Genomic DNA, 55,376 nt, shown 5'->3' with positions numbered 1-55,376 from the left:
GCCCAACTGGACGTGGGCCGCCGCTTCGGTGAAGACAACCAGTGGGGCGTGCGCGCCAATGCGCTGGTGCGCAACGGCGAAGGCAATGTCGACGGTGGCCGCCAGCGCGCCGATGTGGCAGCCCTTGGCGTGGACTACGCCGGCAGCCGCCTGCGCTGGTCGCTGGACGCCTTCGCCACCGAAGGCGAAACCCGGCAGTTCCGCCCCCAGACGGCCTTCCGCGCGGGTGTCACGCAGATGCCTGCTGCGCCAGACGCCCGCACCAGCATCTACCCCGGTGCCAACCTGACGGATGACATGCGCACCGTGATGTCGCGCCTGGAATACGACATCAACGACAGCACCACCGTGTACGGTGGCGTGGGCTACACCCACAACACCAACGAGCAGAATTTCCCGACCGCCGGGCTGCGCGTTGACGCTCTGGGCAACTTCACGGTGGCCAACGGCTACTACGATGCCTACAACAAGACCTCGTCGATGGACGCGGGCTTGCGCACGAAATTCCAGACCGGTGGCATCGGCCACACCGTGGCCCTGGCCACGAACTACCTGGACCAGGAGATCGGCTACTTCTACCAGCTGACCAGCACCTACGCCCCATCCAACATCTACAACCCCGCACCGCTGCCGACCATCAACTTCCCGCGCGGCAACCCGAGCAAGAGCAGCGAGCTCAAGCAGCACAGCCTGGCGCTGGCCGACACCATGTCGTTCGACAACGGCCGCTACCTGCTGACGCTGGGCGTGCGTGACCAGACCATCGAACAGGGCAGCTTCAACGTCAACACCGGCGCAGGCACCGGCTACTACAAGGCCAGTGCCGTGACGCCGCTGGCGGGTCTGGTGATCAAACCGACGAAGAACATCTCGGTCTACACCAACTACACCGCGGGCCTGACCCGTGGCGGCACGGCCGGGCCCGGCACGGCGAATGCGGGCGAGACGTTTGCGCCGCAAAAGTCCAAGCAGAACGAAGTGGGCTTGAAGATCGACTGGGGCCAACTGACCACCCAGGCCGCCATCTACCAGATCAAGCGCCCCAGCGCCCTGACCGACCCGGCCACCAACCGCTACAGCTTTGGTGGCGAGCAGCGCAACCGCGGCCTGGAGCTGACGGCCTATGGCGAAATCCAGCGCGGCCTGCGTGCCATGGCCAGCGCCTCGTTCAACACCGCCAAGCTCACGCGCACCGCCGGTGGCGTGAACCAGGGCAACGATGCGGCAGGCGTGCCGGACCGCACCTTCAACCTGGGCCTGGACTGGGATACGCCGCTGCAGGGCCTGAGCGTGAACGGCCGCGTGATCAACACCTCCGGCATGTACGCCGACGCCACCAACCGCCTGCGCGTGCCCGCCTGGACGCGCCTGGACATCGGTGCCCGCTACGCCACCAAGGTGGCCGGCAAGCCCGTGGTGCTGCGCGCCAACCTGGAGAACGTGAGCGACAAGAACTACTGGGTCATCAGCAACTACGTGACCGTGGGCGCGCCCCGCACGCTGATGCTGTCGGCCGCAGTGGACTTCTGACGTATGTGCGTGACCGGAGTCTTGCCATGATGCCCGTGCTGCGCGGTATCTGGCGCGCCGGGCCGCTGGTGTCGCGCATCGTTGCGGCCATCGGCGGCGGCTATGTGCTGGCGGCGCTGTTCAGCGTGGCGGTGCTGGCCCTGCCCATGGCCCGGGCGCAGGCCGTGATCACGGGCATGCTGGCCAGCTTCGCCATCTATACGTGTGCGGTGATCTGGGTGTTTGCCGTGCGCAGCGCGTGGCGCGCCTGGGTTGGCCTGGTGGTGGCGGCGGTGCCGCTGCTGCTGGCCGCATGGACCGCGTGGTCCTCTGCAGGAGCTTCCCAATGACGACGAACAACAACGACGCAGCGGTGGACGAGCCCAAGGCGCCGGGCATTCGCCAGACCATGTCGGACCTGCACACCTGGGCCGGCCTGTTGTGTGGCTGGTTCCTGTATGCGATGTTTCTCACGGGCACCGTGAGCTACTTCAAGGACGAGATCTCGCAGTGGATGCGGCCCGAGCTGCCGCACCGCGCGGTGGTGCCCGATGCGGCCGAGTCGGCCCAGCGCGTCGCCAACCGGCTTGTCCAACTGGTCCCCAATGCGTCGCAGTGGAGCATGCGCCTGCCCGATGAGCGCTACACCACGGTGGACAGCTTCTGGCGCCTGCCACCCGGGCAGGGCCCGGCCGCGAACGGGCGGAATTTTGGCAACGCCAACTTCGACCCCTTGACGGGGGAGAAGGTTGCCTCGCGCGAGACGGTGGGCGGCGATTTCTTCTATCGCTTCCACTTCCAGTTCCACTACATGCCCGTGCGGTGGGGGCGCTGGCTGGCGGGCTTTTGCGCCATGTTCATGCTGGTGGCCATCGTCAGCGGGGTCATCACGCACAAGAAGATCTTCACCGACTTCTTCACCTTCCGCTGGGGCAAGGGCCAGCGCTCGTGGCTTGATGCGCACAACGCGCTGTCGGTGTTCGGGCTGCCGTTCCACTTCATGATCACCTACACCGGCCTGATCACGCTGATGGCGCTGTACATGCCGTTCGGCGAGCAGGCGGCGTACAAGACACCGGCGCAGCGCCAGGAGCTCACGTCGCAGCTCAGCGCCTTCATCCAGCCCGTCAAGCCCACGGGCCAGCCAGCACCGCTGGCGCCGGTGGACGACATGGTGCGCCAGGCCCAGGCGCGCTGGGGCGAGGGCAACCTGGGCCGCGTCACCGCCACCAATGCCGGCGACGCGGCGGCGCGCGTGAGCGTGACGCGGGGTGAAGAGGGTCGCGTCACCATGAGCCCCCAGTACATGCTGTTCGACGGCGTGAGCGGCAAGCTGCTGGAGGTCAAGGAGGGCGTGGGCCCCGCAGCCGAGACGCGTGGCGTGCTGTACTCGCTGCACCTGGGGCGCTTCAGTGACCTGCACATGCGCTGGATGTACTTCATCGTGAGCCTGGCGGGCACCGCGATGGTGGGCACGGGCTTGGTCATGTGGACTGTCAAGCGCCGCCAGAAGCTGGGCGATCTTGCGCAGCCGCACTTCGGCTTTCGCCTGGTGGAAAAGCTCAATATCGCCAGCGTCGCAGGCCTGTCGATTGCCATGGCCGGCTTCCTCTGGGGCAACCGCCTGCTGCCGCAAGGCATGGCCGAGCGCACCGCCTGGGAGGTGCATGTGTTCTTCATCGTCTGGGCACTGACGCTGGCGCACGCCATGCTGCGCCCCTCGCGCCGCGCCTGGATTGAGCAGTTCTGGATCGGCGCGGCCGCGCTGGCCCTGCTGCCCCTGGTCAGCGCACTGACCACAGAACGCCCCCTGTGGCGCAGCCTGGCCGAGGGTGATTGGGTGTTTGCCGGCTTCGAGCTCATGCTCTGGGTGCTGGCCGGCCTGCACGTGTGGCTGGCGGTGCGCACGGCGCGCCACCAGGGGCCCAGGCGCCGGGCGGCACGGGCACCAGCGCCATCCGCACCCACCGGCTCTGCCATGCCCCAGGGGCGCGCGTGATGCACCATCTGCTCACCTTCGTGACCTGCCTGGCCGCCTTCGCGGCGCTGGCACTGGGGACGGAACGCCCGCAGGACGAGCTGTTCGGCCAAGCGCTGGCGCCACGCGCCACCTGGCTGTTGCGCATCGCGGGCTGGGGCGCCCTGGCCCTGGCGATGGCCATCATCGTGCAGGCGCAGGGCTGGGGCATGGGGCTGGTGAGCTACAGCGGCCACACCAGCCTGGCCGCCGGCATCGTGCTGGGTGCGCTGATCGTGCGCGGTCGCATCATCGGCAAACGCTGAACCCGCTCACAGCGTCAGGTCATAGCCCACCGTGATCGGGGCATGGTCCGAGAACTTCACGTCCTTGTAGATGGATTCGGTGCGCGCAAGGGCCGCCAGCGCCGGGGTGGCCAGGTGGTAGTCCAGCCGCCAGCCCACATTGTTGGCGTAGGCCTGCCCGCGGTTGCTCCACCATGTGTACGCGGTGTCGGTGGAGGTTGGTTGTAACTGACGGTAAACGTCGATCAGGCCGCCGCCTTCATCAGTTGTGTGCAACAACTTTGTCATCCAGGCGCGTTCATCGGGCAGGAAGCCGCTGTTCTTCTGGTTGCTGCGCCAGTTTTTCAGGTCGATCTGCTGGTGGGCGATGTTGATGTCGCCACACAGGATGAACTCTCGCTCCCGCTTGAGCTGCATGAGGTGGGGATGGAATTCCGCCAGGAAGCGGTACTTGGCCAGCTGGCGCTCCTCGCCCGAGGAACCGCTGGGAAAGTAGGCGCTGATGATGGACAGCTTGCGCGCGGGGGTGTCAAAGCGCAGTTCGAGGTAGCGGCCCTCGGCGTCGAACTCGGTCGAGCCGTAGCCCACGATCACGTCGCTGGGCAGGTGGCGGGTGTAGATGCCCACGCCCGAATAGCCTTTTTTCTGCGCGTAGTGGAAGTGCCCGTCCATCTCGGCCAGGCGCTCGAAGCGTGTGGCCACGTCGGCGGCCTGTGCCTTGACTTCCTGGACGCAAATACAATCCGGCCGTGTGGCAGCCATCCAGCTTTCCACGCCCTTGGTGGTGGCCGAACGGATGCCATTGAGGTTGAGGCTGGTCAAATTGAACAAGGAATTTCCCATGGTAGATGTTGTTGCGCAGGGCTCGGATGAGGGCCAGCTGGCGCAGGACTTTGTACGGTTTGCCGTCGAATCGGGCGTGCTGCGCTTCGGGGAGTTCAAGACCAAGGCCGGGCGCCTGAGCCCCTATTTCTTCAACGCCGGGCTGTTCGACGACGGTAGCAAGATGGGGCGCCTGGCCGAATTCTATGCAAAAGCCCTGATCGCCAGCGGCATCGAGTTCGACATGGTTTTCGGGCCGGCCTACAAGGGCATCCCGCTGGCCGCGACCGTGGCGGTCGAGCTGGCGCGCCAGGGGCGCAACGTGCCCTTTGCCTACAACCGCAAGGAGGCCAAGGACCATGGCGAGGGCGGCACTCTGGTAGGGGCTCCGCTCCGGGGCCGGGTGCTGATCGTGGACGACGTGATGTCGGCCGGTACCGCCGCGCGCGAGTCGATTGCCCTCATCCAGGCCGCAGGCGCCACCCCCCATGCGGTGGCCATTGCGCTGGACCGGCAGGAGAAAGCCACCGAGAATGGGCTGGACGTAGAGCACAGTGCAGTGCAGTATGTGCGCCAGCAGCTTGGCATGAAGGTTTGTACTATCGCCAGGCTGGCAGACTTATTGCTGTACCTATCGCAAACAGGGGGGGCGGAGATGCGCGCCCATCACGAACGGGTTTCCGCCTACCGCGAGCGGTACGGGGTGAACGAAGGGTAACTAGTTGCACAAGACGGCGTGGCTCATTGGCGAGTTGGCATTGGCAGGCCTGGCCACGGCGTCCGCGTGGGCGCAGCAGACGGGGCCGGTGGGTAGCATCTACACCTGCGTGGACCGCAATGGCCGACGGCTCACGGCCGACCGCCCCATTGCCGAATGCGTGGACCGCGAGCAGCGCGAGCTGGGCCCCTCGGGCATCGTGCGGCGCCAGATTGGCCCCACGCTGACCGAGCAGGAGCGTGCCGCCCTCGAAGTGCGCCAGCGCAAGGAAGCCGAGGAACGCAGCCGCGCCCTGGAAGAACGCCGCCGCGAACGTGCCCTGACGTCGCGCTACCCCGACAAGGCCGCACACGACGTGGAGCGCAAGGCTGCGATCCAGATGGTGGAAGACGTGGCGGCCACGGCCCAGAAACGCATCGTCGAGCTGCGCCAGCAACGCCAGGCCATGGACACCGAGATGGAGTTCTACAAGAAGGACCCCAACAAGGCCCCAATGACCCTGCGCCGCAAGATCGCCGAGAACGACGACAGCATCGCCGAACAGCAGCGCTTCATTGGCGGCCAGGACGACGAAAAGCGCCGTGTGCACCAGCGTTTCGATGTGGAGCTCGCACAACTGCGCAAGCTGTGGGATGAGCAGCGGGGCGTTGGCGTGCCCGGTGCTGCGAGCAGCACGCCCCCGGCGTCCGCCGGCGGTGCCCGCTGATCAGGGCCGATTCAGGGTTCTCGGCGATGGATATGCCCTCCACGGAGGGCATCCATCGGGCGTGGTCAGCCTGCGAGCTTGGCGCGCAGCAGGTCGTTGACCTGTTGCGGGTTGGCCTTGCCCTTGCTGGCCTTCATGATCTGGCCCACGAGTGCGTTGAAGGCCTTGTCCTTGCCGGCGCGGAACTGGGCCACGTTGTCGGCGTTGGCGGCAATCACATCATTGATGATGGCTTCCAAAGCGCCGGCATCATTCATTGGCTTAAGGTCTTTGGCTTCGATCACGGCATCAACATCCGTGAATTCACCTGACCAAAGCGCCTCGAACACCTGCTTCGCCGCGTTGTTTGCGATAGTGCCGTCCGCAATGCGGCCGATCAGCGCGCCCAGTTGGGCGGCCGACACGGGCGAGGCATCGAGCGCCATGTCGTTGGCGTTCAGGCGGCGCGAGACCTCGCCCATGATCCAATTGCTGGCCAGCTTGGGCTGCTTGCTGGCCTGGGCTGCGGTCTCGAAGTACGCGGCCATGGCCTTGCTCTGGGTCAGCGTGGTCGCGTCGTACTCGGGCAGGCCATAGTCGGCCACGAAGCGCGCGGCCATGGTGCGCGGCAGCTCGGTCATCAGGGCGCGTTGCTCGTCCACCCACTGGCGCGAGATCTGCAGCGGCGGCAGGTCCGGGTCGGGGAAGTAGCGGTAGTCGGCCGCGTCTTCCTTGGTTCGCATGGCCTCGGTTTCGCCCGTGTCGGGGTCGAACAGCACCGTGGCCTGCTGGATGGCACGGCCATCCTCGATCTCCTCGATCTGCCAGCGGATCTCGTAGTCGATGGCCTGCTGCATGAACTTGAAGCTGTTCAGGTTCTTGATCTCGCGGCGCGTGCCCAAGGGGGCGCCGGGCTTGCGCACCGAGACGTTGGCATCGCAGCGGAACGAGCCCTCCTGCATGTTGCCGTCGCAGATGCCGATCCAGGTCACGATCTTGTGCAGCTCGCGCGCATAGGCCACGGCCTCTTCGCTGGAGCGCATGTCGGGCTCGGTCACGATCTCCAGCAGGGGCGTGCCGGCGCGGTTCAGGTCGATCCCGCTCTGGCCGATGAAGTCCTCGTGCAGCGACTTGCCCGCGTCCTCTTCAAGGTGGGCGCGCACCAGGCGCACGGTTTTCTTCTCGTCGCCGAGAAAGAACTGCACCTCGCCGCCCTGCACCACGGGGATCTCGAACTGGCTGATCTGGTAGCCCTTGGGTAGGTCGGGGTAGAAGTAGTTCTTGCGCGCGAAGATGCTCTCGGGCGCGATGTGCGAGCCCAGCGCCAGGCCGAGCTTGATGGCGCATTCCACGGCGGTGCGGTTCATCACCGGCAGCGTGCCGGGCAGGGCCAGGTCCACGGCGCAGGCCTGGGTGTTGGGTTCGGCGCCGAAGGCCGTGGAGGCGCGGCTGAAGATCTTGCTTTGCGTGGCGAGTTGGGCGTGGGTCTCGAAGCCGATCACGACCTCGTAGCCACGGATCAATTTGCTGGTTGTCGTCGTCGTCATGTCACAGACCTTCGGGTTGGCGCAGGTGAAAGTCGGTGGCCTGCTGCAGCCGGTGTGCTGCGTTGAGCAGGCGCGCTTCCTGGAAGTAGTTGCCGATCAGCTGCAGGCCCACGGGCATGCCGCCTTCGCCAAAGCCCGCCGGCACGCTCATGCCGGGCAGGCCGGCCAGCGAGCCGGGCAGGGTGAAGATGTCGGCCAGGTAGTCGGCCAGCGGGTCGGCGCCATGCTCGCCGAGCTTCCAGGCCACGGTGGGGGACACGGGGCCGGCGATCACGTCGCAGTGCGCGAAGGCCTGCTGGAAGTCGTCGGCAATCATGCGGCGGATCTTCTGGGCCTTGAGGTAATAGGCGTCGTAGTAGCCGTGCGAGAGCACGTAGGCACCGATCATGATGCGGCGCTTGGCCTCGTCGCCAAAGCCTTCGGCGCGGGTCTTCTTGTACATGTCCTCCAGGTCGCCGTAGTCCTTGGCGCGGTGGCCGAACTTCACGCCGTCGAAGCGGCTCAGGTTGGACGACGCCTCGGCCGGCGCGATGATGTAGTACACCGGGATCGAGAGTTCGGTGCGTGGCAGGCTGATGGGCACCAGCCTGGCGCCGAGCTTTTCGTATTCCTTGAGCGCAGCGTCCACTGCAGCGCGCACGTCGGGCGCCAGGCCCTCGCCGAAGAACTCGGCCGGGATGCCGATGCGCAGGCCGTCGATGGAGTCGTTCAGCGAGCGGCCGAAGTCCTCGGCGGGCATGTCGATGGAGGTCGAGTCGCGGTCCAGGTCGGGGCCGCACATGGTGGACAGCAGCAGTGCGCAGTCCTCGGCCGTGCGCGCCATGGGGCCGGCCTGGTCCAGGCTGGAGGCAAAGGCGATCATCCCGTAGCGTGAGGCGCGGCCGTAGGTGGGCTTGATGCCGGTGATGCCGCAGAACGAGGCCGGCTGGCGGATGGAGCCGCCGGTGTCGGTGCCGGTCACGGCCGGGGCCAGGCGCGCGGCCACGGCCACGGCGCTGCCGCCCGAGGAGCCACCGGGGATGCGCGACGTATCCCAGGGGTTGCGCACCGGGGCGGGCGCGTCGAAGCCTACGGGGGCCACGGCCGAATTTTCGTTGGCCGAGCCCATGGCGAACTCGTCGCAGTTAAGCTTGCCCAGGGTCACGGCGCCAGCCTCGGCCAGCTTGCGCACCACGGTGGCGTCAAACGGGGACTGGTAGCCCGCCAGCATCTTCGAGCCGGCAGTGCTGGGGAAGTCGCGCGTGACGAAGATGTCCTTGTGGGCCAGGGGAACGCCTTCCAGCGTGCCCGCCGTGCCGGCGGCAATGCGGGCATCGGCCGCACGCGCCTGGGCCAGCGTGACGTCTTCATTGACCGCCACGTAGGCGCCCAGCGACTGGTGGCTCTTGGCGCGGGCCAGGAAATGCTGGGCCGCTTCCACGGCGGAGACCTGGCGCTCGCGCAGTTGCGCGGCCAGGGCGGTGACGGTCAGATCGTGCAGGTCTGCAATTTGCTTGTTCATGCTGGCCTCACCCGATCACTTTGGGCACGAGAAACAGGCCGCGTTCCACTGCCGGGGCGCTGCGCTGGTTGGCCTCGCGCTGGTTCGGCTCGCTGGCGACGTCGTCGCGCAGGCGCAGGGCGATCTCCTGGATGGCTGCCACGGGGTGTGCCAGGGGTGTCAAGTCCCCGGTATCCACAGCGCGCATCTTCTCCACGATGTCGAAAAAGCCGTTGAGTTGTGTGAGCATGCGCTCACTTTCGCTCGCGCTCAATTCCAGTCGCGCCAGGTTGGCGATGCGATCGATGTCCAGGGATGTCAGTGCCATAGGGGAAAAATTCGGGAGAAACCAGATGTAAAGCTGAAATGGGGGGTGGGACCAGGGGAGTTATTCACAGGGGATAGGGTATTATCCCGGCTTTGCCGCAATACCCTCCCTCATGCCGGTCATTGTGCGAAAAAAGCGAAATTTGACCCCGTAAACCCGGCGATGGCAGGCCGATGCGCACGCCATGCCTGAGAGGATTCTTGAATGTTCGGAGCTTTCCGTCGGTACTTCTCCACCGACCTGGCCATTGATCTTGGCACAGCCAACACCCTGATATTCGCCCGCGACAAAGGCATTGTGCTCGATGAGCCCTCTGTTGTCGCCATCCGCCACGAAGGCGGACCCCACGGCAAGAAGGTCATCCAGGCCGTAGGCCATGAAGCCAAGGCCATGCTGGGCAAGGTGCCCGGCAACATCGAAGCCATCCGGCCCATGAAGGACGGTGTGATCGCCGACTTCGTGATCACCGAGCAGATGATCAAGCAGTTCATCAAGATGGTGCACCCGCGCACGCTGTTCACCCCCAGCCCGCGCATCATCATCTGCGTGCCCTGCGGTTCCACCCAGGTCGAGCGCCGCGCCATCAAGGACGCGGCCGAAGCGGCCGGCGCCACCGCCGTCTACCTGATCGAAGAACCCATGGCCGCGGGCATCGGGGCCGGCCTTCCGGTCTCTGAGGCCAGCGGCTCGATGGTCGTGGACATCGGCGGCGGCACCACCGAGGTGGGCGTGATCTCGCTGGGCGGCATGGTCTACAAGGGCAGTGTGCGCGTGGGCGGCGACAAGTTCGACGAAGCCATCATCAGCTACATCCGCCGCAACTACGGCATGCTGATCGGCGAGCCCACCGCCGAATCCATCAAGAAGAACATCGGCTCGGCCTTCCCCGGCTCCGAAGTGCGCGAGATGGAAGTCAAGGGCCGCAACCTCAGCGAAGGCGTGCCGCGCAGCTTCACCATCTCCAGCAACGAAGTGCTGGAGGCGCTGACCGATCCGCTCAACCAGATCGTCTCGGCCGTCAAGAACGCCCTGGAACAGACCCCGCCCGAACTCGGCGCCGACATCGCCGACCGCGGCATGATGCTGACCGGCGGCGGCGCGTTGCTGCGCGACCTGGATCGCCTGCTGGCCGAGGAGACCGGCCTGCCGGTGCTGGTGGCTGAAGACCCGCTGACCTGCGTGGTGCGTGGCTGCGGCATTGCGCTGGAGCGCATGGACCGCCAGGGCAGCATTTTTACAAGCGAGTAAGTTCCCCTGTGCCTGCGTGCCCGCCACGCAGGCACCCATCGCGCTGAAATGGCATGACCGCAACCGCACCGATGCTTTTTGAGCCGTGCCCCTGGCCGCGTGCGCGCGCCGTGCAGACCCACCGCTGAGCGCCATGCCCCTGGGAACCCTGGAGCGCAGTGCGCCTCCCTTCTTCAAGCAAGGCCCCTCGGCCCTGTCACGGCTGGCGCTCTACAGCGCGCTGGCCCTTTTCCTCATGGTGGCGGACGTGCGCTTCAAGCTGACCGGCCCGTTCCGCCAGGCCGTGTCCACCGTGCTCTACCCGGTGCAGTGGCTGATGCTGCAGCCGGTGGAGTTTGCCGGGCGCGGTGCCGGCTACTTCCAGAACCTGCAGACCGCGCAGCAGGACGCCGATGCCGCGCGCAGCAAGATGGCCCAGATGTCGCAGCGCGCGAGCCAGGCCGACCAGCTGATACTGGAGAACGAGCGGCTGCGCAAGCTGCTCACGCTGCGCGAGCGGCTGACCACTTCGGCCGAGGCGGCCGAAGTGATTTATGACACCGCCGACCCCTATACCCGCCGCGTGGTGGTGGACAAGGGGCTGATGGCGGGGGTGGAACTCGGTGCGCCCGTGCTCGACGAAGCGGGCATCCTGGGTCAGGTCACACGGGTGTTTCCCATGCTCAGCGAAGTGACGCTGCTGGTCGACCGGGACCAGGCCATTCCCGTGCTCAATATCCGCACCGGTGCGCGCGGCGTGGCCTACGGGGATCCCGTGGCGGGCAACAACGGCGGCATGGAGCTGCGCTTCATGCCCGCCAATGCCGACGTGCGCGAAGGCGACCTGCTGACCACCAGTGGCGTGGACGGCCTGTACCCCCCCGGCCTGCCGGTGGCCAAGATCGTGCGCGTGGAGCGCCGGGCCGACTCGGCCTTTGCGCGCATCTACTGCGAGCCGCTGGCCCAGGTGCAGGGCGCACGCCATGTGATGGTGCTCAAGCCCCTGTCGGGACACATTCCCGAGCGGCCCGAGCCGGCAGCCCCGCCCACCGCTGGCAAGAAGGGACGCCACAAATGATCATGCCGCGCGGCCAGCCGCTGCTGCTGCCCGTCAACCCCGTCTTCATCGCCGTGAGCCTGATGGCGGGCCTGGCCATCAACATGATCCCCCTGGGCCGCGTGGTCTGGACGCCTGACCTGCTGATGCTGCTGCTGGTGTTCTGGAGCGTGCACCAGCCGCTGCGCATCGGCATGGGCACGGCCTTCCTGCTGGGCCTGTGCATGGATGTGCAGCAGTCCTCGCTGCTGGGCCAGCATGCGCTGTCGTATTCGGTGCTGGCTTTTGGCGCCATCGCCATCCACCGCCGTCTGCTGTGGTTCAGCGTGCCCTCGCAGGCGCTGCAGGTGCTGCCGCTGTTCCTCATCGCGCACTCCATAGAGTTGCTGGTGCGCGTGGTGTCGGGCGGCATTTTCCCGGGGCTGTGGGTCTTCGTGGCCCCAGTGCTCGAAGCGCTTTTGTGGCCACTGGCCAGTTGGGTATTGCTGGCGCCCCAGCGCCGCCCGCCCGATCGCGATCAGAATCGACCGCTATGAGCCTGGTGTGGACCCGCCAACGATCCGCCTGCGCTTGCCGCACGGTGGTGGGGAGGGCGCAGCGTGACTGAACTGCGCAATGTCGAAGCGGACTCGTCGCGTTTTCGCGCCCGCATCTTCACCGTCGCGTTCGTGGTGTTCCTGGCGTTCGGACTGCTGGTCGCGCGCCTGGTGTTCCTGCAGGTGGTGCGCCACGAGGACCTGGCCGCCCAGGCCGAGAGCAACCGCACGGCGGTAGTTCCCATCGTGCCCAACCGCGGCCTGATCATGGACCGCAACGGTGTGGTGCTGGCCACCAACTACGCGGCCTACACGCTGGAGATCACTCCCTCGCGCGTGGGCGTGCTGGAGGAGACCATCGAGGCCCTGTCCAAGGTGGTCGATATTCAGCAGCGCGACCGGCGGCGCTTCAAGCGCCTGCTGGAAGAGTCGCGCAACTTCGAATCCCTGCCCATCCGCACGCGCCTGACAGACCAGGAAGTGGCGCGCTTTTCCGCGCAGCGCTACCGCTTTCCCGGCGTGGACATCAAGGCCCGGCTGTTTCGCAACTACCCGCTGGGCGATGTGGGCGCTCATGCCATCGGCTACATCGGCCGCATCAACCAGACGGAGAAGGCGCGCATCCAGGATTCGGAGGACGAGGCCAACTACCGCGGTACCGAGTACATCGGCAAGCTCGGCGTGGAGCAGAGCTTCGAGGGCATGCTGCACGGCCTGACCGGCGTGGAGCGCATGGAGACCTCGGCCGGCGGGCATGCCGTGCGCCGCCTGGCCAGCCACCCGGCCACACCGGGCAACACGGTGATGCTGTCGCTGGACATCAAGCTGCAAAAGCTCATCGAGGACATGTTCGGCGACCGGCGCGGAGCGCTGGTGGCCATCGACCCGCGCAACGGTGAGGTGCTGGCGCTGGTGAGCAAGCCCACGTTCGACCCCAACCTGTTCGTGGAAGGCATCGACAGCGAAAGCTGGCAGGCGCTCAATGAATCCATCGACAAGCCACTGCTCAACCGCGCGCTGCGCGGCACCTACCCGCCAGGCTCCACTTACAAGCCCTTCATGGCGCTCGCGGCGCTGCAGCAGGGCAAGCGCTCGCCGAGCATGGTGGTCAACGATCCGGGTTTCTACACCTTTGGCGGCCACACCTTCCGCAGCCACGAGGGCGGCCTGGGCGGGGTGGACATGCACCGCGCCATCCAGTTCTCGAGCAACACCTACTTCTACTCGCTGGCCGTCGAGATGGGCGTGGACGCCATCCATGACTTCATGAAGCCGCTGGGCCTGGGCCAGACCACGGGGATCGATCTCAACGGCGAGGTGCGCGGCGTGCTGCCGAGCACCACCTGGAAGCGCAATGCCTACAAGCGCCCCGAGATGAAGCGCTGGTACCCCGGCGAAACCGTGTCCCTGGGCATCGGCCAGGGCTACAACAGCTTCACCATCCTGCAGCTGGCGCAGGCCGAGGCCACGCTGGCCAACGGCGGCATCAAGTACGCGCCCCACCTCATCAAGGCCGTGCGCGACACGGTCAGCGGCACCGTGACTCCGGTGGTTCAGCCTCCGGGAGAGAACCTTGGCTACCTGCCGAAGAACGTGGAGATCGTGCGCAACGCGCTGGTGGCGGTGAACAAGGGTGGCACGGGCACGCGCATCTTTGCCGGCGCGCCCTACACGTCCGCCGGCAAGACCGGCACTGCGCAGGCCATGAGCCTGGGCCAGAACGTGCGCTACAACGCCAAGGCGCTCGAAGAGCACCAGCGCGACCACTCGCTGTTTGCGGCCTTTGCCCCGGCCGAGAACCCCCAGATCGCACTGGCGGTCATCGTCGAGAACGCCGGCTTTGGCGCTGCAGCGGCCGGCCCGATTGCGCGGCGTGTGTTCGACTATTGGCTCCAGGGCGAGTACCCGAACGATGAAGACCTGGCCGCGGTGCGCAAGGGCATCGCCGCCGCGCCCATCGGCAAGCCGCGCGCGGTGGCCGACGTGGTGATCAGCCCCCCGGCGCCCTGATTGCGCTTCAGACGTTGGTTGCCGGACTGCGGGCCGGCGGAGCCAGTTGGCTGAATACCAGCGCAGCAACGATCAGTGCCGCACCGCCCAGGCCCGCCCAGCCCAGTTGCTCGCCGAGCAGCGCCCAGGCGGTGAGGGCGGCGAACACCGGCTCCAGCCCGAAGACGATGGCGCTGCGCATGGCATCCACGCGCTGCTGGCCCCAGGCCTGCAGGGTGACCACCACCACGCTGGCCAGCAGGCCCAGGTAGACCACGGCCACCCAGGCCTCTGCGGGCAGTCGGGCCGCAGATTCCAGCCAACCCATACCACCCTCGCGCGCGAGCAGCAGCACGGTGGAGGCCAGGGCCATCACGCCAGCCTGCGCGGCGGCCATGCGCGTGGCACGCAGCGGGTTGGCGGCCGTGCGCCGCGCGCATTCCTCCAGCGCCAGGATGTAGAGGGCATAGAACACGGTGCTGGCCAGCGTCAGCGTATCGCCCAGGTTCCAGGGCTCGTTCTCATGGAACATCAGCGCCATGCCCGCACAGGCCATGGCGCATGCGGCCCACAACCGCCAGCCATAGCGCCGGCCCATCAGCGCCATGGCGATCAGCGGCACCACCAGCACGTTCAGGCCGGTCACAAAGGCATTGCGGTTGCTGCTGGTGCGCGCCAGGCCTTCGATCTGCAGCCAGAACGCCAGGAACAGCAGCAGGCCCAGCGCACAGCCCCAGCGGCGTTCATGGCGCAGCATGCCCCACCACAGCGGTGCCAGCACCGCCAGGGCCATCACGAAGCGCAGCCAGATGATCTGCAGCGCATCGAGCTGGGCGGACAGCAGCTTCATGGCAGGGAAGGTGGTGCCCCACACCACGGTCACCACCAGCAGGGCCAGGAGGCCAAAACGTTCAGATCGCATGGGCAAAAAGAAAAAAGGCTGGCCGGGGTCTCCGGCCAGCCTGTCAGGCGCAAGGGGCGCCGAGGTTCAGTTGAACAGGTAGCGGGCCTGCAGGTTCAGGCGCAGCATGTCGCCCTTCTGGCCGTCGAAGGTGGTGCGGCGGCCGCCGATCAGCTCGCTGCCCAGTTCCACGTTCTTGATCGGCAGGTAGTACATGCCGGCGTGCCATTGGTAGAGCTTGTGGTTGCCTTCGCCGCCGTAGGCGTTCACGTAGTCGTCACCCAGGCGGTGGCGCGAGCGCACGGCCCCCAGCGACACGGTGCCGCGCATCTTCTCGCTGAAGACGTTGCTCAGGCCGATCACGACGCCGTGCGAGCGGTCCAGGCGCACGGTGCCGCCGTCAAGCACGGGGTAGTTGGCGCCCACCAGGTAGGCACCATCGCCATCGCCATCCAGGCGCGTGTACTGGGCCATCAGCGTGGTGGTGCCGGTGATCTTGTAGCCGGCGCCGACACCCACGCCCAGGCCGCGCTTGCTGACGCCGTCGACACGTTGCTCGTGCGAGAGCAGGCGGGCGTTCACGTTGCCCCAGTCGAAGGCCTTGTCCACGCGGGCCACGAAGTTCAGGCCCTTGGCGCCGTCGGTGGGCTCTTCGAGCGCGAACTGGAACTTGGCCAGATCGGGGTTGTTGTAGGTGTAGCGGATCTGCGCGGGGCGGCGGAAGGTGGCGCCGGGCGGGCCGTTGAAGTCAACGGTCTCGGGCAGGTTGTCCGTGTCCATGAAGGTCGACCAGGTCTGGCCGATCAGCCAGCCGGCGTATTCGCCATAGGCGTGGCGCAGGCGCAGGCGGTTGCGGTTGCACTCCGCACCGCAGTAGGCGTAGAAGTCGGCCTCGATCTTGGTGTTGAAGGTGCCGATGGAAGTCGGCGTGGAGGTCTCGAAGCCAAAGCGCGAGGTCTGCGCGGTCAGGCTGCTCTTGCCCTGGCGCGATTCGCCCAGGGGCTGCTCCATCAGGTTCGTGAAATTGTCGCCGGGGGCCGTGCCCTTGAAGTCCTTGACCATGTTGGCCTCGGCAAAGCCGTAGACGCGGATCGAGGTCTCGCTGCCCGGCAGGCGGAAGCTGCCCGGAATGTCGCCCAGCACCACGGCGTCCTTCTGCTTGAGTTCCACGGCCTCGATGCGGTCGTTCCAGGCCGATGCCGACGCCGCAGGGGCGGCGGGCGCCTGGGCCTGCTGGGCCTTGAGCTGGTTGAGCTCGGCGCGCAGGGCTTTGAGCTCGTTGCGCATCTCTTCGAAGTCCTTGGCGGACTGCGCGAAGGCCGCAGGCGGCAGGCTGCACAGGCCGGCGGCCAGCAGGGCGAGGAACGTGTGGTTCAGTTTCATGGTCACTCCGGTAGGGGCTTGTGGTTTTTTCGCCGGCGCCTGGATCTCAGGCACTCATGCGGCCGATGAAGGCACGGATACGGTCGTTGGCAGGGTTGTTGAAGAATTCGGCGGGCGCCGCGTCGTGGGCGATGCGCCCCTGGTCGAAGAACATCACGCGGTCGGCCACCTCGCGGGCAAAGCCCATCTCGTGGGTCACCACGATCATGGTCATGCCGCCACGGGCCAGCTCGCGCATCACGTCGAGCACCTCCTGCACCATCTCGGGGTCCAGGGCCGAGGTGGGCTCGTCGAACAGCATCACCTTGGGCTGCATGGCCAGCGCCCGGGCAATGGCCACGCGCTGCTGTTGGCCGCCTGACAGCTGCCAGGGGTATTTGTGGGCATGGTCCTGCATGCCCACGCGGCGCAGCAGGGCCATGGCCTGTTCGTTGGCCTGGGCGCGCGGCGTGTGGCGTATGCGTCGGGGCGCCAGCGTCACGTTGTCCAGCACGCTCATGTGGCCGAACAGGTTGAACTGCTGGAACACCATGCCGACCTCGCTGCGCTGGCGCTGCAGCGTGGCCATGTCGTCGGTCACTTCCACACGGTCGATGGTGATGCGGCCGGAGTCGTGGGGTTCCAGTCGGTTGATGGCGCGCAGCAGGGTGCTCTTGCCCGAGCCCGAGGCCCCGATGATCACGGTGACCTCGCCGGTGTTGAACACGGTGGACACGTCGCGCAGCACCTGGTGGGTGCCGAAGGATTTGCAGACGCGGTCCACCACGATGAAAGGCGTGGGCCGGCTCATTGGTTGCGGCCTTCCACGTCGAAGCGGTATTCCACGGCGTTAGAAATTTGCGTGACCAGTGTGGTCAGGAGCAGGTAGGTGATGGCCACGGTGGACAGGGTGGCGATGGGCTGGAAGGTGGCCGACTGGATGCGATTGCCCACGTTGGTCAGCTCCACCACGCCGATGGCATAGGCCAGCGACGAATCCTTGAGCAGTGCCACGAAATTGCTCACCAGCGGTGGCAGCGAGATCTTGAAGGCCTGCGGGAACACCACGTCCAGGAAAACATGCACCCGCCCCAGCCCCAGGGCCTTGGCGGCTTCGGTCTGGCCGCGCGGCACCGCCAGCAGCCCGGCGCGGATGGCTTCGGCGTTGTAGGCCCCCACGTTCAGGCCCAGGGCCAGTACGGCGGCCGCGAAGTCAGGCAGGTTCAGGCCCGGCACCAGCACCGGCAGCGCAAAGTAGACGAACAGAATCTGCACCAGGAGCGGCGTGCCGCGGATGACCCAGATGTAGAAGCCGGCCACCCAGCGCACGGCCGTCAGGCGCGAGGTGCGGGCCAGGGCTGCGCCGGTGCCCAGCACCAGGCCCACACTGCCGCTCACCAGAGTGAGCCACAGCGTGGTGCGCGCGCCATCAGAAAAAGCCTGGGCGTTGGGGCCTATGGGCTCGGGCAGGAAAGAGAGCAACCGGCCCAGCAGCGCCAGCGCCAGGACCATCAGGACGACGGCCGAGACGAGCGTAGCGTTGCTGCGCTGCTGGCGAGACCAGCGCTCGGGCCAAAGGGCAGTGAGCATGAAAAACCCTGGTGATTACAAGCGGGCTTGCTCAGTTGGTGCAGCGCACGTCTTCGTTGAAGTATTTTTTGGACAGCGCGGCGTAGCTGCCATCGGCCATGACCTCGGCCAGCGCCTTGTTCCAGCCGCCGGCCAGCGAGCTGTTGCCTTTGGCAACGGCGGCGGCGATGCGCTCGATGAACAGCATGTCGCCGAGCTTGAAGCCGGCGCCGGGGTTCTTCTCGGCCACGGCCTTGGCCACGAAGCGGTCGGTCACCCAGGCGTCCACGCGGCGCGAGTTCAGCGCGCTGCGGGCATCCACGTCGGTGGGGAAGTTCTTCATTTCCTTGATGGACGAGACCTTCTGCACGTTCTCCAGGTAGCTGGTGCCGGTCTGCACGGCCACCACCTTGCCGGCCAGGTCCTTGGCACTCTTGATGGCCGGGTCCATGGCGATGATCATGCCGCCCGAGCAGTAGTGGGGCTCGGTGAAGGTCACTGCCTTGGCGCGCTCTTCGGTGATGCCGTGGGAGGCGATCACCAGGTCCCAGCGGTCCTGGCGCAGGCCCGTGAGCAGGGCGTCGAATCCCAGGGTCTTCCACTGGATCGTGAGGCCCATCTTCTTGGCCACGAGCTCGGCCGTTTCCACTTCGAAGCCGGTCAGCGTGGTGCCGCTGAAGAAGTTGAAGGGAGCGAACTGTCCTTCGGTCGCGATGAGGATCTTGCCGTCCTTCTTCACCTCGTCCAGGGTCCGGGCCTGGGCGGAGAAGGCGGCGCAGAGCGCGAGGGCGGTGGCTACAGCCTTGAACAATTGCATGGGATGGGTCCTGTCCGGGGTATTTCAGGTACAAAAAATCCGGCATGCGGGTAGGCAGGCCGGAGGCTCGGGAAATGCGTCCGCAGCCATCGTGGATTGCGATGTCTGGCGTCACGAAATAGTCACCAATTATAAGGATGGGTCTTTTTCTGCCGCCACAGGGGGCGCCCTACAAAAACCGGTTGTAGGCCAATTCACAACAGGTTTTAGAGAAGGCTCCCGAACTTTTCCAAGTGCTGGTAATCGCGCGGGCGCCCTTCGCAGCGCGCGCTCAGCGCAGAAAGGCGTCGTAGCCTGTCTTGAGGATGAGCGCCCCTACCACCACGATGAAGATGCCGCGCACGAAGCCCGTGCCGTGCTTGAGCGCCATGTGCGTGCCGATCAGGCTGCCCACCACATTGGCCACGGCCAGCGTCACCGCAAAATGCCACCAGACATGGCCCTTGGCGGCAAACAGGGCGATGGCCGCCACGTTGGTGGCCGTGTTGAGCAGCTTGGCCGACGCCGAGGCATTGAGGAAGTCGTACCCGAGCAGCCGCACGAACAGAAACACGAAGAAACTGCCCGTGCCCGGCCCGAAGAAACCGTCATAGAAGCCGATGGCCAGGCCAATCAGGGTGGCCGCCAGGATTTCCGCACGCCCGGCAAAGCGCGGCGTGTGGTGCCTCCCCATGTCCTTTTTGGCCAGGGTGTAGGCCAGCACGCCCAGCAGCACCAAGGGCAGCAGCTGGCGCAGGAACTCGGGGGAGATGACCGTGACGGCCCAGGCCCCCGCGAACGAGCCGGCAAAGCCGGCGGCTGCGGCCGGCAGCAGGGCGCTCCAGCGCAGTTGCACGCGGCGGCTGTACTGCCAGGTGGCCATGGCTGTGCCCCAAACGCCCGCCGCCTTGTTGGTGCCCAGCAGCGTGGCAGGAGGTGCCACGGGAAACGCGGCGAACAGCGCCGGCACCATCACCAGACCGCCCCCGCCCACAACCGCGTCCACGAAGCCTGCCAGCAGTGAGGCGAGGGTGATGAAAATCCATTCCATCCCCTGATTTTCGCACCTGCCCAGCTACGGTTTTGGTAGCGAAGGCATTCCCCGAACGGAAAGAAAAAAGGCGCTGGGATTGCCAGCGCCTGAAAAGGGGGTGCACCTCGTTGGGTGCTTTATTGGGTTGTTGCTTGTAGGGATGTCTCCTCGGCCCCTCGTCCAGCACACCAGGGCGCGCTTTCGAGTGACGGTACTGTAACGGCGGCACCCGCTTGGTGCATTGGGGGTTTCCCGCCCCCTTTTGGGGGGGCAAAGCGGGCTGAAAGACGCCCTGGCTGCCCTAAATGCGATTTTTTGCTTGGCATGCCTTGTGCACTGTGCCTTGTAACAAATTGCGAAAAGGGAGCTTCCACATGCGGGCAGTCATCCATGGGTTCGTCACGGTCGTGGCCTTGTGTCTGGGGCTTTGCACCGCAACGGTATGGGCGCAAGCGCCCGCCGCAGAGGCGGCCGCATCGGCAGCCGCTCCCTTGACACGCCCCGGCCTGGTGGCCAAGGAGGCCATCAATGCCGCCGACACCGCCTGGATGATGACCTCGACAGCGCTGGTGCTGCTCATGACGCTGCCGGGCATCGCCCTGTTCTATGCCGGCATGGTGCGCCGAAAGAACGTGCTCAACACCATGGCCAGCGTGGTCGCCATCGCGGCGCTGGTGAGCCTTCTCTGGTTTGCCATCGGCTACTCCTGGGCGTTCACGCCGGGCAGTGCCTGGCTTGGGGGTACCGAGCGCATGGGCTTTGCCGGGTTCGACTTCCAGCTGGCGGCCGGCAAGCTGTCGGTGAGCCACGTGGCTCCGGCCATCCCTGAATCGGTCTACGCCATGTTCCAGCTGACCTTCGCCATCATCACGGCGGCGCTGCTGGTCGGGGCGGTGGTCGAGCGCATGCGGTTTTCCGCAATGCTGCTGTTCATCAGCCTGTGGACGGTGTTCATCTACGCGCCCGTGGCGCACTGGGTCTGGGAGCCGGGCGGCTGGCTGGCGCAGATGGGGGCACTGGACTTTGCCGGGGGCTCCGTGGTGCACGTGAATGCCGGCGTGGCCGGCCTGGTGTGCGCATGGTTCCTCGGGCGGCGCAGCGGCTATGGGCGCGAGCCTTTCGAGCCCTACAACCTTGGGCTGACCATGGTGGGTGCGGGCATGCTTTGGGTGGGCTGGTTCGGCTTCAACGCGGGCTCTGCCGTGGCGGCCGATGGTCGCGCGGGGCTGGCCATGGCCGTCACCCATGTGGCCGCCGCCGCAGGCGCGCTGTCATGGATGCTGGGCGAGGCGGTCATGCGCGGGCGCCCCTCCTTGCTGGGCCTGTGCTCGGGCCTGGTGGCCGGGCTGGTGGCCATCACGCCCGCCGCCGGCTTCGTCACCCTGCGCTCGGCCGTGGTCATCGGGCTGGTGGCCGGTCTGGCCTGCTACTGGGGTGCGACGGGGCTCAAGCGCCTGTTGCGTGCCGATGATTCACTGGACGTCTTCGGTGTGCACGGCATTGGTGGCATCGTGGGCTCGCTGCTCACCGGTGTGCTGGCCAGCCGCACAGTCGGTGGTGTCACGGGCAGCCTGTGGACCCAGGCCATCGGCGTGGGCGCAGTGATGGCCTTCAGCCTGGTGGGCACGGCGCTGCTGCTGTGGATCACCAACCTCGTGCTCGGCCTGCGCGTGGACGAGCAAAGCGAACAGACGGGCCTGGATATTGCACAGCACCGGGAACGCCTGGGTCAGTAGGCCTCCCAATGTTCTGAGGAGTTCACCATCATGCAGGACAGCGACAAACTCGCCATCGCAGCGCACCTGCACGTGCTGCTGCGCCGCAAGACCGGCCGCGTGACCGACACCGAGTGGATGGCGGCCAATGCCGAATACGCGATGGAGATCGTGCGCTTTGCGCGCCAGCATGCGGTGGAAGACGGCGTGCCCGAACTCGCCGAATGGGCCGAACGGCTCGACCGCGCCGTGCACGAACCGGCCCCCGCGCCGCAACGGCGCCCCTTGCTGGAGACTGCCAGCCAGGCGGTGCGCCAGCGCCTGGCGCCTGCTGTGGTCGAGGTGCCCCGCTACGTGGGCGGTATCCGCTGAACTCGAAGGCTCACGCCTTCTGCGCGGCCAGGATCCACTCGGCCGCCTTTTCGGCCAGCATCAGCGTGGGTGAGTTGGTGTTGCCACTGGTGATGGTGGGCATGGCACCGGCATCCACCACGCGCAGGCCTGCAATGCCGCGCACGCGCAGTTGCGAATCAAGCACCGCCATCGGGTCATCTGCGCGGCCCATGCGCGTCGTGCCCACGGGGTGGAAGATGGTGGTGGCGATGTCGCCCGCCAGGCGCGCCAGGTCCTCATCGCTTTCGAACTGTACGCCGGGCTTCCACTCCTCGGGCTGGTAGGCGGCCAGGGCGGGCTGGGCGACGATGCGGCGCGTGACGCGCAGGCTGTCGGCGGCCACCTGCCGGTCTTCGGGGGTGCTCAGGTAGTTGGGCGCAATGGCCGGCGCAGCCTTGAAGTCCGCGCTCTTGATCTGCACCGTGCCCCGGCTCGTGGGGTTGAGGTTGCAGACGCTGGCCGTGAAGGCCGGGAAGCTGTGCAGGGGCTCGCCGAAGGCATCGAGCGACAGGGGCTGCACGTGGTACTCGATATTGGGCCAGGGCTGGCCGGGGTCGCTGCGCGTGAAGGCGCCGAGCTGCGAGGGGGCCATGCTCATCGGGCCGCTGCGTTTCATCGCGTATTCCAGCCCGATCTTGGCCTTGCCCCAAAGCGAGCTGGCCATGGTGTTGAGCGTGGGCACGCCGTTGACCTTGAACACTGCGCGGATCTGCAGGTGGTCCTGCAGGTTGGCGCCCACGCCCGGCAGGTCGTGCACCACATCAATGCCGTGCTGCCGGAGCAAGGCCGCAGGGCCGATGCCCGACAGCTGCAGCAGCTGGGGCGAGTTGATCGCCCCCGCGCTCAGGATCACTTCGCCGGTGGCGTGGGCGGTCACCATCTCGTGCCCGTCCCAGACCTTCACGCCGGTGCAGCGGCGTGTGCCGTCCGGCTGGGTTTCGAGGATCAGCTCTGTGGCGTGCGCGTTGGTCCACATCTCGAAGTTGGGCCGGCCGTAGCAGGTGGGCCGCAGAAAGGCCTTGGCCGTGTTCCAGCGCCAGCCGCTCTTCTGGTTGACTTCGAAGTAGCCCACGCCCTCGTTGTCGCCGCCATTGAAATCCTCGGTGGCCGGAATGCCGGCCTGCTGCGCGGCCTTGGAAAAGGCGTCCAGCACATCCCAGCGCAGGCGCTGCTTCTCCACGCGCCACTCGCCGGTGCTGCCGGTGGCCTTGTTGCCGTGCAGGCGCTTGAAGTTCTCGTTCACGTCGCCGGGCTGGTCCAGGCGCCAGTGGTCCTCGTGGAGGCGAAAGTGGGGCAGGGTGTTGTCCCAGCGCCAGCTGGCGTCGCCCGTCAGCTCGGCCCACTGGTCGTAGTCGCGTGCCTGGCCGCGCATGTAGATCATGCCGTTGATGCTGCTGCAACCGCCCAGTGTCTTGCCGCGCGGATAGCGCAGGGTGCGGCCGTTCAGGCCCGCGTCGGGCTCGGTGTTGTAGAGCCAGTCGGTGCGCGGGTTGCCAATGCAATACAAATACCCCACGGGAATGTGTATCCAGTGGTAATCATCCTTGCGACCCGCTTCGATGAGCAACACGCGGCGGCGGCCATCGGCGCTCAGGCGGTTGCACAGCAGGGCGCCCGCTGTGCCGCCGCCAATGATGATGTGGTCAAACGTGGTGTCGCTCATGGGAATAACGGTGTGGCAAGAGGGTGTCGCGGGTTGATCGGAAGGGTCGGCGCCATTGTGCGGACCGCAGTGGTGGTGTCGAGGGGGTAAACGCGGCTTGCTAGCAAGTTTGTAGCTGGTGTGGCTTGCAGCGGTTGCGATTGCATGCAATCTGATAATAATTGCAAGCATTCGGGCCCGCGTCGTGCTTGCACGCAAGGGCTTGTCCTACCTGCGGACCATGGGCTCCGCTACCATGCTTCCCCTACCTCCTTACTGGTGGCTTGCGCCGCCCGTTTCATGACCGACCTTGCTCCGCGCATTGCCCGCACCGACACCCCCGAAGGCCCCGGGGTGCTGCTGCATGGGCGCTGGGGTGCGGCTGAGTTGGGTACGCGCCGGCAATGGAAGGCGCTGTCTGAGCAGCTCCAGGCCCAACAGCCTGGCGCGCAGCTCGGCTGGGATCTGCGTGAACTGCAGTGGCTGGACCACGTGGGCGCGCAACTGCTGTGGAACCACTGGGGCCGCGCCTGGCCCGCGCGTCTGGCGCTCACTGACATCCAGCGCGACATTCTGGAGCGTGTGGCGGAGTTCACCGTGGCCGAGCCGCCGCCGCCCGAGCCCTGGAGCCTGGCCCGGGAAGTGGACCACCTGGGCCTGCTGGTGCTGCATGGCATGGACCATGCGCGCCACATGCTGCAGATGGTGGGGCAACTGGTGCTCGACCTGCTGCGCCTGGCGCGTGCGCCCCAGCGCGGGCCCTGGCGCGACGTGTCCGGTCACCTGTACCGCATGGGCGCCACGGCGCTGCCCATCACCGCCCTGGTCGGTTTTCTCATCGGGGTGGTGCTGGCCTATCTGATGTCGCTGCAATTGCGCCAGTTCGGCGCCGAATCGTTCATCGTCAACATCCTGGGCATCTCCCTCATCCGCGAACTCGGGCCCATGCTGGCGGCCATCCTGGTGGCGGGGCGCTCGGGTTCGTCCATCACCGCGCAGATCGGCGTGATGCGCGTGACCGAGGAGCTCGATGCCATGCGCGTCATGGGCATCCCCCACGGCTTTCGGCTGGTGATGCCGCGCACCTTGGCGCTGGCGCTGGCCATGCCGCTGATCAGCGTGTGGACCACGCTGGCAGCGCTGGCCGGCGGCATGCTGGCGGCCGACGTGGCGATGGACATCTCGCCCGCCTATTTCGTGCAGGCCCTGCCTGCCGCCGTGAAGGTGGGCAACCTCACCCTGGCCATGGCCAAGTCGGTGGTGTTCGGCGCCTGCATCGCGCTCATCGGCTGCCACTGGGGCCTGCGCGTCAAGCCCAACACCCATAGCCTGGGTGAGGGCACGACCGCATCGGTGGTCACCTCCATCACCATGGTCATCATCGTGGATGCGCTGTTTGCCATCGCCTTCAAGAGCATCGGGATCTGACGCCGTGAGCACCGCCGACATTGCCCCCCCGCCAATCGCCTCAGGCAGTAACGCGCCCCAGGCGCTGGTCGTGCCCTCGGGCACACCGCCCGTGGTTGAGGTCAAGGGCCTGTGGAGCGTGTTCGGCAAGGGCAGCGAAGCCTTCGCCGTGCACCAGGACCTTGAATTCACCGTGCAGCGCGGCGAGATGCTGTCGCTGGTAGGGGGCTCGGGCACGGGCAAGACGGTGCTGCTGCGCCAGATACTGGGCCTGGCCCGGCCCGCGCGTGGCACGGTCACCGTGCTCGGCCGTCCGGCCTCCGAGATGGGGCGCGAAGGTGCTGCCAGCCGGGTGGGCATGCTGTTCCAGCACGGTGCGCTGTTCTCGGCCTTCAACGTGCTCGACAACGTGGCCTTCGCGCTGCGCGAGCAGGGCACCCTGCCCGACGACCTAGTCCGCGATGCCGCGCTGGTCAAGCTGCAGATGGTGGGCCTCAAGCCCGAGCACGCCAGCCGCATGCCATCCGACCTGTCCGGCGGCATGGTCAAACGCGTGGCCCTGGCGCGCGCCCTCATCATGGATCCGCCGCTGCTGCTGCTCGACGAGCCCACCGCAGGGCTCGACCCGAGCAGTGCCGACGAGTTCTGCGCACTGCTGCGCGAGCTGCACGCGGCGCTGGGCCTCACCATGGTCATGGTCACGCACGACCTCGACACCCTGTTTGCCCTGTCCACCCGCGTGGCAGTGCTGGCCGACAAGAAGGTCATCGTCACCGGCCCGCCGATTGAAGTGGCGCGTTTCAAACACCCCTTCGTCGAGCAATTCTTCATGGGTGAACGTGGCCAGCGCGCCATGGCCCCCCTGGCGGGCTTGCCCGAGCAGCCGCCCGCGGCCCCAACGCAGACTTCCAAGGACGCCTGATGGAAAACAAATCACACGCACTCGCCGCCGGCATCTTCGTCATCGTGGTGGCCGCCATGCTCGCGGGGCTGGCCATCTGGCTCACACGCGACAACTCCAACTACGAGCAGTACGAGCTGTCCACCAAGGACGGCGTGAGCGGCCTGCAGCCCCAGGCCACCGTGCGCTACAAGGGCGTGGCCGTGGGCAAGGTCACGCGCATCGGCTTCGATCCCCAGGTCAGTGGCAACGTGCTGATCCGCATTGCCGTGAATGAGCAGGCGCCCATCAGCCCCAACACCTTCGCCGTGCTGGGCTACCAGGGCGTCACCGGCCTGGCCCATGTGCAGCTCGACGATGCCGCTGCGCCCTACCCCGAGCTGCCCCCCGGCCCGAGCGGCCTGCCGCGCCTGCCGCTCAAACCTTCGCCGTTTGGCCGGCTGGCCGAACAGGCGCCGGCCATCCTGGGCCAGGTGGAGGAGGCCACGCGCCGCATCAACCAGTTGCTGGGCGACACCAACCAGAAGCTGCTCACCGACGCCATCGGCAACATCGGCCAGGCGGCCGGCAGCGTCAACGCGCTCACCAAGCGGCTGGACACCACGGTGCAGACCCGGCTCGACCCGGCGCTGGCGTCGCTGCCGGCGCTGGCCGGCGATGCGCGCCAGACGCTGCAGTCGCTGCAGAAGGCCGGCACCAGCGTGTCGGACATGGCCGCAGGCATCAACGCCACCAACCAGCGCCTCACCGTCGAAGGCGGGCCCATCGACCAGATCACGCAGGGCACCCAGGCGCTCACGCGCGCGGCCGATGCACTGGGCAGCAACACGCTGCCGCGCGTCACCCGTGCGGCCGACGAGCTGTCGCGCACCGCGCGCCAGATCGGCCGGGCCGCCAACAGCGTCAGCGACAACCCGCAGTCGTTCATCTACGGCTCGGGCCGCATCCCGCCCGGTCCGGGCGAAGAGGGCTTTGCCGCACCAGGCGCCGCGCGCTGATGCCGCAGTCCGACGAATTCAAGGAGTACATCGCCATGCTGGATATCCAACGCACTGTCTCGGGGCGCCTGGCCCGCCGGGGTGCCGCCCTGGCGTGCGCCGCTGCCGTGCTGGCCGGGTGCTCGGCCCTGCCCGGCCCGCCCACGCGTGCGGTGCAGTACGACTTCGGCCCCGGCGCCATGGCAACGGCCCCGAGCGACCGCCGGGCCCCGCTGGCGCCGCTGGCCCTGGCCGATGTGGAGTCCACCGGCATGCCCGAAAGCAGCACGTCGGTGCTCTACCGGCTGGCCTACGCCGATGCCCTGCAGCCTCGCCCCTATGCGGCGGCGCGCTGGAGCCAGCCCCCGGCCGTGCTGGTGCAGCAGCGCATCCGCGAGCACCTGGGCCTGCGCCGGGCCATCCTGAGCACCAGCGACGCAGCCGTGCAGGCACGTGTGGCGAACAAGCGGCCCACCGTGCTGCGCCTGGAGCTCGAAGAGTTCAGCCAGGTGTTCACCAGCGCCGCTGAGAGCGCCGGCCTGGTGCGCCTGCGAGCCACCGTTGCCGAGCCGACCCCGTTGGGCGAGAACCTGGTGGGCCAGCGGGTCTTCATCGTGCAACGCCCCGCTGCCACGGCCGATGCGGCCGGCGGCACCCGGGCACTGGCCGACGCCACCCACCAGGCGGCGCGCGAATTGGACGAATGGCTGGAGCAGGTGGGGCGCTGAGCCGCAGGAGCCGGACACGCACCCGCACCGGCGCACCCCAAAGGCCAGTCTTGTTACGGATGGTTGCAGCACCCCTACTTAGGTAGGGTGTCGGAGCCTGCGGTGCTCTTCCATAATGTGCCGGAACGTGTTGACGGTCCTTCGGGGTTGCGCAAATCTCTTGTCGGGCTGCAAAGAGGCAGGCTGCCCGGCAAGTGGCTGACCGCCAATGCGTTCCCTGGGTGCCTGGCTCCCGGTGGGTCACCGCCATCGCCCGCCACCGCCTCCAGCCCTTGTGTTCCCCTTCGCCTGCGAGTGCAGCGCCGGATGGCATGCCGCCATTGCGGCCCTCAGCGGGCTCCGATCCACGTTCATTGCCGAGGTAATTTCCCGTATGTTCTTCAAGCCATCGCTGCTGCGCTCCGCATGTGCCGCCACCATCGCCCTCGCCGCCACTGCCAGCACCGCCTGGGCCGGTGACAAGCTTTACGTGCAGGACAGCGGCAAGATCATGCTCGTCGATGTGGACGCCAAGTCCCTGACCCTGGTGTCCCGCCCCACGGTCGATGGCTCCATCACCGACATCGCCACCGACGCCGCAGGCACCCTGTATGTGCTGACCTTCAACTCGCTGTACCGCCTGGATGCTGCTGGCGCTGCGGTCCTGATCGGCAAGCATGGCATCAACGGCGCCAACGCGCTGACCTTCGACGGCAGCGGCAAGCTGTTCGGTGCCTCCAGCACCAACACCAACCTCTACCAGATCAATCCTGCCAACGCGCAGTCCACCGTGGTCGGCACCCTGCCATCCCAGTCAGCCGGCGACCTGGCCTACCTGAATGGCCGGCTGTTCTTTGCGGGCGAGAATGACTCGCTGGGCATCGTCAACCTGCGCAACAACCAGCAGTCGGCCAACGTCGGCAGCTTCGGCCTGGCCACTTCGGTCTACGGCCTGGCGGAAGGCGACAGCAACACCCTGTACGGTGCCGCATTCACCAAGCTGTTCAAGGTGGACCCCTCCACCGGTTCGATCAGCTACGTGATGGAGTTCACGGGGCTAGGGCAGGCCGGTGGCCTGGCGCCATTCAAGGCCGTGGTCACCCGTGCCGACGACCGCTTGTTCAACTATGCGGAAGACACCTTCCCCACGCTGTTCAAGCCCTCGTTCTCACCCTCGCTGACCTATGGCAACCAGTACTACCGCTTCTACCGTGAGACGGGCACCATCCTGTCGATCAGCAATGGCCAACTGAGCTACACGATTGTCGGCAGCGCCCCCTCCGTGCTGGGAGCGGTTGATGCCTTCCTGCCGCTGGCCATAGGCGCCGGGTACTGAGTCCCCCTGAGGGGGTACGCCGCCCGGTTTGGGGGCGGCCCTTGCACGGGGGCGCTGGCTGGGGCAGCGCATGCGCATAGGCTGCGGGTCCTATTCCCGCAGCTGTTTCTTTGCGCCTTCGATGCCGGTCACCACGCGGGCATAGCGCGCAAAGCTCCAGTAGGCCCAGCCCCAGTCCATGAGCACGACCAGTCGGTTGCGAAAGCCGATGAGGAAGTACACGTGGGCAAACAACCAGAACAGCCAGGCGAAGTAGCCTGAAAAGCGCACCGGGCCGATCGGCGACGTGAGATCCACCACGGCTGCGTTGCGGCCTATGGTGGCCAGGTTGCCGTAGTCGCGGTAGCGAAACGGCTGCGTGGCCTGCCCGGCCAGGCGGCGCAGCACATTGGCGGCGGCGGCGCGGCCCATCTGCTTGGCGCCGGGGGACACCCCGGGCACGGGCGTGGGTTCCTGGCCGGGCACATGGCTCTTGGCGGCGGCCAGGTCACCCACTACGCTGATCTCTGGGTGGCCGGGCAATGTGAGATCGGGCTCGACCACCACGCGGCCGGCGCGGTCCGTGGTGCAGCCGGTGGCCTCGGCCAGCAGCCGGCCCAGGGGCGAGGCGGCCACGCCGGCGGCCCAGACGATGCACTGGCTGGGAATCGCGTAGCTGGTGGCTGTGGGGTCAGCACCCGGCGCGGGGCCTGCTACCGTGAGGCCGGTGGCATCGATGGCCGTCACCCGCGCATTCACGCGCACTTCCACGCCCAGCTTTTCCAGTTGCTCCTTGGCGCGCTGGCTCAGGGCCTCGGGCATGGCCTGCAGCACGCGCGTGCCGCCTTCGAGGAGGATGATCTTCGCGCTGGCCGGATCGATGTGGCGGAACTCCCCGGGCAGCGTGTGGCGCGCGATCTCGGCCAGGGTGCCGGCCATCTCCACGCCCGTGGGGCCACCGCCCACCACCACGAAGTTGAGCCAGGCGGCACGCTGCACCGGGTCGCCCGTGCGCTCGGCGGCCTCGAAGGCCAGCAGGATGCGCCGGCGGATGTCGAAGGCATCGTCCAGGGTCTTGAGGCCCGGGGCGAAGGGCGCCCAGTCGTCGCGCCCGAAATAGCTGTGCGTGGCACCGGCCGCCACGATCAGGTGGTCGTAGGGAAGGGCGTCGCCACCCTGCAGCAGCACGCTGCGCGCGAGCACGTCGATGCGCTCCACCTCGCCCAGCAGCGTGGTCACATTGGGCTGCTTGCGAAACAGGTGGCGGATGGGCGCGGCAATGGCAGGGGCCGAGAGCCCGGCCGTGGCCACTTGGTAGAGCAGGGGTTGGAACAGGTGGTGGTTGGTCTTGTCGACCACCGTGACGTCGATGGCGCTGCCGTGCAGCGCGCGCGCCGCTTCCAGTCCGCCGAACCCGCAACCGATGATGACGACCCGGGGGCGGATGGGTGTGTTGGGAATGCTCATGGCCGCATTATGGGCAGTCTGCAGCGGGGTCCCGGCAAGGCACGCCCCGCTGGCTTTGCAGCGTGCGGGGCGTTGTGGCGGCGTGGCCGCTCAAGCGTTCATGAAGCCCAGGTCCACCGGGTACTCTGCACCGCCGAAGTGGCTCAGATTGGGCAGAACTCTGGCCATCTCGGTGGCGCTCACGCCGAACCACTTGGCGAGCGTGGCCGCGTACTGGTCCACCGAGGTGCTGGGCAGCAGGCGGCCCTGGCCCACGTGCCACTGGTCATCGGGTGCGGCGGTGCTGGTGTTGCTGACCGGTGGGGCCGAGCCGTAGAAGGCCTTGCCCTTGACGGCACCGCCCACCATCAGGTGGTGGCTGCCCCAGCCGTGGTCGGATCCATCGCCATTGGAGTTGAGCGTGCGGCCGAAGTCGGAGGCGGTGAAGGCCGTCACCTTGTCGGCGATGCCCAACTCCACCGTGGCGCTGTGGAAGGCAGTCATCGCATCGCTCAGGCGCCGCATCAGCCCCGGCTGCTGGGAGATCAGGTTGTCGTGCAGGTCGAAGCCGCCCATCGAGACCATGAACACCTGGCGCTTGGTGCCCATGGTGCCGCGCGCGCCGATCAGGCGCGCCACCATCCTGAGCTGGTCCGCCAGGCCGTTGTTGGCAGGGAAGGGCGTGGCCAGGTTCACGCCCGCGATGCCGGTGGTGACCAGCGATTCGGAGGTCACGGCGCGCGTGGTCACCTTGTTGTACTCGTTCTCCAGCGTTTGGCTGCTGGTCTGCTGGATCAGGCTGGTCAGCGCCGAGCGCACGGCGGTGGAGCCATAGACGCTGCTCTTGACGCCATTGATCGGGATCGCGCCACTCGTGCTCACCTGGTATTGCAGCGCCGAGTCGCCCGAGAGGAACACCGCATTGCCCGTGACCGAGATGCAGGTGAACAGCGAGTTGGCGTTGGACGACAGGGCCAGGTCGCCGATGTTGCCGCCCCAGCCGATGGTGGAGCCTTCGGGTGAGGACGACTGCCACACCGACTGCTGGTCGTTGTGCGAGAACAGCTTGGGCGGCAGCGGGTACAGGCTGCGGTTGGAGCCGTTGTACTGGGCGCGGGTCAGCGGCACCACCAGCGGGCCCACGTTGAGCTGCACGGCGGCCTTGCCGTTGTTGAACAGGCCCGTGAGGCCCGACATGGCCGGGTGCAGTGCGTACTGGCGGCCGCCAGGCAGGGCGGCCGTGGGGTTGAGCAAGGTGGCCCCCAGTGCGTCCTTGGGAATGGCGATGCCGCCACCACCGAGCCCGTTGCCACCTCGGATGGCGCTGTACTTGAGGTAGCTCGGATCGTCGTAGGTGACCACGGTGTTGGCGTAGTCGTTGCCACCGTAGAGGAAGACGCAGACCAGGGCCTTGTAGTCGGTGGCGGTGAAAGCGGCCGCTTCGCCCATGGCGGCCAGGTTCAGCGCAAACGGCAGAGCGGTGCCGGCCAGGCCCAGTTGGCCGCTGCGGCGCAGGAAGGCCCGGCGGGTGTGGAGTTCGGGTTGGAGCAGGTGCATGGCAGCGCGTCCTCTTATTTCTGGATGAGGTACTCGGCCGAAGCCATGACCAGGAAGATCGCCGACGCGATGCGGTTGAGCTTGACGTTGTCGGTGCTCGCGGCCGTGACCGGCGTGGCCTTGATCGCATCGGCAATCAGTTTCACGGTGGCGGCCGACAGCTGGCCCGCGCACATCAGCAGGTTGATGCGCGCGACCAGGGCGTCGGGGTCGACGACCAGCACCATCTCATGCGTGTACAGCGCCTTGATGTCGTAGCCGTTGTTCGCGTTGCTGCCGTTGTTGGGCAGGTCGGGCGCGTTCACGTAGATGCCGTTGCGGATCACGCCCTGGATGTAGTTCAGGTAGCCGCCCACGCTGCTTTCGTTGACCAGCTGGAACTCGGGCGCCACCGCCCCGCTCTGGGCCAGGGCCGTGGAAGGCGGCACGTAGCCCGGCCGAAAGAAGTTGAACACCGAGGGTGAGCGCAGCGGGCTCTGGCCCAGCCGCGAACTGGCGGAGCTGGTGTCCCCGATCTTCCAACTGCCGAAGTTGGAGCTGATGTTGAAGGTGCGGCCCCATTGCACCAGGCGCAGCATGGGCTCGCGCAGCTTGCCGAAGCCCGGTTGTGTGAGGCCCGTGGACGAACGCGCTTCGTCATCGAGCAGGATGGCGCGGACCACCGACTTCATGTCGCCGCGCACGCTGGCGCCGTTGTTGTTGAACACCGTGGCCACGCGCGCCACATAGGCCGGCGAGGGGTTGCTGGTAACCAGCCGCTGGATCAGCTGCTTGCAGATGAACGGCGCCACGTTGCCGTGGTAGAAAAGGGTGTCCATTGCCGTGGCCAGGGCGGCGGCCCCCGGCGTGTTGGCCGGGATGGTGGCACCCAGGAAGTTGACCGCCAGGTTGGAGTGCAGCGAGGCATTGAGCGACATGGGCAGCCGGGTGAACGCCGTGTTGGGCACCGTGCGTGTCGTGCCGGGCACGGTGCCCTGCTGGTTCAGCGACTGGTTGTAGTCGTAACCCGTGAACACGCGCGCCAGGTTGGTCACGTCGGACTGGCTGTAGCTTTCGATAGGCTGGCCCGCGCCGTCGCGGCGCACGGTGCCGTCGATGTTGAGCATGACCAGCCCGATGGACATGAGCTGCATGACCTCGCGCGCATAGTTCTCATCCGGCTGGCGGCCAGTGGCGGTGTTCTCCTTCTGGTTGCCCCGGGTGTTGAGGTAGTAGCCCATCGCGGGGTTGAGCGACACGTCCTGCAGCAGGTTGCGGAAGTTTCCGAACGAATGGAAGACCAGGGTGTCCCAGTAGTGCGCGATGGCGTGGCTGCGCCAGTTGAAGTCCAGGCCCGAGAGGGAGACCACGAAGATCTCCGACAGCGCCAGCGCGACCCGTTTGCGCAGGCCATCGGGCGATGTCATGAGCTGCGACCAGATCATGCAGTCGCCGGGGTAGGTGTTGTCGTAATAGGCCGTGGAGTTGTCGACCGCCGCATACCCGCGCTGGTTGAGCCACTCCCAGCCCGATATGCCGATGGGCGCGTTGAACTGCGAGTTCAGCCATGCTTCGAAGCCGATGGACCGGACGGTGGCGATGTCCTGCGTGGTGGCGGCAAACCCTGCCTGTAGCAGAAAGCGCGCGGCGTCCTGGTCGTTGAGCGGCCGGCCGCTGGAGAACACCGCATCGCCAAAGCTGGCCAGCGCGCCGACGTTGACCACCGAGTTGTTGGTGGGCGGGCCCAGCACCACAACGTTGCCCTGGTACACACCCAGGTAGTTGCGTGTGCCTGGGTAGTAGCGGAAAACAAGCGTGCCGCTGGTCACGGTGGCCTGGTGCGAGTCGAAGTACTGCGGGAAGACCATCTCCGCCCAGTCCATCAGCTCGTCGGGCGTGGGCGTGCGGCTGGCCGCCTGGTCCGACCGGAAGGAGCCCGAGCCGCCCATGTCGCCCAGCAGGGGCATGCGGGGCGCGTTGTCGGCCTGCTTGAGCGCCGGGGGCGCCTCTGCTTCGGCCTCGCCACCGCCGCAGGCCGCGAGGGCTGCGCTGGCGGCGGCTGCCGCCGACAACTTGAGCCAGGGAGCGCCCGCGGAGTCCGATGCGCCTGGCGCTGCATCGGTCGGCGACAAAGAGGAGGCTGTGCGGGCGGGCAGCGGTGCTGCCAAGGCCGCATCGGATGCTTCGTGGGCGTGTGTCATAGCGACTTTTGTGAAGATTTGTACAGAAGTGTAGGCAACCTCCTACAAAAGTGGCATTCCCTAGCCACAGTAAGCGTTACCAAAAGAAACGCGCTGGCCTCGTACAGAGGAGAGGGCCGCATGGCGCGATGCGCAGCAGCAACACCCGCTTTTCAGCGATTGAGCCACCCGGGCTGCTTTAGCGGGTGGTTGTCCGGCATGCCCGTAGGCGTGCGCCGACGTGGGTTCCACGGTGCGGACTACGCGCCGCGGGCGGACTCGTTCTTACAGTCTCTCCATCGCATCACGCAAGTGTTCCACGCAATCCGAGTGGATGGCTGAAGCGAATTTTTTCGAGGATGCACACCATGAACGAAGACACCATCAAGGGCAACTGGAAGCAGTTCAAAGGCAAGATCACCGAACAGTGGGGCAAGCTCACCAACGATGACCTGGACGTCATCGACGGCAAGCGCGAACAGTTTCTGGGCAAGCTGCAGGAGCGCCAGGGAATTGCCCGCGACGCCGCCGAAAAGCAGCTCAGCGACTGGCAAACCCGCCATCCCGACTTCCGCTTCAACGACTGACATGGCCTTGGCGCACCGGTAGCCAGAACCCTCCAGGGCCCCAGGCCCTGCAGCTGGCGGGCTACCGAATGCACACCGCTCTTTCAGCACCCCTACAAGACACCCCCTGAGACCCCGAGGAGAAAACCATGAAATTCGCACGCACCCTGATCGCTTCCATCGCCGCCGGCCTGCTGGCCACTTCCGCGATGGCCCTGACCGAGCCAGAGTACAAGATGTCCAAGGACAAGATCTCGGCCGATTACAAGGCTGCCAAGACCAATTGCGACACCTTGAAGGACAACGCCAAGGACATCTGCGTCAAGGAAGCCAAGGGTGCCGAAAACGTGGCCAAGGCCGAATTGGACGCCCAGCACAAGCCTTCCGACAAGGCCACGAACAAGGCGCGCATGGCACGTGCCGACGCCGACTACGATGTGGCCAAGGAAAAGTGCGATGACCTCAAGGGCAACGCCAAGGACGTGTGCGTGAAGGATGCCAAGGCAGCCCACACCACCGCCAAGGAAAACGCCAAGGTGGCCAAGGCCGCAGCCAAGCCTGCCGACAGTGCCGCCGAGAAGGGCGCTCAGGTCGCCGAAGCCCGCAAGGACGCATCGGCCGAAAAGAACGAAGCCAACTACAAGGCTGCCAAGGAACGCTGCGATGCCATGAGCGGTGATGCCAAGTCCAAGTGCGTGGACGAAGCCAAGCGCATGTACGGCCAGAGCTAAATCGGTCCAGCCCCTGCACTGCGGCCCTCAGGCCGACGGTGCGCTACCGAGCCCCGCCTTGTGCGGGGCTTTGTCATGGAGCTGCGCCATGGTGTCTGACCTGCATCAAGGCGGCCCTTGCCTTGCGCCTCTAAGCTGGCCCTTCAATTGGCTTGCAAGAACGGAACGGCACATGGCAGCACTGGAATGGTCTGACGCACTGGCACTGGACCTGCCGCTGATGGACGAGACCCATGAGGAGTTCGTCGAGCTCCTGGCGCGGGTCGAGCACGCGGACGATGCGCAGCTGCTGGCGCGCTGGCTGGAGCTCATCGTCCACACCGAGCAGCATTTCGGCATGGAGGACCAATGGATGGCCAGCACGCGCTTTGCCTCGGGCAACTGCCACAGCATGCAGCACAAGGTGGTGCTGCAGGTCATGCGCGAAGGGGCTGCACGCGCTGGCCAGGGCGAGTCGCAGGTGCTGCGCATGATGGCCGGCGAACTGGCGCTGTGGTTTCCCCAGCATGCACAGAGCATGGATGCCGCCCTGGCGCTGCACCTGCGCCGCGTGGGCTTTGACGCGGCCACCGGGGTGGTGAACGCCCCCGAGGCCTTGCCCCAGGGGCTGGTGCACGGCTGTGGCAGTGCCAGCTGCTCGCCTTCGGCCCAGCCCGTGCCAGCCTGAGCGTTGGCCCGGCGCGTACCTCAGTGGCTCAGCGCACTGGCGGGGTGGCGTGGCAGCAGCACAATCGCCATGTGCCACGACAGGTCCCGCAGTGCCGCGCGCAGCGCTGCCGAGGCGGGCGGGCCGGACGTGCCCGGCGGGCCATAGGCTGCCCGCAGCACGGCCTGCTTGGCGCTATGCAGCGCGGCACGGTCGTGCGCCTGCAGGGCCGCCAGCAACTGGTCGCGGTAGCGCTGCACACGCCGGGCCTCCGCGTCCGACAGGTCCGGTGCCGGGTGGGTGGTGGCTGCGGCACCGAGGTGGTGTGCCCAGGCCGATGCGGGCGAGGTGGTGGGCTGCTCGGTGCTGTGCATCATGGGCGCCCTGGTTGGGTGGGGGTGGCCAGCCCAGGGTGGGGCGGTGCCACGCTGGGCGGCTCCTGTGGCGGCAGGGGTGGTCTGGGCGTTCCGGCGGATGGGTTCAGCCCATACCAGTTCACCTTGCGGGTGAGCACCATCACGACGGCCAGCACGAGGAACAGCGCGATCGAGCCCACGGCCAGCGCCGTCTGCTCCAGCTGCAGCAGCACGTACAGCAGGCCGTACAGCAGCGCGATCCCCGCACCCAGCGGTATGCCGCGCGCCAGACTGCCCAGCATGTGGCTTGCATAGTAGGCCAGCAGCAGCACGCAGGCGGTGGCCGCAATGCCGTAGGAGATGCCGAACGGCAGGTGCTCCGACAGGCTCACCAGCAGCAGGAAGAAGCTGCACAGCGCGCTGCCCACCAGCAGGTACTGCACCGGGTGCACGCGCAGCTTCTTCATCAGCTCGAACAGGCCCACGGCCACGAAGGTCAGGGCGATGAACAGCACGCCGTACTTGGTGGCCCGATCGGCCAGGGTGTAGGGGTTGACCGGGTCCACGAAGGCCACGCTGAAGCTTTCGGCGCATTCGCGCGGCGTGGCGTTGCCCGTGGCGTACTCGCTGCTGTCGTCGCCACCGCCGCCGCTGTTCACGCACACCCGCTTGCCGTCGGCAATGTCTTTCTGCGCGGTGGTCGCCAGCGAGGACAGGCGCCAGCGGGCGGTGAAACCTGCCTTGGTCACCTCGCGCTCGGACGGAAGGAACTGCCCCGAGAACGACGGGTGGGGCCAACTGCTGCTCATCTGCACCTCGGTGTTGCCGCCGATCGGCACGATGGCCAGACGCTCCGTGCCCACCAGTTCCAGGTCCAGCGTGGCGGTCAGGCCTGTGGCCTGGCCCCGCACCGACTCGGGCAGGCCGGCATGCAGGCCGCGCGCGTAGGTGGGGTGAAAGGTGCCCGGCTTGAGCACCAGCGCCTGCTCGCCCAGCGTGACCCGCGCCGTGCGGATGCCGCGCGCATCGCCCACGGCCACCATCAGGATGGGCGCGCCGCAGTTCATGCGCGAGCCCTTCATGGTGCTTTGCGGCTGCAGGCTGGTGAGCGCACCCCACTGCGCGGTGACGTGCGACTTGAGGTTGTAGGTGTTGACCTTGTGCAGGCCGCGCGCGCGCTCTTCCATCGCGGCACCGGTGACCACCTTGAGCTGTTCGGGCATGGCCGTGAGCAAAAACTCGCGGCGCTGCTCCACGCTGCGGCGCTCCTCGCCCTTGCCGGTCTCCACGTCCCAGCTTTCCACGCAGGCGCTGTGGATCATCGGGCCCATCAGCGTCTGCGGCCCGGCCAGGCTGTCGGCCACGCTCTGCGCCGTCATGCTGCGGTAGCGCTGCCGGTCGCGCACCACGTCCTCGATCAGGCCCAGCCCGATGAGCAGCAGCAGCACGATGACCGCGAGTGCGCCCAGTTTGGTGAACAAGGGGTATTTCAAGAGATCCTCCATAGGGAATTAGGTGGAAGCAGTGTTGGCGGCGGGTGTGAGGGGGCGATGAAGTTTGTGAGGCGGGTGTGAAGTGGAGACGGGTGGCAGAATGCGGCGAACTTTCCCTGTGCTGCCTTCAGGAGCGCCTGCGATGAAACCTGCATCTCGACACATGCCCCGGATCAAACACCCGTCCGCAACGCCCGCGTCGCGGTGGCTCGGATACTTGTTTGTCGCCGGCCTGGTCGGCGGCTTTCTCTGGGCGCTCTGGGCACACCCTGCTGTGGTCGGGGCTCTGGTGGCGCTGGCCATGGGCGGCGAGGCCATGTCCCGCGCACGTGAAAAGAAGCACTTCGCACGGTTGCTGCATGCCCGCCCGGAAGAGTCCATTTGCGACTTCGCCCGGTCCATCGACTGCCGTGATGTGGACACCTGGGTCGTGCGCGCCGTGTACGAAGAACTCCAGGCCTGTCTGGCGCACCACCGTGAGCGGTTTCCGTTGCGGGTGACGGACCGACTGGGCGCCGACCTGCAGATCGATGGCGACGAGCTTGACCTGTCTCTGGTGCCGGACATCGCCCGACGCACGGGCCGCGACCTCTCGTCCACCCAGGCCAACCCCTTGTTCGAGAAGGTCACCACGGTGGGCGACCTGGTGAACTTCTTCAACGCCCAGCCGCGCGTCGCAGCCGCCTGAGTTCGCCTACCCCGCCCGAAACTCCAGCTCCACCCGCAAGCCCGGGGCCGTATTGCGCACCACCATCTGCCCGCCGTGCAGCGCCATCACGCGCCGCACGATGGCCAGGCCCAGGCCCGAGCCACTGCGCTCGCCGCCCGGCCGGGCGGTGGTGAAGAAGCGCTCGCCCAGGCGCGGCAGGGCGTAGTCGGGCACGCCCGGTCCGCTGTCCTGCACGGCCACGGTGCTGCCGGCCAGCTCCACCTGCACGCGGCTGCCGGCCGGGGCAAAGTCGATGGCGTTGTCGAGCAGGTTGGTCAGGGCCAGGGTCACGAGCTCGGCCTCCCACGGGCCGCTGGCACTGCTGCCGGTGACGGCCAGGGTGATGCCGCGCTGGCCCGCGCGCCCTTGCGTGTTGGCCACGGCGGCGCGTGCGCAGTCCTGCAGCGCCACGGGCACGGGCGCATCGGCATGGTGGCGCTGCTCCAGCTTGCTCAGCTCCAGCAGCCGGTCGATGATGCGCTGCAGGCGCTCGGCCTGGTGCACCACCTGGGTGGCAAATTCGGCGCGGTCGGCCGGGGGCAGATCGTCCTGCAGCAGCTCGCCTGCGCCGCGGATGGCGGCCACGGGGCTCTTGAGCTCGTGGGTGAGGGCGCGCACATAGCCCTCGATGTAGTCGCGCCCCTCCAGCCGCGCGCGCATGCGGTCCATGGCGCGGGCCAGGTCGCCCAGCTCGCCCGGCACCTCGGGCACGGCCAGTGCCGTGGTGGGGGGCGAATCGTGGTCACCGGCAGCGGGGCCCTGCACGCTCAGTGCATAGTCGCGCAGGCGGCGCACGTTCCACACCATCCACAGCGTCACAGCCACGCCCACGGCGGCCGACAGCACCAGCAGCAGCACGCCGCTGGCCAGCACCTTGTTCTCGGCCCGGTCGATGAAGCGCTGCACCGTGCGCGTGGGCTTGGCCACGGTGAGCACGCCGGCGATGCGGCGGCCCTCGGCCGCCGTGCCCGGCACGTAGATGGGAGCGGCCACATGCATCACGCCGCTGGTGTCGTCGCCCTCCACGTCGCGGGTGGAGCGCGCGCCGTACTCGCCGCGCAGCGTGCGCGCCACGTCGCGCCATTGCGAATAGTCGGCCCCCACCGCGCGGTTTTCCGAATCGAACAGCACCCGGCCCGTGGCGTCGGTCACGTAGATGCGGTAGTCCAGCGACTGCTTGGAAAAGCCCCAGATCGCCGCATCGATGGGCCGGGTGGCGTAGTGGCGCACATGCTGGGCAAAGGCACTGCCCGCCGCGCCATCCTCCAGCCGGCCGGCCGCCAGGTCATCGCTGGCCAGCTCGGCCAGGATGTTGGCGGTGTCCACCATCATGTCCTCCATCACCTCGCGCACACTGGGCTTGATCTCGGCCGTGAACACGCGCAGCACGAAGAAGGCAGCGATGCCGTTGATCAGAAAAAAGGCGAACAGCAGGCGGATGCCCAGGCGCATGGATGGCAGCCCTTACAGTTCGAGGCAGTAGCCCATGCCGCGGTGGGTGGTGATGTATTCGCGTCCCGCATCGGCCTCGCGCAGCTTGGCACGCAGCGTCTTGACGTGCGTGTCCACCGTGCGGTCGGTGCTCTCGCTGTCGTCGCCCCAGGCGGCGGCCAGCAGCGCATCGCGCGAGTGGATGCGTCCCGCGCCGCGCAGCAGGCAGGCCAGCAGCCGGTACTCGCGCCGCGTGAGCGCCAGCGGCTGGCCGCGCAGGCTGATGCGCTGGCCGGCCTCGTCGTCGTGGAACAGCGGCGCAGGGGCTGTCGTGGCGGTGGCGGCAGTGTGTGCACTGGCGCGGCGCAGCAGGGCCTTCACACGCGCCCCCAGCTCGCGCGGGCTGAAGGGCTTGGCGAGGTAGTCGTCGGCCCCCAGCTCCAGGCCCAGCACGCGGTCGATTTCTTCACCGTGCGCGCTGAGCACCAGCACCGGCAGGGTGGCGGTGGCTGGCGCGCCACGCAGCTCGCGCAGCAGGTCCAGGCCGCTGCCGTCGGGCAGGCCCACGTCCAGCACCAGCAGGTCGAAGGGCTGCTGGCGCATCTGCTGGCGCGCATCGTGCACCAGCAGGCTGTGCGTCACCACCAGGCCTTCGCGCTCCAGCGCATAGGCCACGGTGCGCGCGATGGCCGGGTCGTCCTCCAGCAGCAGCAGGCGTGCCGGCATGGCGCGTTGGCTGGCGATCAACGCGCCACCAGCACCGGGAACAGCTTGCCCAGGCCGTCGGCCATCACCTCCACGGCGAGGGCCGCGAGGATCAGACCCATGAGCCGCGTCATCACGTTGATGCCGGTCTTGCCCAGCACGCGCGCGATCGGGTCGGCCAGCGAAAAGCACACGGCCGTGGCCAGGGCGATCACCACGCCGTAGCCCACCAGCGCCAGTTGCTGCCAGATGGTTTGCGCCCTGTCGGCATAGATCACCACGGTGGACATGCTGGCCGGCCCCGTGAGCAGCGGAATGGTCAGCGGCACCACGGCGATGCTGGAGCCCGTGGCCGCCTTCTCCACGCCTTCCTCCAGCTCATTGGTCATGGGCTTGGCTTCGGCAGGCTGGGCGTTGAGCATGTTCATCGCGCTGATCAACAGCAGCATGCCCCCGCCCACCTGGAAGCTCTGCAGCGAGATGTTGAAGAACTCCAGGATCTGCAGGCCCAGCAGCGCACAGGCCGCGATCACGCAGAACGAGGCAAACGCCGCCGTGCGGATCGTGGCGCGCCGCTGCGCCGCCGAAAAGCCCTGCGTGTAGTGGATGAAGAAGGGCACGATGGCCAGTGGGTTCACGATGGCCAGCAGCGTGATGAGTGGTTTCAAATCCATATCAGTTCTCCATTGTTATGGGTGCCAGCGACAAACAGTGAAACTGGCGCGACGAAGGCCAGCGCCCCCGCGCAAGGGCCGCCCCGCCGCGAAGGCGGCGTATCCAGCTTTTGCGCTGGGGGCGTCCCCCTCAGGGGGAAGGCGCGAAGCGACACAGGGGGAGTCATTTACCTGGCTCCAGAGACGTCTAAGAGTGACATGGTGGTGTAAGGGGATGCGTCCGACATCAGCCACACGATGGCCTGGGCCACCTCGTCGGCCGTGCCGCCGCGCTGCATGGGCACCTGGTGGGCCAGGTCCTGCACCCGGTCGGGCAGGCCGCCGCTGGCGTGGATCTCGGTCTCGATGAGCCCCGGTCGCACGGCATTCACCCGGATACCCTCGGCCGCCACTTCGCGCGCCAGGCCGATGGTGAAGCTGTCGATGGCGCCCTTGCTGGCCGCATAGTCCACATACTGGTGGGCCGAGCCCAGGCGCGAGGCGGCGCTGGACACATTGACGATGGAGCCACCCGAACCGCCATGGCGCGTGCTCATGCGCCGCACCGCCTCGCGGGCGCAGACAATGGCGCCGATCACATTCGTCTCGAACATGCGGCGCAGGCGCGCCACGCCCATCTCGTCCACACGGGCTGTCACGTCCACCACCCCGGCGTTATTCACCAGGGCCGTGAGGCGACCGAGCTGTGCATCGACCGCTGCGAACATGGCCAGCACCTGCTCTTCATGGGCCACGTCCCCCTGCACTGCGATGGCCTGGCCGCCTTGGGCGCGGATCTGCTGCACCACAGCCTCGGCGGCGGCCTGGTTGGCCAGGTAGTTCACGGCCACGGCCCAGCCCTGGCTGGCGGCCAGCACGGCGGTGGCGGCGCCAATGCCCCGGCTGCCCCCGGTAATCAATGCGACTTTGTCCAAATCGGCGTCTCCTGCAAGAATGGGGCATTACAGCATTGCCGGGGACCCTTGCGGGGCCTGGTTAGCCCCCTTCCATTCCCCATCTGTCTGGTTTTTTCGCCTTCAAGGAGTTGCACCATGGGCCAATTTGTCGATCTGAAGTCCGCCGACGGCTTCGTCTTTCCCGCCTGGTTGGCCGAGCCCGATAACGCACCACGCGGCGCCGTGGTCGTGCTGCAGGAGATCTTCGGGGTCAACTCGCACATCCGCGCCGTGGCCGACCGCTTTGCCGCGCGGGGCTACGTGGCCGTGGCGCCTGCCACCTTCCACCGCGTGCAGCCCGGCGTGGAACTGGGCTACACGCCCGAGGACATTGCTGCTGGCGCAGCCCTCAAGGCGGCCGTGGAAGACCTGCCCAGCCCCGGCGTGCTGCCCGACATCCAGGCCGCCATCGACCACGCGGCCGAACGCAGCAGCCGCAAGGTGGGCATCGTGGGCTTTTGCTGGGGCGGCCTGCTGACCTGGCGCTCGGCCTGCCTGCTCAAGGGCCTGTCGGCCGCCGTGCCCTACTACGGCGGTGGCATCACCACCGAGACCGAGATGGCCCGCCAGCCCCAGGTCCCCGTGCTGGCGCATTTCGGCCGGCGCGACAAACACATCCTGATCGACGGCGTGCAGGCCTTCGCGCGCACGCACCCCGAGGTGGAAGTGCATATCTACGAGGCCGACCACGGCTTCAACTGCGACCAGCGCGGCAGCTACGACGAGGCCTCGGCCCTGGCCGCGCGTGACCGCACGCTGGCTTTCTTCGACAAGCACCTGGGCTGACGCCATGGCCTGCAGCTTCCTGCGCGGTTTCGTGGCGTTGGCGCTGGGCGGGTTGGCCTGCGCATCCCAGGCGGCCGACTACGCCGGTCCTTTGTTCGACTCGCACCTGCACTACAACGAGGAGGCCTGGAACGGTGCGGCCGGCCCGCACCCACCGGCCGACGTGCTGGCACGCATGCAGGCATCGGGCGTGCGCGCCATCGTGGCCAACTCGCGGCCCAACACCGGCTCGCTGGCCCTGGCCGCTTCACGCGAGGTGCGCGAGGCCGGCATCGCCGTCGTGCCCTTCGTGCGCCTGTACCGCAACCGCGAGGACTACAGCAACTGGTTTCGCGACGAGACCATCTACGAGATGGTGCTGGCCGAACTGGCCAAGGGCACGGCCTCCGGCCCCTACAAGGGCATTGGCGAGTTCCACCTGTACGACAGCGCCAATGCTGACGGGCCCGTGGCGAAGAAGCTCATGGTGCTGGCCGAGCAGCGCGACCTGGTGGTGCTGGCCCATGTGGACGATGCCGCCATCGACCTGCTCATGGCCAACACCCCGTCCAAGGGCCAGAAGCTGCGCCTGGTCTGGGCGCACACGGGCATCGGCGGCGCACCGGTGGACCGGGTGGACGCACTCATGGCGCGCTACCCGGGCCTGGTGGGCGAGCTGTCGTACCGCCCCGGCCTGGTGTGCGACGACAACCAGCTGTGCCCGGCCTGGCGCGCCTTGTTGCTCAAGTACCCCACGCGCTTCGTGGTGGGTTCGGACACCTGGGTCAACCAGCGCTGGCAGCACTACGAAGGCCTCATAAAGGGCTACCGCACCTGGCTGGGCGGCCTGCCACCAGCCGTGGCGCAGGGTGTGGCGTTTGGCAACAGCGCTGCCCTGTTCGGGGTGCCCGTGCCACGCAAATAGGGCTTTGGGGCGCGCTGTCGCCTATGATTTCCGTGCCGGCGTGGCGCGGCCAGGGCTTTCCTGGCGCGCCGCAGCCTGCATTGCGGAGACAAGTCCTTGAAAACCACAACAACCCTGTTGATCCAACCCGCGCGGCCAGCTACGCGCATTGCCTGTGCGTTGGCCCTGGCTGCCGCCAGTCTGTGCACCCTGGCACCCGCCATTGCCGCCCCGGCCTTCGGGCCCACCCAGACCGTGCAGGGCACACCGCTGGTGCTGCAGGGCGCGGGCACGCGCTACCGCGCCGTGTTCAAGGTCTACGACATGGCGCTGTACCTGCCGCGCAAGGTCCGCACGGCCGAGGAGATCCTGGCCACCACCGGCCCCATGCGGCTGGATTTCGTCGCCCAGCGCGACATTCCGGGCACGGACCTGGGGCTGTCGTTCATCAAGGGCCTGTCTGCCAACGCCACGCCCGACCAGATCCGGCGCCACACGCCGTCGAGCAACCGCCTGGTCGAGATCTTCTCGGGCCGCACCAAGCTGGCATCGGGCGACACCTTCGCGATGGAGTTCGTGCCGGGCAAGGGCACCACTTTCTACATCCAGGGCCAGGCCCAGGGCGCGCCGGTGGGCGATGCCGAATACTTCGGCATGGTGCTGCGCATCTGGCTGGGGGCCTCGCCGGTGGACAGCCAGCTCAAGGACGCCTTGTTGTCGGCCGGCACCAACTGACCTGCCCTCGCTGCGAACGCGGGGGCATGTCGGCAAAGGCTTTCAGGAGCCTGTCCGGGCCAGGTAGCGCTTGCGCCAGAACACCGAGATCAGGAGGGTGGCGATGGTGATCATGGAGCCCATGGCCCACCAGAAACCGTCCTGCTTGTGCACCAGCGGGATGAACTCGAAGTTCATGCCGAAGATGCCTGCAATCAGGTTAAGCGGCAGGAACACCGCCGTGAGCGCCGTCAGCGTGCGCATGATGTCGTTGGTGCGGTTGCCCTGCATCGAAAAATGCATCTGCACCGTGGTTTCGGTGCTTTGCTCCATGCGCCGCACATGGTGCACCACGCGCTCGATGTGCTCCAGCACGTCGCGGCTGCGCACCTTGAGCAGGTCCAGGTCGCGCATGCCGGCGGGCGTCTGGGGCGTCTCCCAGGTCTCCAGCGCGTCGATCCAGTCCTGCACGGCGGTGCGCTGGTCCTCGCAGATCTCGTCCAGCGCGTGCAGCGACAGGCGTGCCTCCAGCAGCGAACTCCAGTTGACGTTGCGTGCCCGGGGCTTGAGCAGCTCGGTCTGCCAGTGATCGAGCTCGCGCGAGAGTTCGCGGCGCAGGTCCAGGTAGCCATCCACCATGAGGTTCACCACGCGCAGCATCAGGTCGGCCGGCGAGGTGGGCTTGCGCGAACCGGAGGCCGTGGGATTGGCCCGGCCTTCGCGCGGGTCCATGGGGGCCGGCGCCAGCAGGCGCGCCGCATAGGCGTCGCGCACGCTGCAGTCGCCAGGATGCACCGTCAGCAGCACCCGGTCGAACACGGCGAACCCCACCGGGCTGGTGTCGATGCGCCGCAGCACCGGCGTGCCGCCGCGCCGGTGCGTGGCCTTCGCCGTGTCAGCGCTGTCCTCCGAAGGCACCGTGGCCAGGCGGCGGAACACCAGCAGGTCGTATTGCGAGGTGTAGTCGTAGTGCGACGGCAACTGCCCGTTGAGCAGGTCGGAGACATGCAAGTCCACCAATTGCAGGCCGGTCAGCCGCTGCAGGGCCCCCTGGACCTCGAACAGTTGCGCCTGGAAGGCCGGACGCGCGCAGGCCATCCAGAAAAAGCCCTGCTCTGGCGGCGCATGGGGCAGGACGTCCAGCTCCTGGGCCCCACTGCTCTGGATATGGAAAATGCGCATCGATGCCCGTTGGTTGGATGTCTGTGAAAGGTGGCGGCGCCCTGGTGGTGCCGCAGGGCGCTATCGCTTGAGGAGCAAGCGGGCGGCGTCGCGGGCAAAGTAGGTCAGCACGCCATCGGCACCCGCGCGCTTGAAGGCCAGCAGGCTTTCCATCATCACCGCGTCGTGGTCCAGCCAGCCGTTGGCGGCGGCGGCCTTGAGCATGGCGTATTCGCCGCTCACCTGGTAGGCGAAGGTGGGCACGCCGAACTCGTCCTTCACGCGGCGCACCACGTCCAGGTAGGGCATGCCGGGCTTGACCATCACCATGTCGGCGCCTTCGGCGATGTCCTGGGCCACCTCGCGCAGCGCCTCGTCGGTGTTGCCGGGGTCCATCTGGTAGACGTTCTTGTCGGCCTTGCCCAAGGCGCCGCGTGTGCCCACGGCGTCGCGGAAGGGGCCGTAGAAGGCGCTGGCGTACTTGGCGCTGTAGGCCATGATGCGCGTGTGGATGTGCCCCTGCACCTCCAGCGCCTCACGGATGGCGCCGATGCGCCCGTCCATCATGTCGCTAGGGGCGACGATGTCCACGCCCGCCTCGGCATGCGTGAGCGCCTGGCCGGTGAGGATCTCCACCGTGTCGTCGTTGATGATGTAGCCGGTGTCGTCGAGCACACCATCCTGCCCGTGGCTGGTGTAGGGGTCCAGCGCCACGTCGGTCATCACGCCCAGGGTGGGGAATTCCTTTTTCAAGGCGCGCACCACGCGGGGGATCAGGCCGTCGGGGTTCAGGGCTTCCTTGCCATCGGGTGTCTTGAGCGCAGCGTCGATGGCCGGGAACAGGGCCAGCACCGGGATGCCCAACTGCACGCAGTCTTCGGCAACGGGCAGCAGCAGGTCCAGGCTCAGGCGGTCCACACCCGGCATGGAAAGCACGGCCTCTCGCCGGTTCTCGCCTTCGTGCACGAACACCGGGTAGATCAGGTCGTGCGGGGTGACGCTGTGCTCGCGCACCAGGTTGCGGGTGAAGGCGTCGCGGCGCAGGCGCCGCGGGCGGTTTTGCGGAAAAGGGGCGGGGCTTGGGAGGTGCATGGGGAAAATTGTGCCTCAAGCGCGCCCACCAAGGCTGCGAGAGGGCTGCTGCCGGAGTTGTCAAACCCTGCTTGTATGCCCCGCAGGCTGGTGCTAAATTGGTTGCGGGCAGCTTGCTGTCCCCCGCTTTTCCTCCCTGAGCGGGGCCCTGGGCTGCCGTAATGCGGGCAGGGCTTTCGAAGCCCGGCAGCTTTTGCCGGGCTTTTTTTTGGGCTTTGCCTGCCTGGCCTTCTGTGCGTGCGCGTCGCCAGGACTTGCTCAGCGTTCCCTTAAACTGCAGCCATGCTCTGGGTCAAAGCCTTCCACATCGTCTTCATCGCCAGCTGGTTCGCCGGCCTGTTCTACCTGCCACGCATCTTCGTGAACCTGGCCATGGTGGCACCGGGCTCGGTGGCTGAGCGCGAGCGCCTGGTGCTCATGGCGCGCAAGCTGCTGCGCTTCACCACCTTGCTGGCGGTGCCGGCGCTGGCGCTGGGCCTTTGGTTGTGGCTGGGCTATGGCATTGGCCGCGGGCCGGGCAATGGCTGGATGCATGCCAAGCTGGCTATCGTAGTGCTGGCCATCGGCTACCACCACGCCTGCGGCGTGCTGCTGCGCAAGCTGGCCGATGGCAGCAGCCGCCGCAGCCACCGGTGGTTCCGCTGGTTCAACGAGGTGCCGGTGCTGCTGCTGGTGACCGCCGTGGTGCTGGTGGTGGTCAAGCCTTTCTGACGGCACCAGAGCGCCTGTGTACAAGAGTTCGGCCGGCCCCCTCGCGCTGATCTATGCGGCGCTGATCGTCTTTGCCAGCCTGTTTCCGTTCGACGGCTGGCGCGCACAGGGCATCGATCCCTGGGTGTTCCTCGCCTCGCCGATTCCGCCGCCCTACTGGACCGGCTTTGACGTCACCTCCAACCTGGTGGGCTATGCCCCGCTGGGCTTCCTGCTGGCGCTCGCTCTGCTGCGCATGCGCTGGCGCTGGGGTGCCTGGGTGCTGGCCACGGTGGCCGGTGTGCTGCTGTCGCTGACCCTGGAGTTCCTGCAGATCTACCTGCCCCGGCGCGTGCCCTCGAACATGGACCTGCTGCTCAATTCGGCAGGCACGCTGGCCGGGGCGCTCACGGCATCGGCGCTGGAGCGATTGGGGGCCATCGACCGCTGGAGCGACTTTCGCAACCGGTGGTTCGTGCAGGATGCCCATGGCGCGCTGGTGCTGCTGGCTTTGTGGCCGCTGGCCCTGCTGTTCCCGGCGGCCCTGCCGTTTGGCCTGGGGCAGGTGCTTGAGCGGCTGGAAGGGGCCCTGGTCGAGATCCTGGCCGACACCCCGTTCCTGGACTGGTTGCCCATGCGCGACACCGCGCTCGATCCGCTGTCCCCTGGCGGCGAGTTGCTGTGCGTGACGCTGGGCTTGCTGATTCCCTGCCTGCTGGGCTACTGCATCATCCGCGAGATGGGGCGCCGGGCCCTGTTTGCCCTGGCCGTGGTGGTGGTCGGCGTGGTCCTCACGGCCCTGTCGGCGGCGCTGAGCTGGGGTCCGGCCCATGCCTGGGAATGGATGGGCCTGCCCGTGCGCGTGGGCGTGTGGGGCGCTCTGGCGCTCGCGGTGCTGCTGCTGGCGCTGCCCCGGCGCGCTTGCGCCGCCGTGCTGCTACTGGTGCTGGTGTGGCACCTGGGCCTGCTCAACCAGGCCCCTACCAGCGCCTACTTTGCCCAGACGCTGCAGGCCTGGGAGCAGGGGCGCTTCATCCGCTTCTACGGCCTGGGCCAGTGGCTGGGCTGGGTCTGGCCCTATGCGGCGCTGGCCTATGTGGTGGTGCGGGTGGCGCGGCGCGACGGTCCTGCCTGAGCTCCTTTTGGGGGTTATGGGCATGGGGTGTGCAGGGCTCCGCTCCTAGAATGGCGGCATGACCGACACCTCCACGACGGCACCGGCGGCACAGCCGGGCTACTACCAGCGCCACATCTTCTTTTGCCTGAACGACCGCACCAACGGTGAGGACAGTTGCGCGCACCACGGCGCGCAGGCCGCCTTCGACCGCTGCAAGTTGCAGGTGAAGGCCGCCGGCCTGTCCGGCGCCGGCAAGGTGCGCGTGAACAAGGCGGGTTGCCTGGACCGCTGTGCGGGCGGGCCGATCGCGGTGGTCTATCCCGAGGCGGTCTGGTACACCTTCGTGGACAACGCCGACATCGATGAGATCGTCGAATCGCACCTCAAGAATGGCCAGGTGGTAGAGCGCTTGCGCACGCCCCCGGAACTTGGCCGCTGATTCCTATTCAGAGCGCCGTCCATCCCTGATTTTCAGCCGCCGGATTGGCCAGATCTGCGCAGGCTGCTATTGACCTGGTAGCAAATCCCGTGAATTCCCAGACTGAACGCCTGACCCTTGCCGGCGCCGCCGGCGCCATCGAGGCGGTGCGCGACGCTGCCGTGCTGCCCGAGGGCGCGGCCCCGCGCGGCATCGCCGTCATTGCCCACCCCCACCCCCTCTTTGGCGGCACCATGGACAACAAGGTGGTGCAGACCCTGGCGCGCGCCTTCGTGCACAGCGGCTGGACGGCGGTGCGCTTCAACTTCCGCGGCGTGGGCGGCAGCGCTGGCACGCACGACGAGGGCCGGGGCGAGGCCGAGGATTTCCTGGAAGTGGTGCGCCAGGCTGCGCCCGAGGGACCGTTGGCCCTGGCCGGCTTCTCGTTCGGCGCTTTCGTGACCAGCCACGCACTGGCGCGCCTGTGGGGCGAGCGTGCCATCGAGCGCGTGGTGCTGGTGGGCACTGCCGCCAGCCGCTTCACCGTGGCCCCGGTGCCGCCCGAGGCGCACGAGCGAACCCTGGTCGTGCATGGCGAACAGGACGACACCGTGCCCCTGGCCGCCGTGATGGACTGGGCGCGCCCCCAGATACTCCCTGTGACAGTCGTCCCCGGTGGGGGGCATTTCTTTCACGGACAATTGCCACTTCTCAAAAACCTGGTGACCCGCCACCTGCTGGCTGGCGCCTGAGCTTCCCGGGCCACCGCGCGCATTGCGCGCGGCTGCATGCCGCTTCGGGCCGTCTCCCGCCGCCTTCCGCTGTTTTCTTTCCTCTTCTCACCCGAATGCCCGTTTCCATGAAGTCCTTATTGCCCACGCTGCGCTCCGTCCTCCTCGCCGCGGTGCTCGCGCCCGCCGCCCTGTGGGCGCAGGTGCAGGCCCCGCAGCCGCCCGAGATCGCCGCGCGCAACTACCTGTTGCTGGACATCACGGCCGGTCAGGTGCTGGCCGCCAAGGACATCGATGCGCCAGTGGAGCAGGCTTCGCTGACCAAGCTGATGACCGGTTACCTGGTGTTCGACGCCCTGCGCGCCAAGAAGGTCGCCCTGGACCAGAAGCTGCCGGTGAGCGTGCTGGCCTGGAAGATGCCCGGCTCGCGCATGTTCATCGACCCCAAGATGCAGGTGCCGGTGGATGACCTGATCAAGGGCATGATCGTCCAGTCGGGCAACGACGCCACGATGGCGCTGGCCGAAGGCGTGGGTGGCACGGCCGAAAACTTCGTCAAGCTGATGAACGACCAGGCCAAGGCCCTGGGCATGAAGAACACCGCCTACAAGAACCCCGAGGGCCTGACCGAGCCCGGCCACACCACCACTGCGCGCGACCTGGGTGTGCTGGCCAGCCGGCTCATGAAGGACTTCCCGGAGTACATGCACTACTACGCCACCAAGCAGTACAGCTACCCGGGCACCCCGGTGTCCAACGGCAACAACCGCAACTCCCTGCTGTTCCGCGACCCGACGGTGGATGGGCTCAAGACCGGCCACACCGCCGCTGCCGGCTACTGCCTGGTGGCCACGTCCAAGCGCGACTTCCCCAATGTGGGTCAGCGCCGTTTGCTGTCCATCGTGCTGGGCGCCGCCAGCGAGAACGCCCGTGCCAACGAAAGCCAGAAGCTGCTGAACTGGGGCTATACGGCCTTCGAAGCAGTCAAGCTGTTCGATGCCGGCCAGCCTGTGGCGACCCCAGCCGTCTGGAAGGGCACGGAAAACACCCTCAAGATCGGCCGCGCGGAGGCCATCGTGGTGGCCGTGCCCTCGGGCAGCGGCGGCAAGATCAAGACCGAGATCGCCCGCCCCGACCCCCTGGTGGCCCCCTTCACCAAGGGCCAGGCCGTGGGTTCGCTGAAGGTGGTGCTGGGCGAGCAGACGCTGGCCGAGGTGCCCCTGGTGGCACTGGACGGCGTGGCGCAGGCCGGCATCCTGGGCCGTGCCTGGGATGCCATTCGCCTCTGGATAAAGTAAGTAAGGCTACCCCCTGAGTCGCTTCGCGCCTTCCCCCTGGGAGGGGGACGCCGCCCCTGCGGCGGGGCGGCCCTTTCACGGCGGCACTGGCCTGGGCCGCGCGCTTTCAATGGCTGGTGGAGGTGATGAAGTGTCGGGCCCCCGGAAATCTGGGGGGAAGTCGACTGCTGCTTGCCTACCGAGGTCCATGCTGCTACATTAGAAGGCTTTTCGGAAATTCCGAAGGGTTTCACGTTTTCGTTTTTTACGTTTAGGGACGTATTCATGCCAACCATCAATCAACTAGTCCGTCAGGGGCGCGAGGTCGAAAAGATCAAGTCCAAGAGCCCTGCGATGGAAAACTCTCCTCAGCGCCGCGGCGTGTGCACCCGTGTGTACACCACGACGCCCAAGAAGCCTAACTCCGCTCTGCGCAAGGTCGCCAAGGTTCGCCTGACCAACGGCTTCGAAGTCATTTCCTACATCGGCGGTGAAGGCCACAACCTGCAGGAACACAGCGTGGTGCTGGTTCGCGGCGGTCGTGTCAAGGACTTGCCCGGTGTGCGTTACCACATCGTGCGTGGTTCGCTCGACTTGCAAGGCGTGAAAGACCGCAAGCAGTCGCGCTCCAAGTACGGCGCCAAGAAGCCAAAGGCCAAATAAGCCCTGGCGGTTGTGTCTCCATCGGTGTTTGATTCGCCTGGCAGGCGCAGTCAAACGAAGTGACCCCAAGCGCGGACTGTTCCGTGTGGGTCGAGTAAGTGGGGTTCTGAATGAATCTCGCGGTGTCTGAAAAGATGCCAACTGAAGCAATATGAGGTGAAAAATGCCACGTCGTCGCGAAGTCCCCAAACGTGAAATCCTGCCGGATCCCAAGTTCGGCAATGTAGAGCTGTCCAAATTCATGAACGTGATCATGGAAGGCGGCAAGAAAGCTGTTGCAGAGCGCATCATTTACGGTGCCCTGGAACTGATCGAAAAGAAGCACCCTGACAAGGACCCGCTGGAAGCCTTCACCGTTGCCATCAACAACGTGAAGCCCATGGTCGAAGTGAAGTCCCGCCGTGTGGGCGGTGCCAACTACCAGGTGCCCGTCGAAGTGCGCCCTGTCCGTCGCCTGGCCCTGTCCATGCGCTGGATCAAGGAAGCAGCCCGCAAGCGCGGCGAGAAGTCGATGGCCCAGCGTCTGGCCAACGAGCTGCTCGAAGCGACCGAAGGCCGTGGCGGTGCCATGAAGAAGCGTGACGAAGTTCACCGCATGGCCGAAGCCAACAAGGCTTTCAGCCACTTCCGCTTCTAAATCGACGAACTGCCCTCGTCGCCAAGCGCAAGGCTGCCGGCATTTTTGCCTGCAGCCTTGTGGCGATTGAGGTGGTCACAAAATTGACGGGTTGCAGCGCCACAATGCTGGGCCCCTCCCCTGAATAACACGACCCATCCAAGGATCCACCATGGCTCGCAAGACTCCCATCGAGCGCTACCGCAATATCGGTATCTCGGCCCACATTGACGCTGGCAAGACCACGACCACCGAACGCATCCTGTTCTACACGGGCGTGAGCCACAAGATTGGTGAAGTGCACGATGGCGCTGCCACCATGGACTGGATGGAACAGGAGCAAGAGCGCGGCATCACGATCACCTCGGCTGCCACGACCTGCTTCTGGAAGGGTATGGACAATTCCTACCCCGAGCACCGTTTCAACATCATCGACACCCCCGGCCACGTGGACTTCACCATCGAAGTGGAACGTTCGATGCGTGTGCTCGACGGCGCCTGCATGGTGTACTGCGCCGTGGGCGGCGTGCAACCCCAGTCGGAAACCGTCTGGCGCCAGGCCAACAAGTACAAGGTGCCACGCCTGGCCTTTGTGAACAAGATGGACCGTACCGGTGCCAACTTCTTCAAGGTCTATGACCAGATGAAGCTGCGCCTGAAGGCCAACCCCGTGCCCGTGGTGATCCCGATCGGCGCAGAAGACACCTTCACCGGCGTGGTCGACCTGCTCAAGATGAAGGCCATCATCTGGGACGAAGCGTCCCAGGGCATGAAGTTCAGCTACGAAGAAATTCCTGCCGAACTGCTGGCGTCCGCCAAGGAGTGGCGCGAAAAGATGGTCGAGGCTGCGGCTGAAGCCTCTGAAGAACTGATGAACAAGTACCTGGAAGAGGGTGACCTCACCGAGGACGAGATCAAGTTCGGCCTGCGCACCCGTACCATCGCCACGGAAATCCATCCGATGCTGTGCGGCACCGCGTTCAAGAACAAGGGCGTGCAGCGCATGCTCGACGCCGTGATCGACTACCTGCCAGCGCCTACGGACATCGCAGACGTGACCGGTACCGATGAAGACGAAAAGCCCGTGACCCGCAAGGCGGATGACGGCGAGAAGTTCTCGGCCCTGGCATTCAAGCTGATGACCGACCCGTTTGTGGGCCAGCTGACCTTCGTGCGCGTGTACTCCGGCGTGCTGACCAAGGGCGACACCGTCTACAACCCGATCAAGGGCAAGAAGGAACGCATTGGCCGTATCGTGCAGATGCACGCCAACGAGCGCCAGGAAGTCGAAGAAATCCGCGCCGGCGACATCGCTGCCTGCGTGGGCCTGAAGGATGTGACGACCGGCGAAACGCTGAGCGACATCGACTCCCAGATCATTCTGGAGCGCATGGTGTTCCCTGAGCCCGTGATCACACAGGCTGTGGAACCCAAGACCAAGGCCGACCAGGAAAAGATGGGCATCGCCCTGCAACGCCTGGCTGCCGAAGATCCGTCGTTCCGTGTGAAGACCGACGAAGAGTCGGGCCAGACCCTGATCGCCGGCATGGGCGAGCTGCATCTGGAAATCATCGTCGACCGCATGAAGCGTGAATTCGGCGTGGAAGCCAACGTGGGCAAGCCCCAGGTGGCTTACCGCGAAACCATCCGCAAGACGGTGGAAGAAGCCGAAGGCAAGTTCGTGCGCCAGTCGGGCGGCAAGGGCCAGTACGGCCACGTCGTGCTCAAGATCGAACCCAACGAAGTGGGCAAGGGCATCGAGTTCGTCGACGCCATCAAGGGCGGTGTGGTTCCTCGCGAATTCATCCCGGCCGTGGAAAAGGGCATCAACGAAGCCGTGACGCAAGGCGTCCTGGCCGGCTACCCCGTGGTGGACGTCAAGGTCACGCTGCACTTCGGTTCGTACCACGATGTGGACTCGAACGAACTGGCGTTCAAGATGGCTGCCATCTTCGGCTTCAAGGAAGGCTGCCGCAAGGCCAACCCGGTCATCCTGGAACCCATGATGGCTGTGGAAGTGGAAACGCCTGAAGACTACGCCGGCAACGTGATGGGCGATCTGTCCTCGCGTCGCGGCATGGTGCAAGGCATGGAAGACATTCCTGGCGGTGGCAAGGCCATCCGCGCCGAAGTGCCCCTGTCGGAAATGTTCGGCTACTCGACCACGCTGCGCTCGGCCACGCAAGGCCGCGCCACGTACTCGATGGAATTCAAGCACTACAGCGAAGCGCCTCGCAACGTGTCGGAAGCCATCATGGCTGCCCGCGCCAAGTAAGCAGTTCGCAGGGACTGCCGCCAGCACCTGGTTCCAGGTGCCGGCGGCACCGCCCGCCCCCCCCGCGCAAGATTTTGCAGTCTGCGATCCGGTGCCGCCCCGTTGCCTGTGCAGGGCGAACCAGCAATCGGATGCAGACGTTAAACCACAACACAGGCATCGCTCTTTGGAGATTGAAAAATGGCAAAAGGTAAATTCGAACGCACCAAGCCCCACGTCAACGTGGGCACGATCGGCCACGTGGACCATGGCAAGACGACCCTGACGGCGGCCATCGCCACGGTGCTGTCTTCCAAGTTCGGCGGCGAAGCCAAGGCATACGACCAGATCGACGCAGCACCTGAAGAAAAGGCCCGCGGCATCACGATCAACACCGCACACGTGGAATACGAAACGGCCAACCGCCACTACGCCCACGTGGACTGCCCAGGCCACGCTGACTATGTGAAGAACATGATCACCGGCGCAGCCCAGATGGACGGCGCCATTCTGGTGTGCTCGGCCGCAGACGGCCCCATGCCCCAGACCCGTGAGCACATCCTGCTGGCCCGCCAGGTGGGTGTTCCTTACATCATCGTGTTCCTGAACAAGTGCGACATGGTCGACGACGAAGAGCTGCTCGAACTCGTCGAAATGGAAGTGCGCGAACTCCTGGACAAATACAACT

Annotated in this window: 55 protein-coding genes (2 of these 55 cut by a window edge); 33 read left to right on the top strand and 22 right to left on the bottom strand. The window is 66.8% G+C overall.

The window, feature by feature from the left end; translation table 11 throughout:
• The 4 genes in view from QYL93_RS11760 to QYL93_RS11745 are tightly spaced (at most 26 nt apart) and all read left to right on the top strand, a layout consistent with a single transcriptional unit that may run on beyond the window.
• Positions 1-1,530 carry the 3' portion of a TonB-dependent siderophore receptor gene (locus QYL93_RS11760; protein WP_305743791.1) on the top strand. The gene continues 645 nt to the left of window position 1, outside the view, so only the last 1,530 of its 2,175 coding nucleotides appear in the window; its start codon lies beyond the left edge, outside the window; its stop codon occupies positions 1,528-1,530.
• Positions 1,531-1,556: 26 nt separating this feature from the next.
• Complete coding sequence (locus QYL93_RS11755; protein ID WP_305743790.1) at positions 1,557-1,859, top strand: DUF3649 domain-containing protein; 303 nt, start codon at positions 1,557-1,559, stop codon at positions 1,857-1,859.
• Positions 1,856-3,508: a PepSY domain-containing protein gene (locus QYL93_RS11750; RefSeq protein WP_305743789.1), complete on the top strand. Its 1,653-nt coding sequence runs from the start codon at positions 1,856-1,858 to the stop codon at positions 3,506-3,508. Before QYL93_RS11755 ends, QYL93_RS11750 begins: the two co-directional genes overlap by 4 nt.
• Complete coding sequence (locus QYL93_RS11745) at positions 3,508-3,792, top strand: DUF3325 domain-containing protein (protein WP_305743788.1); 285 nt, start codon at positions 3,508-3,510, stop codon at positions 3,790-3,792. The genes QYL93_RS11750 and QYL93_RS11745 overlap by 1 nt, the downstream gene beginning before the upstream one ends.
• Before the next feature lie 6 nt (positions 3,793-3,798).
• On the opposite strand, the gene QYL93_RS11740 is transcribed toward QYL93_RS11745, so the two are convergent.
• Positions 3,799-4,602 (bottom strand): exodeoxyribonuclease III, encoded by an 804-nt coding sequence (locus QYL93_RS11740; protein ID WP_305743787.1) that lies wholly within the window; start codon positions 4,600-4,602, stop codon positions 3,799-3,801.
• Between the two features lie 10 nt (positions 4,603-4,612).
• Between QYL93_RS11740 and pyrE the strand changes: the two genes are divergently transcribed.
• Both pyrE and QYL93_RS11730 read left to right on the top strand, forming a co-directional pair.
• A complete protein-coding gene (pyrE, locus tag QYL93_RS11735; protein ID WP_305743786.1) occupies positions 4,613-5,311 on the top strand; it encodes an orotate phosphoribosyltransferase in 699 nt (232 codons plus the stop codon).
• Positions 5,312-5,315: 4 nt separating this feature from the next.
• Positions 5,316-6,017 carry a DUF4124 domain-containing protein gene (locus QYL93_RS11730; RefSeq protein WP_305743785.1) on the top strand — a complete coding sequence of 234 codons (702 nt, stop codon included), beginning with the start codon at positions 5,316-5,318 and terminating at the stop codon, positions 6,015-6,017.
• Between the two features lie 65 nt (positions 6,018-6,082).
• Here QYL93_RS11730 and gatB read toward each other — a convergent pair whose 3' ends face one another.
• The 3 genes from gatB to gatC are packed head-to-tail and all read right to left on the bottom strand — an operon-like array spanning position 6,083 to position 9,351.
• The gene (gatB, locus tag QYL93_RS11725; RefSeq protein WP_305743784.1) at positions 6,083-7,543 is read right to left on the bottom strand and encodes an Asp-tRNA(Asn)/Glu-tRNA(Gln) amidotransferase subunit GatB; all 1,461 of its coding nucleotides are present in this window, start codon (positions 7,541-7,543) and stop codon (positions 6,083-6,085) included.
• A 1-nt stretch (position 7,544) separates the two neighbouring features.
• Positions 7,545-9,044: an Asp-tRNA(Asn)/Glu-tRNA(Gln) amidotransferase subunit GatA gene (gene gatA, locus QYL93_RS11720; protein ID WP_305743783.1), complete on the bottom strand. Its 1,500-nt coding sequence runs from the start codon at positions 9,042-9,044 to the stop codon at positions 7,545-7,547.
• Positions 9,045-9,051: 7 nt separating this feature from the next.
• Complete coding sequence (gene gatC / locus QYL93_RS11715; protein ID WP_057202620.1) at positions 9,052-9,351, bottom strand: Asp-tRNA(Asn)/Glu-tRNA(Gln) amidotransferase subunit GatC; 300 nt, start codon at positions 9,349-9,351, stop codon at positions 9,052-9,054.
• 204 nt (positions 9,352-9,555) lie between these two features.
• Here gatC and QYL93_RS11710 point away from each other — a divergent pair, with 204 nt between their 5' ends.
• The 4 genes from QYL93_RS11710 (at position 9,556) to mrdA (ending at position 14,181) form a co-directional block, all read left to right on the top strand.
• Positions 9,556-10,599, top strand: coding sequence for a rod shape-determining protein (locus QYL93_RS11710; protein WP_007858125.1), 1,044 nt, complete (start codon positions 9,556-9,558; stop codon positions 10,597-10,599).
• 133 nt (positions 10,600-10,732) lie between these two features.
• On the top strand, positions 10,733-11,656 hold the full coding sequence (gene mreC / locus QYL93_RS11705) for a rod shape-determining protein MreC (protein ID WP_305743782.1): 924 nt from the start codon (positions 10,733-10,735) through the stop codon (positions 11,654-11,656).
• Entirely contained in the window at positions 11,653-12,171 is a 519-nt protein-coding gene (mreD, locus tag QYL93_RS11700) for a rod shape-determining protein MreD (protein ID WP_057202619.1), read from the top strand. The genes mreC and mreD overlap by 4 nt, the downstream gene beginning before the upstream one ends.
• Positions 12,172-12,234: 63 nt before the next feature.
• Complete coding sequence (gene mrdA / locus QYL93_RS11695) at positions 12,235-14,181, top strand: penicillin-binding protein 2 (RefSeq protein WP_305743781.1); 1,947 nt, start codon at positions 12,235-12,237, stop codon at positions 14,179-14,181.
• A gap of 7 nt (positions 14,182-14,188) precedes the next feature.
• On the opposite strand, the gene QYL93_RS11690 is transcribed toward mrdA, so the two are convergent.
• The 6 genes from QYL93_RS11690 to QYL93_RS11665 all read right to left on the bottom strand — a co-directional run bounded on the left by QYL93_RS11690 (position 14,189) and on the right by QYL93_RS11665 (position 19,839).
• Positions 14,189-15,082 (bottom strand): DMT family transporter, encoded by an 894-nt coding sequence (locus tag QYL93_RS11690; RefSeq protein ID WP_305743780.1) that lies wholly within the window; start codon positions 15,080-15,082, stop codon positions 14,189-14,191.
• Between the two features lie 66 nt (positions 15,083-15,148).
• The gene (locus QYL93_RS11685; RefSeq protein ID WP_305743779.1) at positions 15,149-16,444 is read right to left on the bottom strand and encodes a DcaP family trimeric outer membrane transporter; all 1,296 of its coding nucleotides are present in this window, start codon (positions 16,442-16,444) and stop codon (positions 15,149-15,151) included.
• Positions 16,445-16,490: 46 nt separating this feature from the next.
• The gene (locus QYL93_RS11680; protein ID WP_305743778.1) at positions 16,491-17,234 is read right to left on the bottom strand and encodes an amino acid ABC transporter ATP-binding protein; all 744 of its coding nucleotides are present in this window, start codon (positions 17,232-17,234) and stop codon (positions 16,491-16,493) included.
• The gene (locus QYL93_RS11675; protein WP_179682444.1) at positions 17,231-18,013 is read right to left on the bottom strand and encodes an amino acid ABC transporter permease; all 783 of its coding nucleotides are present in this window, start codon (positions 18,011-18,013) and stop codon (positions 17,231-17,233) included. The genes QYL93_RS11680 and QYL93_RS11675 overlap by 4 nt, the downstream gene beginning before the upstream one ends.
• 31 nt (positions 18,014-18,044) lie before the next feature.
• Entirely contained in the window at positions 18,045-18,809 is a 765-nt protein-coding gene (locus QYL93_RS11670; RefSeq protein ID WP_057266613.1) for an ABC transporter substrate-binding protein, read from the bottom strand.
• Positions 18,810-19,080: 271 nt separating this feature from the next.
• Complete coding sequence (locus QYL93_RS11665; protein WP_305743777.1) at positions 19,081-19,839, bottom strand: TSUP family transporter; 759 nt, start codon at positions 19,837-19,839, stop codon at positions 19,081-19,083.
• Positions 19,840-20,195: 356 nt separating this feature from the next.
• Between QYL93_RS11665 and QYL93_RS11660 the strand changes: the two genes are divergently transcribed.
• Both QYL93_RS11660 and QYL93_RS11655 read left to right on the top strand, forming a co-directional pair.
• Positions 20,196-21,557, top strand: a complete 1,362-nt coding sequence (locus tag QYL93_RS11660; RefSeq protein WP_305743776.1) for an ammonium transporter — start codon at positions 20,196-20,198, stop codon at positions 21,555-21,557.
• A gap of 30 nt (positions 21,558-21,587) precedes the next feature.
• Positions 21,588-21,908 (top strand): hypothetical protein, encoded by a 321-nt coding sequence (locus QYL93_RS11655; protein ID WP_305743775.1) that lies wholly within the window; start codon positions 21,588-21,590, stop codon positions 21,906-21,908.
• Between the two features lie 10 nt (positions 21,909-21,918).
• Here QYL93_RS11655 and QYL93_RS11650 read toward each other — a convergent pair whose 3' ends face one another.
• Positions 21,919-23,592, bottom strand: coding sequence for a GMC family oxidoreductase (locus QYL93_RS11650; protein WP_305743774.1), 1,674 nt, complete (start codon positions 23,590-23,592; stop codon positions 21,919-21,921).
• Between the two features lie 279 nt (positions 23,593-23,871).
• Between QYL93_RS11650 and QYL93_RS11645 the strand changes: the two genes are divergently transcribed.
• The 5 genes from QYL93_RS11645 to QYL93_RS11625 all read left to right on the top strand — a co-directional run bounded on the left by QYL93_RS11645 (position 23,872) and on the right by QYL93_RS11625 (position 28,899).
• Complete coding sequence (locus QYL93_RS11645) at positions 23,872-24,999, top strand: ABC transporter permease (protein WP_305743773.1); 1,128 nt, start codon at positions 23,872-23,874, stop codon at positions 24,997-24,999.
• Between the two features lie 34 nt (positions 25,000-25,033).
• Entirely contained in the window at positions 25,034-25,900 is an 867-nt protein-coding gene (locus tag QYL93_RS11640) for an ABC transporter ATP-binding protein (RefSeq protein WP_305743815.1), read from the top strand.
• A complete protein-coding gene (locus QYL93_RS11635; protein WP_305743772.1) occupies positions 25,900-26,877 on the top strand; it encodes an MlaD family protein in 978 nt (325 codons plus the stop codon). Before QYL93_RS11640 ends, QYL93_RS11635 begins: the two co-directional genes overlap by 1 nt.
• Positions 26,877-27,584: an ABC-type transport auxiliary lipoprotein family protein gene (locus QYL93_RS11630; RefSeq protein WP_305743771.1), complete on the top strand. Its 708-nt coding sequence runs from the start codon at positions 26,877-26,879 to the stop codon at positions 27,582-27,584. Before QYL93_RS11635 ends, QYL93_RS11630 begins: the two co-directional genes overlap by 1 nt.
• A 373-nt stretch (positions 27,585-27,957) precedes the next feature.
• Positions 27,958-28,899: a hypothetical protein gene (locus QYL93_RS11625; protein ID WP_305743770.1), complete on the top strand. Its 942-nt coding sequence runs from the start codon at positions 27,958-27,960 to the stop codon at positions 28,897-28,899.
• A gap of 90 nt (positions 28,900-28,989) precedes the next feature.
• Here QYL93_RS11625 and QYL93_RS11620 read toward each other — a convergent pair whose 3' ends face one another.
• The 3 genes from QYL93_RS11620 to QYL93_RS11610 form a co-directional block, all read right to left on the bottom strand.
• Entirely contained in the window at positions 28,990-30,345 is a 1,356-nt protein-coding gene (locus QYL93_RS11620) for an NAD(P)/FAD-dependent oxidoreductase (protein ID WP_305743769.1), read from the bottom strand.
• Between the two features lie 90 nt (positions 30,346-30,435).
• Positions 30,436-31,881: a DUF1501 domain-containing protein gene (locus tag QYL93_RS11615; protein WP_305743768.1), complete on the bottom strand. Its 1,446-nt coding sequence runs from the start codon at positions 31,879-31,881 to the stop codon at positions 30,436-30,438.
• A 14-nt stretch (positions 31,882-31,895) separates the two neighbouring features.
• Entirely contained in the window at positions 31,896-34,061 is a 2,166-nt protein-coding gene (locus QYL93_RS11610) for a DUF1800 family protein (protein ID WP_305743767.1), read from the bottom strand.
• Between the two features lie 347 nt (positions 34,062-34,408).
• Here QYL93_RS11610 and QYL93_RS11605 point away from each other — a divergent pair, with 347 nt between their 5' ends.
• The 3 genes from QYL93_RS11605 to QYL93_RS11595 all read left to right on the top strand — a co-directional run bounded on the left by QYL93_RS11605 (position 34,409) and on the right by QYL93_RS11595 (position 36,004).
• Entirely contained in the window at positions 34,409-34,627 is a 219-nt protein-coding gene (locus tag QYL93_RS11605) for a CsbD family protein (protein WP_305743766.1), read from the top strand.
• 128 nt (positions 34,628-34,755) lie between these two features.
• Positions 34,756-35,337, top strand: coding sequence for a hypothetical protein (locus tag QYL93_RS11600; protein WP_305743765.1), 582 nt, complete (start codon positions 34,756-34,758; stop codon positions 35,335-35,337).
• Positions 35,338-35,509: 172 nt separating this feature from the next.
• On the top strand, positions 35,510-36,004 hold the full coding sequence (locus QYL93_RS11595; protein ID WP_305743764.1) for a hemerythrin domain-containing protein: 495 nt from the start codon (positions 35,510-35,512) through the stop codon (positions 36,002-36,004).
• 20 nt (positions 36,005-36,024) lie between these two features.
• Here QYL93_RS11595 and QYL93_RS11590 read toward each other — a convergent pair whose 3' ends face one another.
• Together QYL93_RS11590 and creD are read right to left on the bottom strand one after the other, a co-directional pair.
• Positions 36,025-36,360: a hypothetical protein gene (locus tag QYL93_RS11590; RefSeq protein WP_305743763.1), complete on the bottom strand. Its 336-nt coding sequence runs from the start codon at positions 36,358-36,360 to the stop codon at positions 36,025-36,027.
• Positions 36,357-37,832 carry a cell envelope integrity protein CreD gene (gene creD / locus QYL93_RS11585; protein ID WP_305743762.1) on the bottom strand — a complete coding sequence of 492 codons (1,476 nt, stop codon included), beginning with the start codon at positions 37,830-37,832 and terminating at the stop codon, positions 36,357-36,359. Before creD ends, QYL93_RS11590 begins: the two co-directional genes overlap by 4 nt.
• A gap of 163 nt (positions 37,833-37,995) precedes the next feature.
• Here creD and QYL93_RS11580 point away from each other — a divergent pair, with 163 nt between their 5' ends.
• A complete protein-coding gene (locus tag QYL93_RS11580) occupies positions 37,996-38,520 on the top strand; it encodes a hypothetical protein (protein ID WP_305743761.1) in 525 nt (174 codons plus the stop codon).
• Positions 38,521-38,526: 6 nt separating this feature from the next.
• Here QYL93_RS11580 and creC read toward each other — a convergent pair whose 3' ends face one another.
• From creC to QYL93_RS11560, 4 genes are all read right to left on the bottom strand, one after another.
• Positions 38,527-39,993: a two-component system sensor histidine kinase CreC gene (creC, locus tag QYL93_RS11575; protein ID WP_305743760.1), complete on the bottom strand. Its 1,467-nt coding sequence runs from the start codon at positions 39,991-39,993 to the stop codon at positions 38,527-38,529.
• 12 nt (positions 39,994-40,005) lie between these two features.
• A complete protein-coding gene (gene creB, locus QYL93_RS11570) occupies positions 40,006-40,698 on the bottom strand; it encodes a two-component system response regulator CreB (protein ID WP_305743814.1) in 693 nt (230 codons plus the stop codon).
• A gap of 17 nt (positions 40,699-40,715) precedes the next feature.
• On the bottom strand, positions 40,716-41,351 hold the full coding sequence (locus QYL93_RS11565) for a MarC family protein (protein ID WP_057202598.1): 636 nt from the start codon (positions 41,349-41,351) through the stop codon (positions 40,716-40,718).
• 167 nt (positions 41,352-41,518) lie between these two features.
• Positions 41,519-42,265, bottom strand: a complete 747-nt coding sequence (locus QYL93_RS11560; RefSeq protein WP_305743759.1) for an SDR family oxidoreductase — start codon at positions 42,263-42,265, stop codon at positions 41,519-41,521.
• Positions 42,266-42,382: 117 nt separating this feature from the next.
• Here QYL93_RS11560 and QYL93_RS11555 point away from each other — a divergent pair, with 117 nt between their 5' ends.
• The 3 genes from QYL93_RS11555 (at position 42,383) to QYL93_RS11545 (ending at position 44,690) form a co-directional block, all read left to right on the top strand.
• The gene (locus QYL93_RS11555) at positions 42,383-43,072 is read left to right on the top strand and encodes a dienelactone hydrolase family protein (protein WP_305743758.1); all 690 of its coding nucleotides are present in this window, start codon (positions 42,383-42,385) and stop codon (positions 43,070-43,072) included.
• 4 nt (positions 43,073-43,076) lie between these two features.
• A complete protein-coding gene (locus QYL93_RS11550) occupies positions 43,077-43,976 on the top strand; it encodes an amidohydrolase family protein (protein ID WP_305743757.1) in 900 nt (299 codons plus the stop codon).
• Between the two features lie 96 nt (positions 43,977-44,072).
• Positions 44,073-44,690: a chalcone isomerase family protein gene (locus tag QYL93_RS11545; protein ID WP_305743756.1), complete on the top strand. Its 618-nt coding sequence runs from the start codon at positions 44,073-44,075 to the stop codon at positions 44,688-44,690.
• A gap of 42 nt (positions 44,691-44,732) precedes the next feature.
• Here the strand turns inward: QYL93_RS11545 and QYL93_RS11540 are convergent, their stop codons facing one another.
• Together QYL93_RS11540 and hemB are read right to left on the bottom strand one after the other, a co-directional pair.
• Positions 44,733-45,851: a magnesium transporter CorA family protein gene (locus QYL93_RS11540; protein WP_305743755.1), complete on the bottom strand. Its 1,119-nt coding sequence runs from the start codon at positions 45,849-45,851 to the stop codon at positions 44,733-44,735.
• Between the two features lie 60 nt (positions 45,852-45,911).
• A complete protein-coding gene (gene hemB / locus QYL93_RS11535) occupies positions 45,912-46,922 on the bottom strand; it encodes a porphobilinogen synthase (RefSeq protein ID WP_057202592.1) in 1,011 nt (336 codons plus the stop codon).
• A gap of 282 nt (positions 46,923-47,204) precedes the next feature.
• On the opposite strand from hemB, the gene QYL93_RS11530 reads away from it, so the two are divergent.
• The 9 genes from QYL93_RS11530 to tuf form a co-directional block, all read left to right on the top strand.
• Positions 47,205-47,633, top strand: coding sequence for a CopD family protein (locus QYL93_RS11530; protein ID WP_305743754.1), 429 nt, complete (start codon positions 47,205-47,207; stop codon positions 47,631-47,633).
• A 16-nt stretch (positions 47,634-47,649) separates the two neighbouring features.
• The gene (locus QYL93_RS11525) at positions 47,650-48,747 is read left to right on the top strand and encodes a VanZ family protein (RefSeq protein ID WP_305743753.1); all 1,098 of its coding nucleotides are present in this window, start codon (positions 47,650-47,652) and stop codon (positions 48,745-48,747) included.
• Between the two features lie 58 nt (positions 48,748-48,805).
• The gene (locus QYL93_RS11520) at positions 48,806-49,168 is read left to right on the top strand and encodes a ferredoxin (RefSeq protein WP_305743752.1); all 363 of its coding nucleotides are present in this window, start codon (positions 48,806-48,808) and stop codon (positions 49,166-49,168) included.
• A gap of 89 nt (positions 49,169-49,257) precedes the next feature.
• Positions 49,258-49,899 (top strand): alpha/beta hydrolase, encoded by a 642-nt coding sequence (locus tag QYL93_RS11515; RefSeq protein ID WP_305743751.1) that lies wholly within the window; start codon positions 49,258-49,260, stop codon positions 49,897-49,899.
• A gap of 107 nt (positions 49,900-50,006) precedes the next feature.
• Complete coding sequence (locus QYL93_RS11510) at positions 50,007-51,176, top strand: D-alanyl-D-alanine carboxypeptidase family protein (RefSeq protein ID WP_305743750.1); 1,170 nt, start codon at positions 50,007-50,009, stop codon at positions 51,174-51,176.
• A 264-nt stretch (positions 51,177-51,440) separates the two neighbouring features.
• Complete coding sequence (rpsL, locus tag QYL93_RS11505; protein ID WP_007851137.1) at positions 51,441-51,818, top strand: 30S ribosomal protein S12; 378 nt, start codon at positions 51,441-51,443, stop codon at positions 51,816-51,818.
• A gap of 163 nt (positions 51,819-51,981) precedes the next feature.
• Complete coding sequence (gene rpsG, locus QYL93_RS11500) at positions 51,982-52,455, top strand: 30S ribosomal protein S7 (RefSeq protein WP_005798541.1); 474 nt, start codon at positions 51,982-51,984, stop codon at positions 52,453-52,455.
• Positions 52,456-52,606: 151 nt separating this feature from the next.
• On the top strand, positions 52,607-54,709 hold the full coding sequence (gene fusA / locus QYL93_RS11495) for an elongation factor G (protein ID WP_305743749.1): 2,103 nt from the start codon (positions 52,607-52,609) through the stop codon (positions 54,707-54,709).
• A 180-nt stretch (positions 54,710-54,889) separates the two neighbouring features.
• Positions 54,890-55,376, top strand: partial view of an elongation factor Tu gene (gene tuf / locus QYL93_RS11490; protein WP_179682390.1) — the start only. It continues 704 nt past the right edge of the window; the window shows 487 of its 1,191 coding nt (coding positions 1-487); it begins with the start codon at positions 54,890-54,892; the stop codon falls past the right edge of the window.

It is taken from the genome of Acidovorax sp. A1169 (assembly GCF_030704685.1).
Taxonomy (GTDB): Bacteria; Pseudomonadota; Gammaproteobacteria; order Burkholderiales; family Burkholderiaceae_C; genus Acidovorax.
Note: the sequence above shows the minus strand (reverse complement) of the source record. Positions and strands in the feature narration are given on the sequence as shown.

What these genes read in the sequence shown, in the direction of transcription:
- QYL93_RS11530 (WP_305743754.1), top strand. Translation starts at nt 47,205, where the DNA reads ATGCTCTGGGTCAAAGCCTTCCACATCGTCTTCATCGCCAGCTGGTTC.
- QYL93_RS11635 (WP_305743772.1), top strand. Translation starts at nt 25,900, where the DNA reads ATGGAAAACAAATCACACGCACTCGCCGCCGGCATCTTCGTCATCGTG.
- QYL93_RS11685 (WP_305743779.1), bottom strand. Translation starts at nt 16,444, where the DNA reads ATGAAACTGAACCACACGTTCCTCGCCCTGCTGGCCGCCGGCCTGTGC.
- creB (WP_305743814.1), bottom strand. Translation starts at nt 40,698, where the DNA reads ATGCCGGCACGCCTGCTGCTGCTGGAGGACGACCCGGCCATCGCGCGC.
- QYL93_RS11655 (WP_305743775.1), top strand. Translation starts at nt 21,588, where the DNA reads ATGCAGGACAGCGACAAACTCGCCATCGCAGCGCACCTGCACGTGCTG.
- QYL93_RS11755 (WP_305743790.1), top strand. Translation starts at nt 1,557, where the DNA reads ATGATGCCCGTGCTGCGCGGTATCTGGCGCGCCGGGCCGCTGGTGTCG.
- QYL93_RS11710 (WP_007858125.1), top strand. Translation starts at nt 9,556, where the DNA reads ATGTTCGGAGCTTTCCGTCGGTACTTCTCCACCGACCTGGCCATTGAT.
- creC (WP_305743760.1), bottom strand. Translation starts at nt 39,993, where the DNA reads ATGCGCCTGGGCATCCGCCTGCTGTTCGCCTTTTTTCTGATCAACGGC.
- mreD (WP_057202619.1), top strand. Translation starts at nt 11,653, where the DNA reads ATGATCATGCCGCGCGGCCAGCCGCTGCTGCTGCCCGTCAACCCCGTC.
- hemB (WP_057202592.1), bottom strand. Translation starts at nt 46,922, where the DNA reads ATGCACCTCCCAAGCCCCGCCCCTTTTCCGCAAAACCGCCCGCGGCGC.
- QYL93_RS11750 (WP_305743789.1), top strand. Translation starts at nt 1,856, where the DNA reads ATGACGACGAACAACAACGACGCAGCGGTGGACGAGCCCAAGGCGCCG.
- QYL93_RS11605 (WP_305743766.1), top strand. Translation starts at nt 34,409, where the DNA reads ATGAACGAAGACACCATCAAGGGCAACTGGAAGCAGTTCAAAGGCAAG.
- QYL93_RS11630 (WP_305743771.1), top strand. Translation starts at nt 26,877, where the DNA reads ATGCCGCAGTCCGACGAATTCAAGGAGTACATCGCCATGCTGGATATC.
- rpsG (WP_005798541.1), top strand. Translation starts at nt 51,982, where the DNA reads ATGCCACGTCGTCGCGAAGTCCCCAAACGTGAAATCCTGCCGGATCCC.
- QYL93_RS11510 (WP_305743750.1), top strand. Translation starts at nt 50,007, where the DNA reads ATGAAGTCCTTATTGCCCACGCTGCGCTCCGTCCTCCTCGCCGCGGTG.
- pyrE (WP_305743786.1), top strand. Translation starts at nt 4,613, where the DNA reads ATGGTAGATGTTGTTGCGCAGGGCTCGGATGAGGGCCAGCTGGCGCAG.
- QYL93_RS11590 (WP_305743763.1), bottom strand. Translation starts at nt 36,360, where the DNA reads ATGATGCACAGCACCGAGCAGCCCACCACCTCGCCCGCATCGGCCTGG.
- QYL93_RS11615 (WP_305743768.1), bottom strand. Translation starts at nt 31,881, where the DNA reads ATGCACCTGCTCCAACCCGAACTCCACACCCGCCGGGCCTTCCTGCGC.
- QYL93_RS11565 (WP_057202598.1), bottom strand. Translation starts at nt 41,351, where the DNA reads ATGGATTTGAAACCACTCATCACGCTGCTGGCCATCGTGAACCCACTG.
- fusA (WP_305743749.1), top strand. Translation starts at nt 52,607, where the DNA reads ATGGCTCGCAAGACTCCCATCGAGCGCTACCGCAATATCGGTATCTCG.
- QYL93_RS11675 (WP_179682444.1), bottom strand. Translation starts at nt 18,013, where the DNA reads ATGCTCACTGCCCTTTGGCCCGAGCGCTGGTCTCGCCAGCAGCGCAGC.
- rpsL (WP_007851137.1), top strand. Translation starts at nt 51,441, where the DNA reads ATGCCAACCATCAATCAACTAGTCCGTCAGGGGCGCGAGGTCGAAAAG.
- QYL93_RS11520 (WP_305743752.1), top strand. Translation starts at nt 48,806, where the DNA reads ATGACCGACACCTCCACGACGGCACCGGCGGCACAGCCGGGCTACTAC.
- QYL93_RS11540 (WP_305743755.1), bottom strand. Translation starts at nt 45,851, where the DNA reads ATGCGCATTTTCCATATCCAGAGCAGTGGGGCCCAGGAGCTGGACGTC.
- QYL93_RS11650 (WP_305743774.1), bottom strand. Translation starts at nt 23,592, where the DNA reads ATGAGCGACACCACGTTTGACCACATCATCATTGGCGGCGGCACAGCG.
- gatC (WP_057202620.1), bottom strand. Translation starts at nt 9,351, where the DNA reads ATGGCACTGACATCCCTGGACATCGATCGCATCGCCAACCTGGCGCGA.
- QYL93_RS11660 (WP_305743776.1), top strand. Translation starts at nt 20,196, where the DNA reads ATGCGGGCAGTCATCCATGGGTTCGTCACGGTCGTGGCCTTGTGTCTG.
- gatA (WP_305743783.1), bottom strand. Translation starts at nt 9,044, where the DNA reads ATGAACAAGCAAATTGCAGACCTGCACGATCTGACCGTCACCGCCCTG.
- QYL93_RS11600 (WP_305743765.1), top strand. Translation starts at nt 34,756, where the DNA reads ATGAAATTCGCACGCACCCTGATCGCTTCCATCGCCGCCGGCCTGCTG.
- QYL93_RS11645 (WP_305743773.1), top strand. Translation starts at nt 23,872, where the DNA reads ATGACCGACCTTGCTCCGCGCATTGCCCGCACCGACACCCCCGAAGGC.
- QYL93_RS11620 (WP_305743769.1), bottom strand. Translation starts at nt 30,345, where the DNA reads ATGAGCATTCCCAACACACCCATCCGCCCCCGGGTCGTCATCATCGGT.
- QYL93_RS11680 (WP_305743778.1), bottom strand. Translation starts at nt 17,234, where the DNA reads ATGAGCCGGCCCACGCCTTTCATCGTGGTGGACCGCGTCTGCAAATCC.
- QYL93_RS11555 (WP_305743758.1), top strand. Translation starts at nt 42,383, where the DNA reads ATGGGCCAATTTGTCGATCTGAAGTCCGCCGACGGCTTCGTCTTTCCC.
- QYL93_RS11745 (WP_305743788.1), top strand. Translation starts at nt 3,508, where the DNA reads ATGCACCATCTGCTCACCTTCGTGACCTGCCTGGCCGCCTTCGCGGCG.
- QYL93_RS11550 (WP_305743757.1), top strand. Translation starts at nt 43,077, where the DNA reads ATGGCCTGCAGCTTCCTGCGCGGTTTCGTGGCGTTGGCGCTGGGCGGG.
- QYL93_RS11690 (WP_305743780.1), bottom strand. Translation starts at nt 15,082, where the DNA reads ATGCGATCTGAACGTTTTGGCCTCCTGGCCCTGCTGGTGGTGACCGTG.
- QYL93_RS11610 (WP_305743767.1), bottom strand. Translation starts at nt 34,061, where the DNA reads ATGACACACGCCCACGAAGCATCCGATGCGGCCTTGGCAGCACCGCTG.
- QYL93_RS11595 (WP_305743764.1), top strand. Translation starts at nt 35,510, where the DNA reads ATGGCAGCACTGGAATGGTCTGACGCACTGGCACTGGACCTGCCGCTG.
- QYL93_RS11665 (WP_305743777.1), bottom strand. Translation starts at nt 19,839, where the DNA reads ATGGAATGGATTTTCATCACCCTCGCCTCACTGCTGGCAGGCTTCGTG.
- QYL93_RS11625 (WP_305743770.1), top strand. Translation starts at nt 27,958, where the DNA reads ATGTTCTTCAAGCCATCGCTGCTGCGCTCCGCATGTGCCGCCACCATC.
- QYL93_RS11670 (WP_057266613.1), bottom strand. Translation starts at nt 18,809, where the DNA reads ATGCAATTGTTCAAGGCTGTAGCCACCGCCCTCGCGCTCTGCGCCGCC.
- QYL93_RS11580 (WP_305743761.1), top strand. Translation starts at nt 37,996, where the DNA reads ATGCCCCGGATCAAACACCCGTCCGCAACGCCCGCGTCGCGGTGGCTC.
- gatB (WP_305743784.1), bottom strand. Translation starts at nt 7,543, where the DNA reads ATGACGACGACGACAACCAGCAAATTGATCCGTGGCTACGAGGTCGTG.
- mreC (WP_305743782.1), top strand. Translation starts at nt 10,733, where the DNA reads ATGCCCCTGGGAACCCTGGAGCGCAGTGCGCCTCCCTTCTTCAAGCAA.